The sequence below is a fragment of the Chroococcidiopsis sp. [FACHB-1243] genome (assembly GCF_014696895.1).
GTDB lineage: Bacteria > Cyanobacteriota > Cyanobacteriia > Cyanobacteriales > Chroococcidiopsidaceae > Chroococcidiopsis.
In genome coordinates this window covers 1-57,671 of sequence record NZ_JACJQX010000018.1, presented here as the reverse complement: position 1 = coordinate 57,671, position 57,671 = coordinate 1, and the positions used below count along the sequence as shown (strand labels likewise).

The window sequence follows — 57,671 nt, the reverse complement described above, 5'->3', positions numbered from 1 at the left end:
TTCTCAGCTTTGCCGGGATAGACAAACAGCAGCCCTTGCTTAACTATTGTAGGAAGCGATCGCACGCAGGCTCTTGGAGAAGTTACTGCTGCTTGACCTACTACCTGTTGGGGAATGCGCTGACAGTCTCCCGCACCAGCAAACGCCCATCCGTGGTAAGGGCATTCTAACAACCCATCCTCAGCTATTCTCCCTTGCGACAGAGGCGCGAGGCGATGAGGGCATTTGTCCTCAAACACGCGCCAGCACTCAGCTTGCTGCTCCCACCAGATCGCAATATCTTGTCCCAATAGAGTAAATGGTGTGGGCTTAGATTTATCCAAATCTTGCACGTAATGGACGGGATACCATACTTCTTGGCAGTCAAAAAATGCTGGGTCAGTTCCACCTGCAAGCATTTGCTCGGGTTCTAGATGCGCCGCAATATTTCTCTCTACTGTTTCCATAAATTCAGTTGTCAGTTATCAGTTATCAGTTGTCAGGGAAGAAAGGGAGCAGGGAGCAGAGGGGTAGAGGGAGCTGAGGAGAAAAAACTACCAACAACTACCAATTACCAACTACCAACCACCAGTTATATTTGAGTGGCGAAACCTTCAGCTGGTTGAGTGCGTCGAGATTGACACATTCCCAATTTCGTGCTGTCATTTGCTACTAGTTCAGCTTCCACGTGCCGAGGTTGTTACACTACATACAGCAAATTCAGATGGGCGATACCATCTGTGATGCACTGCTTAACTCCGTGTTACCCACACTACTAATGATGCCTTCTGTACCTGCTTTTTGCCGTCCTCCTTTTTGCTGGCGCTGGATCGTACCAGCGACGCTAGCGATCGCTTCCATTTTCCCCCCATCAATTGCCAAAAGCCAAACTCCGCCACCGTCACAGGATGCTAGTCAATCTCTGACAATTAACTCTGACATTCAGGAAGCTGACTCCAAAAGTGGCATCTTTACAGCTCGCGGTAACGTACAAATATTTTATCCAGCTCGCCAAATTCAAGCTACGGCAGCTCAAGCACAATACTATCAGAAAGAACGCAAAATCGTGTTGAGTGGTAACGTTAATGTGTTGCAGCAGGGTAACAGTCTTAAAGGAGAGAGTATCACCTATTTAATCGATCGAGGTCGCTTTATTGCCACACCCAAGGCAAATCAACAAGTGAGATCTACTTATGTTGTGAACGACACCAATCCTCAAACTGCCGCTCCAGCCCCAGCTACTCCCAATTTTAAACCCAAACCACCTACATCAAAACCTCCAGCGCCAGCAACTCCCCGCTTTAACTCCAAACCCACCACCAGCAACCCAACTGCTCCGAAATGATATGTTGTCAGTTATCAGTTATCAGTGTAGAGACGTTACATGTAACGTCTCTACAAAGTTGTCAATTAGTTCTGACTTTTAACTTTTAACTTTTGACTTTTAACTGCTCCCTACTCACTCCTCCTCTCCATGAGATTTGCTCTAGAGAATATCTACAAGTCCTATAAGCAGCGCACCGTTGTCAATCGCGTTGATATTTCTGTCTCGCAGGGTGAAGTTGTTGGATTGCTCGGACCCAATGGTGCGGGAAAAACAACGACTTTTTATATTGCTACAGGGATAGAAAAACCCGATCGCGGCGTAGTTTGGTTGGATGACCGAGACATTACCAGCTTACCCATGCACAAAAGAGCGCGATTAGGGATCGGTTATTTAGCTCAGGAACCCAGTATATTTCGTCACTTAAGCGTACAAGATAATCTTCTTTTGGTACTGGAGCAAACTCAAGTACCGCGTCGGGAATGGCAAACTCGACTCCACACTCTTCTGCGAGAATTCCGATTAGAAAAAGTCGCACATACGAAAGGAATCAGCGTTTCTGGGGGAGAAAGGCGCAGAACTGAATTAGCTAGAGCCTTAGCATCAGGAGCAGAAGGACCGAAGTTTTTATTCTTGGACGAGCCATTTGCTGGAGTTGACCCGATCGCAGTCGCAGAAATTCAAGGTATGGTACAAAAGCTACGCGATCGCCAAATTGGTATCCTAGTCACAGATCATAACGTCCGCGAAACTCTAGCCATTACCGATCGCGCCTATATCATGCGAGAGGGAGAAATTTTAGCTGCTGGTAGTGCGGACGAACTCTATCATAACCCCTTAGTACGGAAATACTATCTCGGTCAAAATTTTCAGTTGTAAAGAGTGACTAGTGGCTGATGACTAGAAAAGAGTTTAGCTCTCATCGCCATTATCTACTTACCAACAACCGTCAACCATCAACCGCCAACCAACCTTTCCATTCCAAATGACATTTGCCAAACACAAACGCTTCAAAGCCTTTCAATTGCTGGTTCCCAAGCCAGCACTGATGGATCGCTACATTGCGGCTGAGTTAATTCCACCGTTTTTATTTGGCGTAGGAGCTTTCTCTTCAGTTTTAGTAGCAGTTGGTACAGTGTTTGAGCTGGTGCGGAGGGTGGTGGAATCGGGACTCCCGATCTCGATCGCGTTTGACGTATTTCTCTTAAAGCTACCGTCTTTTGTCGTGCTGGCTTTTCCTATGTCGACTCTCCTAGCAGCTTTAATGACTTACAGTCGGTTGTCTAGCGATAGCGAACTAACGGCTCTACGTAGTTGTGGAGTCAGCATTTATCGGCTGGTACTGCCCGCATTGGTACTGAGTGCTTGTGTTATGGGGTTGACTTTTTTATTTAACGAGCAAGTCGTCCCAGCTGCTAACTATCGGGCTACAACGACTCTGAGTCGCGCGCTGAAGGAAGAAAAACCCCAGTTTCAAGAACAAAACATTTACTATCCAGAATATCAGGAAATCGAGCTAGCAGATGGCAGAGAAGTGAAGCGATTAACTCGCCTATTCTATGCTGATGCCTTTGACGGGCAACGGATGAGGGGTTTGACAATCATCGATCGCTCCCGTGGCGATCTCAACCAAATTGTGGTGTCAGATTCAGCCGAGTGGAACCCCAAACAGAATAAGTGGGATTTTTATAATGGCACGATCTATCTAGTTGCACCTGACAGTTCCTATCGCAATATTGTCCGGTTTGAGCATCAACAGTTACAACTACCGCGCACCCCCTTAGATGTTGCTGCCAACACCCGCGACTCAGATGAAATGAATATTGCTCAAGTCAGCGAACAATTGCAAGTCGCGATGATGAGTGGTAACGAACAAAAAATCCGCCGTTATAGCTTGCGGATTCAAGAAAAAATTGCTTTTCCATTTATTTGCACCATCTTTGGCTTAGTAGGTGCAACTCTAGGGACTAATCCTAAAGGTAAAGGTCGAGCAACCAGTTTTGGAATTAGCGTCATCATTATTTTCAGTTACTATATGTTGCTCTTTATGTGTGATGCTTTGGGTTTATCTGGCGTTCTCTCCCCGTGGTTGGCAGCATGGCTACCCAATATGTTTGGTTTTGCCACGGCTGGCTTTCTCTTATTCCGTGCCGATAAATGATATTGTCATTTGTCATTAGCAACAACAAATGACAAATGACTAGTAACTAATGACCTTATGCTAGCTGTCTCGATTCAGCTTCGAGTAATTGAATCAGGTGGTTGTCGCCTTTTTCTCTAGCGATTTGCAGCCGTCGTTCTAAGTTACGACGCAAGTGATCTAGATGGGTGCTGTGTAGTTCTTTCAACACCAGCTGGCGATCGCTCTTAGCTGGCTTTTGTTTAGTAGCGATCGCTGTCGTATTCGCAGTTGCTCCGTTGACTTGCGTGTATTCTCGCCGCAACCGCACAACTTCTACATCGATTGGATCGCCAGTGGAATAAGCAACGCCGCGATACTTCAAGTCAACTTTGGGCTGCGGTACGGGAATATGTCTGAGATATTGATGGTTCCAGGTTGCACCGCGATACGTTCCGCCAGCTGCGCCTGTCATAGTTTCTATTTGGGATGAATTGCGATCGTAACTGACACCGCGATATGAGAGTTTCATGGCTTCGCCTCTATAGGTCAAATTTTTTAGGTCAAATTTTTTTAGTAGTTTGACTAGAATGAGGCGCGTTCCTTCGGGATGGCTCCCTACTTCCGTCTCCACATCACATCTGCCAGAAGACAGAATTTAAAAAATTGCAGAGATGAACGATTTTGTTTCTGTATTCTATTTTACTGTTTTCTAAAAAAAGCGGCAATTTTAATAAAAATTAATTGAATTTTCATTTTAGTAGGGTGGGGCATTGCCCACCTTACTCTTATCGCTTGTGCTAGACTGCCCCAGCTCAAATATCCGTTGGAGTCAGAGACGAGTGGTGAAGATTGACCCTACAATTCCTATCTCTTTGATTATCGACGTAATTACAAAAGAATCGACAGGACTTCAAAAAATTATCTATTGTTTTGCTGTTTTACTTCTTCTAACTTAGTTTTTCTAGTGACTGCCTCAGCAGATGGGCAATGCAAGAGAAGAAAAAATAAGATTATGAAGATGTTTCGCCGCGCGATCGCGTTCTTATTGGCTGTGAGTTTAATTGCTATTTCGATCGGATCGGGAAGTTCTGTCAGTGCTGACGACAACTTAGCCGTCAGAAAAAATATTATTGACCTCACTTCTACAGAGAAAACAGCCTTCATCCAGGCAATTAAAACCCTAAAAAATACCACTTTACCCGAGCATCAAATTAGCATTTACGACGAGTTTGTCGCCCAACACGTAGCGGCAATGGGGCTAATGTCAAAAGATGCTAAAGGTCCAGCAGCCGGACACGATGGCGCTCACGAAAGCTCGATATTATTACCTTGGCATCGCGAATTTATCTGGCGATTTGAAACAGCTTTGCGATCGGTCGATCCTAACGTCACGCTTCCTTATTGGGACTGGACGAACCCCCAAGCGTTAGCAGCAATTTTCTCAGATGACTTTGCGGGTGGCAATGGGGAAGGAGTCACAATCTCAATTCCAGATGCAGGCGATTTTTCGGGTGGTGCAGTTCCCGGTACTTTTAGCGCCGCCAATGGCTGGAATTTGTACCCAGAATTGCACATTACACCAGATGGACAACCGATGGGTGAAGTGCTACTGCGCTTCATGCAACTTCCGCCAACCAACAGTTACCCAGTGCCTCAAGCAGATGTCGATCGCATTCTGGCTGCAAACGACTACGATACTTTTCGCCAAGCGATCGAAGGGTTCATTCAATTAAATCCCTCTGGTCAATCAACGACTGGAGTATTCATGCATAATTATTTTCATAGCTTTGTGGGTGGAGCTAATTTCGACCCTAGTGTAGGTCGTCCCGAACCCCTAGGTACAATGGCTTCTCTTGCGAGTTCGATCTACGATCCGGTATTTTGGTTAATCCATGCTAATGTGGATCGACTCTGGGCGGAATGGCAGCAAAGCGGTCATGCTGGTAGTCAATATTATCCCGCTCAAGGTGGTCATTACGGGGAAAATTTGAGCGATCGCATGTGGCCCTGGGATGGAGGTGAATCAACCCCAGCCAATCAAGGGACGGGAGATCAACTATCTTTATTACCTGCTGTATCTACAAATGATATAGTTACCCCAGCCGACACATTAGATGTGAGCAGGTATGACTACACGTACGTTACGCTCAAAAGTACAAATACCAGCTCTAGCTCTCGAATAGCCGTTTTGAGTCTGACTATTTTTGCTACAATTACTTGGCGATTGCAGTTCCAGCAATTAAGTCGTAGAAGTTAGATTTGGCGATCGTTTCAAATGCGATCGACGGCAGTGTTAAATCAATAGCGCTGCTGAAATTAATTTTTTATTAAACTACTTAATGTTTTTTCTACCTAACTTATCTTCATCACTTAGTTTTTATCGTGATGTGAAGAGTTGAATCTTAGGTTTTTCTGGGCTGAATCTGAGTGACTTTTAATACAGTAAACGCGATCGAGCCTTCTAGAAATGATTTTCTACTACTCGAACTCTGACTGAGACTTCAAATAAGATTACACGCAAATCAACGACAAATAACACAATAGCTACTGTATTCTTACTCCCGCGTCTGTCAAAAGCATGAGATTGTAGGTTTTTAAAGGTGTGTTCGATCGCACTAATTTACATAAGAGCGAGCATGAGCATATGCGTTTATATTATTTGCGTATACAGCACAACAACTTTCTAATTAAACACAAGAATTTTCATTTTGATAGTAATTACTTATGAATATTTGCTGGCTAAATCAAAAAAAAACAAGTTAGACATAAATCAGACATAAACTACACATAGTGGCTTTCGCCGGTAGACAAAATCTCTGTTAAGCTCTTGATTAGTGACTTGTTCAGCTTTCTCAAGTATTTACGTGTTAAGTCCGTTGCTTAATACGTATTTTCTAGAGTAACACTTAATACAGTAAACGCTTGTCTGCTAAATTGGATTGGACATATGTATTATCTACGCTACTCTGCTCTGAAACTGTAATTAGATAGGTTTTTACCGATCGCATTTAACGACTCTTGCATTCAATGGAAGGACAAGGGTGTTGCAAAATGCTTTTGACAAATCTGTGTCATTCAGATAAATCCTTCCCATGTTAATGATGTTTTCATGGCAGAGGATATAGTGAAAAAGATTCTGGTAATAGAAGAGAGCGTCCAAACTCGCAATTTATTTTTAGAGTGTTTGGAGGCTAAAGGTTTTCATGCCATTGGTGCTGAAAATGGTGCGATTGGTATACAACAAGTTCAAAGACAATTACCCGAGCTAATCGTTTGTGGCATTGCTAGAATAGCTGAATATGATGGGTTTGGCGTTCTGACTGCCATCCGCAAAAACCCTGCCACAGCAGTTATTCCGTTCATCTTTGTTACTAGTAGAACAACGCGAGATGACATCCGTAAAGGTATGGAATTAGGAGCAGATGATTATCTAACTAAACCTTGTACTTTAAAGGAATTACTCAGAGCAATTAACGTTCAACTGGAAAAGAGAGAGACTATTCAGAAATGGTATACATCTAACGATCGGCAGACACTCTCAAAAGCAGCGATCGCTGAAACTTTAAACTCCACAGCTTTACACTCAATCTTTCCGGCAACTTCTCAAATGGCAGCTGTGTTTCGCTTCATTGAAGAGAATTACTGGCAACCAATTACTCTGTGTGACATAGCACAAGCTGTGGGTTATTCTCCCGCTTATTTAACTAATCTAGTCAGACAGCAAACTGGTAAGAGCGTTCATCGCTGGTTGGTAGAACGCCGGATGGCACAAGCAATTTGCTTGCTGCAAAAAACCGAGCATACTATCGGAAAAATTGCTGAAACCATTGGTTATCAAGATGTGTGCCATTTCAGTCGTTACTTTCGTCAATTCTACGGTACGAGTCCTCAAGCTTGGAGAAACGAACACCGCTGTCGCGTTGCCGCGAGCTAAATCTAAGCTAAATCAAAAGAAATGGCAAGTGCATCAAAAAATTACTCATTGGAACCACTATGCCGCGTTATGTAAGCTTTTCGGTTAGTACCTCGCCAATTCACTTTATAGTTTTGATTCTATCGGCGATCGCAGTACTGACAATTAGCTAAACCATAACTCTTAAAAGTGGCTGATTTTTTGGCGTTGAATTTGGAAGTCATCTACACGCAACTGACTGCAAATTAGCAATTGCTAGTCAATTTAGATTAGCAATCCCAACTCAACGGAAGTTAGAAACAAATTTCAGCTCTAATATTTCTTTCCAGGTTTGAATTTCTACGTTCTGACGATTCGATCGCGATCGGAACGTGCTGAAAATCCTATCACCCAAACAGCAATGACCGACAACCACATTCGCTCGTCTCCTTCTATCGACTCAGAAACCACGTTCCATCCAGACACTGGTAGCGCCAAATCAGCATCGTCTCTCGATCCTAGCTATAAGTATTACAATTCCAGCAATTCCAGCAACACCGCAGCCAAGCCGGGAGATAACAATACTAGTACTCAGATGCTCGTGTTGCCCTCAGTTGCAGATGCGATCGCGCAGATGCTAGTGGACTTAGGTATCAAACATGCCTTTGGAGTTGCCGGAGGTGCAATGGCAACCATTTGGGGTGCTTTGTCTAATAGCAGCATCCAGGTGATTCACTGCCGTCACGAAGGAGGAGCGGCTTTTGCAGCTGTAGAAGCGTGTTTCGCTAGCGATCGCCCCGTTGTTGTCTTTACCACTGCCGGACCAGGACTAACGAACTCGCTAACGGGATTGCTGGCAGGACAGGGAGAAGGTGCAAAAGTTATATTAATCTCAGCTTGTACCTCTGCCGCACAGCGCGGACGCTGGGCAATACAAGAAACTAGCACCTACACCATGCCACAAGCGGGAATTTTTTCCCCAGGAGTGCTGTTCGACTACGCAATTACAGTTGAGTGTGCCGAGCAATTACCGCAAATTTCCCGCCAACTTGCCCTCGGACTGTCACAATCTGGCGGTTTTGTCGCTCATTTGAGTGTTCCGACAGGCGTACAAACTAGCAGTCTGAGCATACCACTGCCTCAGTTAGACCTTTCCCACGCTCTCACAACCCCCAGTGAGGAAACGATCGCCCATTGCGTGCAACTTTTAACCGAAGCACCTTTTGCGATCTGGGTGGGTTTTGGCGCGAGAAATGCTGCTGAAGAAATTTATCAGCTAGCCGAACGTACCGGAGCCGCAGTGATGTGTTCTCCCCGTGGTAAAGGGATCTTTCCCGAAGAGCATCCGCAGTTCGTTGGCGTTACAGGTTTAGGTGGTCATACCTCAGTTCTGAAGTACATGCAAGAATCTCCACCGTTGCGAACTTTAGTACTGGGAACGCGATTAGGAGAACCCACCTCATTTTGGAATCCGACAATGGTTCCTGCGAGAGGATTTATTCATGTAGACATCGATCCAGTAGTTCCAGGAGTTGCTTATCCAGCAGCTGAAACAGTACCAGTTCAAGCCGATATCGGTGCATTTTTGCGATCGCTGCTCAAGTACTTAGACAAGACGCAAAGCTTTGCAACTCTGAAAAGTCGTGCAAATAGAACGCTACCCCACCCCGAACCAGAAACAATTACCGCTGCAACTAGCGATTTAATCAGACCTGAAGTCTTGATGGCAGCAATTCAAAAGGTGATGGTTGAAGGTAGCAATGCGGCGATCGCGGCTGAGTCTGGGAATTCGTTTACTTGGGCAACGCACATGTTGCGAATTGACAAAGCAAATCGCTATCGAGTCAGCACTGGAGTTGGTTCGATGGGACATATGGTAGCAGGTGTTATTGGTCTAGCCTTGGGACGTAAGAGTAAAGCCGTTGTCATCACCGGAGACGGTTCGATGCTGATGAATAACGAGTTGAACACTGCCGTCAAGTATCAAATTCCTGCCATCTGGATCGTGTTGAATGACGGACGGTACAACATGTGCGAACAGGGAATGAAGATGTTGAAACTGCAAGGTGCAGATGCAACGATTCCCCAAGTCGATTTTGTGGCGATCGCTCGCGGGATGAGAGCTGATGGCATTCGCATCGAAAAAGAGTCTGAGCTTGAAGCAGCATTACAATGCGCGATCGATTCTCCTCTTCCTTTTGTCGTCGATGTCATTATCGATCCTTCGCGACTCGCACCTTCCGGCGGACGTAACAAGAGCCTGCAAGCGCAAGGGGTTAAGTCAACTGCTAAAGAACAAGTTTCATTCCCCATGATTAGCGAATAGTGAATAGTGAGTGGCTAGTGGCTAGTTAATTGCGACTTGCGACTTGCGACTTGCGACTTGCGACTTGAATTGTCCCCAGCCCCTAATTTGAGGATAGATGCGTGAAGTTGTTTGAGACCGTTAAAGAAATGGGACACGAGCAAGTCCTATTTTTTCAAGATAAAGAACTGAATTTTAAAGCCATAATTGCTCTCCACGATACGAGTTTGGGACGAGCGATGGGCGCAACTCGGCTATTTCCTTATGCTAGTGAAGAAGATGCTTTACGAGATGTTCTGCGTCTGAGTCGTGGTATGACCTATAAGGCTGCTTGTGCCAATATTCCAGTAGGTGGTGGCAAGGCAGTAATTATTGCCAATCCCGACCAGAAGACAGACAAAATGCTCAGGGCATATGGGCGTTTTGTCGATAGTCTTCAAGGACGATTTATTACAGGTCAAGATGTGAATATTTGTCCTGAAGACGTGCAGGAGATGCGGCGCGAAACTAGATATGTTGTCGGGTTAACGGGAAAAGCTGGTGGTCCAGCTCCAGCAACAGCTTTAGGAGTGTTTTTAGGAATTCAAGCTGCTGTTTTCTTTCAGTTCAACGAACAAGATTTGAACGGACTGCGAGTTGCCGTTCAAGGATTAGGAAATGTTGGCGGAAAACTCTGTGACTATTTACATCGACGTGGGGTAAAACTTTTTGTCACAGATATTAATTCTGAAAGGGCAGAGGAAGTTAAGCAACTCTATGGGGCGACAGTTGTAGAACCTGAAGACGTATATTCACTCGACGTTGATATTTTTGCTCCCTGTGCAATGGGAGCAATTCTTAATAGCGAGACAATTCCCTTAATCCAAGCTTCTATTATTGCAGGCTGTGCTAATAATCAACTGCAAGATGAGAACATTCACAGTGCGATGCTGAAATCAAAAGGAATTCTTTACTGCCCCGATTATGTAATTAACTCTGGCGGCTTAATTAATGTTTACCACGAACTTACATTTTCAGATGAGGCAATTTACTTAAAACAAATTCATAGTATCTACGATACTTTACTAGAAATCTTCGCCAAGTCAAAAGCAGAAAATATTACAACTCAAGATGCTTCTAAGCGTCTTGCAGAAGAACGGATATTAAAAGCAAGAAAACTTGCGATCGCGGCGTGAATCAGTTGACAGTTATCAGTTAACAGTTATCAGTAAATAGTTGACTGTCAACCAACAACTAACAATCACAAACTAGCAATTACCTATTACCTACTACCAATTTCGGATGGAAAAAAATACGTTTGCTACGTCAGCTTATATTGCGACTTCACCAGAAACAGCTTTTGACTATCTTTGTAGTTTAAAGAATCTGGATGAATGGACTCTTTTCAGCCGAATGATCGAACAGATTGACGAAAATACCTGGCGAGGAACTGCTTCTGGCTATCAACGAGATCTTTTCTACCACGTTAGAAAGATCGAAAATCCGCTTTTTTTCGGTATAGAATGGCACTGTGGCTTTGAGTACCAAAAATACTTTCAAGTGTATCCTGTTCTATTATTTCCCCCCGAATATGTAGAGCCAGGAACAGATGAGAAAGGAGTTTATTTTCACTGGTTGAGTTTTGTCGATCCAGCGCGCCGAACTCCAATGATTATGGAGGGAATTCATACAGTTCATACATCTGAATGTCGCTCGCTCAAGGCAATTTTAGAACGCAATGCTGGTGAGACAGAAGCAGCTCAAGGACGTTACAGAATTGATACTGATACGATTTACATTGACGCGCCACTTGATACTGCGATCGCCTACTTGCGAGATCTACGAAATTTAGATGAATGGGCGCATCTACTCCGAGCGGATGGCGAAATCAGTAGCGAATCTGGTGAATTCTTAGATGAATATAACCAGAAAGTAAAAGTTACATTTCGCACCCACGATCTCAAGAATTACTACCTTGTAGAACAGGATTATTTTTATCCTGAATACAATTTTATTCAGCGCAGTCCTGTAATTCTGATTCCTTGTTCCTATGCCTTTGGTAACTCAGAAGCCCGTGGGTGCATCCAACATCGTATCAGTTTCTGGGAAGTCGGCAAAGCTCCGCGTCACGGTAAATTAAAACTAGAGGACTTTGGTGCTGAAAGTATGAATATTAAGCGTTTTCTAGAAGCTAAAGCTGGTAATTTTGACACCTTTGCCAGAGGGATGAGCTATCTTTTACCTTCTGCTTAGAAGAATACGAGAAAGCGCGATCGCGTTTTGTTTTTAAATTGAGGAAAAGGGATTCGGTGTCTTCATCAGGGGCATTAAAATTTTTCACTTCATTTATTAGTTGGTTGCCAAAAGTATGAAGCTCAAACAACTTACGATTGCACTTATAACTGTTTCTATTGCCCTTGTTTTTGGACCGCAAGCCGCTAGAGCTGCGTCATTAACAACACTCGCTGATGGACTCAACAATGCACGGGGTCTTAGTTTTGATTCTGAAGGTAATGCTTACATAGGCGAGACAGGATTAGGAGGTGATGGCGTTTGTCAACCGTCTCCTAGTACCCAATTTGAGCTGATATGTTCTGGTAACACTGGTTCGGTCACAAAAGTTACGCCAGACGGAACGCAAAGTCGCGTTATCGACGGGACTGAATCTCTAGCTTTACAACAAACTAAAGAGCAAGGTGCTGGTCCGCAAGAACTCAATTTTGATTCTAGCGGTAATGCTTATCTACTGACTGGTTTTGCTGGTAATCCAGCCAACAGAGATGCAGAATTAAATGCTCTTTCTACTAACGTCCAGTTTCCACCTCAGCAACAGCAAGCTGCACCTCCAGTTGCACCCGACCAAGTGTTAGGTACTACCACTTTGGGGAAACTGTATGAAGCCGACTTGAATACAGGTAATCTTACAGAAATTGCTGACTTGTCGAAAGCCGAACTGCAAACCAATCCCGATGGTGGAGATGTAATTAGCAATCCTTATGATTTCGTAATCAAAGACAATACTGCTTATATCGGTGATGGGGGCGCTAACGTTGTCTGGAATGTGAATCTCGATACTGGCGAGACTAAAGCAACAAAAATTCCTGGACAAACCGTAGAAAATCCAGAATTTCCCCCAAACGTATCTATTCCTGGTGCGGGGCAAGAGCAACCCCCTGCCGGACAGCAAGGACAAGATGCAGTTCCTGGCGTACCAGCCGAGCAAGAGGCATCTGGACCACCAGCAGGGCAAATACCAAGCCAGGTAGATATTCAATCGGTAGTCACAGGTGTAGATATCGGTCCCGATGGAGCCGTATATGCTGGCGAACTCACAGGTTTCCCTTATCCCGAAGGTAAAGCAAAAGTCTGGCGGATTGGAGAGAACGGTGAGCCAGAGGTTTTTGCTGAAGGTTTTACGCAAATTACCGATATCAAATTTGATAAAGACGGTAATTTACTGGTGTTGCAATTTGCCGACGAAGCCCAGTGGAAAGGAGGTGGTCAGAGTTTACAAGACCTACCAGGCTCTCTAATCAAACTTGCTCCTGACGGTACGCGCACGACTCTTGTAGCTGCGGGTGAAGGACTTGCCTCGGCTGCGGGTCTGAATATTGGTCCTGATGGTGAAATTTACATCGTCAACAACGGTGTTGGACCAGGTACGGGGGAACTCGTACGAGTTGATGGTGTCGGGTCTGCGGCAGCCGTTCCCGAACCTTCATCTATTTTGGGCTTACTCTTGTTTGGAGTTATGGGTGGTGGTACTTGGTTCAGACGCAAACAGCAACAAGATCGAGAAGCGAACGCGCCACAGCCAGAACAAACCTTATCTCAGTCCTCGATTTAGATCGCGTAACCATACCAAGAGGAGACAGACAAATGAGTTTATTCAGAAATTTCTCGATCGCGATCGCTACTGCTGGATGTGTCGTCGCCACCACAACCCAAGCTAACGCTTCCATTACCTTAGAATATGAGGGTGATATCGGTAGACCAGCTAACTTTGCCGCAGGAGAAACTCCATTCACTCCAGGTACGCTTGCCATTCCCCAAGGCGTAGCAGTACAGGAAGAAACAGGAAATGTTTTCGTGGCTAATGACGTAACCGATCAAATCCAAGTTTTCGATTCCCAAGGTAATTATCTTCAAGGTATTGGCGGTACGGGTAGCGGACCTGGGCAATCTGACGGACAATCAGCGATCGCCTTTGAACCAAATACTGGGAATTTGTATGCGGGTGATGTTAACAACAACCGGATTAACGTCTTCGATCCGCAAGGCAACTATGTCAATTCCATTGCTCAAGGTCAATTTAGCGGACTCATTGAAGGCAGACCTTTCTTTGGACCATCGGGCATTGTATTCGATAATAAAGGCAATGGATACGTGGGTGATTATAGTAGCGATCGCATCTTGAAATTTAATCCATCAAGTGGCGAGGTTACTGGTTCTATTGGCAGCAGTGGAACTACACCTGGACAATTTCAAGGACCGTCAGGCATAGCAGTCAGGTCTGATGGAAATTTAGTTGTGACCGATCAGTTCAACAACCGCATTCAAGTCGTTAGCCCAGAAGGTGACGCGCTACTTACTTTTGGCAAAGAAGGCACTGGAGAGGGAGAATTCAATCAGCCAATCGATGTTGAAGTGGACGAGAAAGATAATCTCTACGTGACGGATTCTATCAATAGTCGCGTTCAGGTATTCGATAAAAATGGTAACTTTCTAAGTGCATTTGGCGAACCTGCCCGCGATGCAAATGGTAATGTCGTACCACCTTTATCGTTAGGCGCACCCTCTCCTTATGGCGATCCTCTAGATCTCGAACCAGGTAAGTTTAACTGGACGGCGGGTTCGGATTTAAAAGATGGCAAGCTCTATGTTGGCGACTTTTTCCAGGGTCGCGTCCAAGTGTTAGATGTTGTGGATAGCTCCTCATCATCTGCTGAAGTTCCTGAACCTTCTGCATTTTTGGGTGTAGCTGTTTTAGGTGCTGGCGTTGCTGCTGTTAAGTTGAAAAAGGTAATGGGTAATGGGTGATGGGTAATTGTTAATGGCAATTATCAGCCATTAACAATTACTAATTAATATCAAATTCATCTGAACAATCGTATTGTCGCGGTGTTAGGGCGGGTTTGACGAGATCTTCCAATGAGAGTAGAGATTGTTGGTGAACCCGCCCCTACAAATCCCGATCGCCAATGACCAATGACCAATTACCAACTACCAATGACTACAACACAAGTTAGCATCACCGATTTAATTCATAGTTGGTTGGAGCGGAATGTCGATCGCGCAGGGTTGAATTGGTTGGAGGAAAAGCGATCGCAAATTGCTCAAGGAGCGGCTGTAAAAGTATTTTTTACAGCTTTTAGTGCTACGCCGCGCTATACGGGCAAAAAAAGCTTGCAATTAACGCCCTCTGACTTGCAAGCAGCCGCGATCGCCCGTAAAGGTTGGTTTCCGATCGATTGGAGTGTCGATCGAGCTGCTCGAATACTTCTAGTCCTAGCTTTACCACAGGATGACGAGTCACAATACTTGCAAACGTTAGAGCAAGTCTTTACTGCTGCTGATATAGGGGAGTTAGTCGCACTCTACCAAGCTCTACCCCTGCTATCTTACCCAGAGCAATTGAAAGCGCGGGCGGCTGAGGGAGTACGCAGCAACATGACTGATGTATTTAATGCTGTAGCCCTACAAAACCCATATCCAGCCGAGTATTTTGACAATCATGCTTGGAATCAAATGATATTGAAAGCATTATTTGTTGGTAGTCCACTGCATTTAATTCAAGGACTCGATCGTCGTGCTAATCCAGAACTAGCCAAGATGTTAGTCGATTATGCCAGCGAACGCCAAGCCGCTAACCGCTCGGTATCTCCCGAATTGTGGGAATTAGTGAAAATGGGTAATGGGTAACTCAACTATTAGTCATTGCCAACTACCAACTACCAACTACCAACTACCAAAATCATAAATCGCGATCGCCCCTTAGCCAGAAGAGTATAAAGCATGAATAATTCCGAATTCCAAATTCCGAATTCCGAATTCTATATCGATCCTCACATCCACATGACCGCTCGCACTACATACGATTACATAATTATGCGGGAGTCAGGGATTGTGGCGACGATTGAACCTGCCTTTTGGTTGGGACAACCTCGCACCCACGTTGGCACGTTTCAGGATTATTTTAATAGTTTGGTAGGGTGGGAAAGGTTTCGAGCGAGTCAGTTTGGCATTCAACATTACTGCACGATCGGCATCAATCCGAAAGAGGCTAATAACGAAGCTCTAGCCGAGGCAGTGATGGAGTTGTTACCACTATATGTTTGTAAAGAAGGTGTGGTAGCAATTGGCGAAATTGGTTATGACGACCAAACCCCAGCCGAAGACAAATACTTTCGCCTGCAATTAGAACTAGCGAAAGAACTAAATATGCTGGTGTTAATTCATACGCCCCATCGCAACAAAAAAGCAGGAACGAGCCGCAGTATGGATGCTTGCGTCGAGCATGGCTTAGATCCAGCACGGGTAATTATCGACCATAACAACGAAGAGACAGTACGGGAAGTCTTAGATCGGGGATTCTGGGCAGCTTTTACCATTTATCCGCAAACCAAAATGGGAAACGCACGTATGGTAGAAATTGTCAAACAATACGGTCGCGATCGCATTATTGTCGATAGCAGTGCTGACTGGGGCATTAGCGATCCGCTTGCCGTACCTAAAACTGCCCAACTGATGCGAGAACGGGGAATTCCAGAGACTTACGTTCGAGCAGTTTGCTACGAAAATGCCCTAGCTGCATATAGCCAAAGCGGACAAATACAAGAAACAGACTGGCTGGCTTCAGATGCGATCGATCAGCGACACATGTTTAACGGTAACTCAGTGCTGCGCGGACAAGAACCAACTGTGAGATCGAGCAGAGAATGCATTTTGATCGAGTAGGGTGCGTTATGATAACGCACCCCACGACTCAACTTACCCTTTACCCCTTACTCCTCTTCCAATGAATGCTGCAACTCTAAACTCATATCGCTTTTGGGCATATCTTCAGTTGATGCGTCCGGCTAATATTGTCACTGCTTGGGCAGATATTCTGGCTGGATTTGCGATTTCTGGCTTTATGGTGATTCAAGCTGGAACTCTAGAATTGGAGGCACTCGGATGGTTGCTATTAGCGACAACGGGTTTGTATGGTGGCGGAGTCGTGTTTAATGATGTTTTTGATGCCGAACTAGATGCTAAAGAGCGACCCGAAAGACCTATCCCTAGTGGGAGAGCATCGCGTCAGAGCGCGGCTACACTAGCTAGCATACTGTTACTTGTTGGTATAGTCGCGGCTGCTCAAGTCTCTTTTCTAAGTGCAATTTTGGCTATTTGCATTGCAGTTGGGGCAGTCGTGTATGACAGTTTAGGCAAGCATCAGGCTCTAGTAGGGGCGCTGAATATGGGGATGTGTCGTGGTGGCAATCTCCTCCTCGGTATGAGTGCCGTGCCTGCAATATTTGGTGAATATTGGTTTTTAGCACTTATTCCTATTACTTACATTGCGGCAATTACTAGCCTCAGCCAGGGTGAAGTGCATGGAGCTAAAGGTAATACTCCGACGATCGCACTTTTACTAATTATTACAGTCATTACCGCACTATTCGGATTAGATCTGCTGCCCAATTATCACATTCTCCAAGCATTACCCGCGATCGCTCTATTTACAGGCTACTTACTGCCACCCGTTATCCAAGCTGTACGCCAACCTACCCCAGAACAGATTCGTAACGCCGTGCGATCGGGCATACTATCGCTCGTCATTCTCGATGCAACGATTGCCACTGGTTTCGCCAGTTTGTCTTATGGCTTATTCGTTCTGTGTCTTTTACCTATTTCGATCGCACTCGCACAAATATTTGCTGTGACATGAAGTCAGTTATCAGTGTAGAGACGTTACATGTAACGTCTCTACAAAGTTATCAGTTAACAGTCAATCAATAACAAATGACCAATGACTAATGACAAATTTTAATAGACCTCGAAAAATAACGATTATTGGTGGACGGGGTAGAATGGGTAAGTTTTTTACTCAACACCTGTCTACAGCCGGACATCAAGTTAGTACTTTGGGTAACCAAGACTGGGATCGAGCCAGTCAACTGCTTGGTGAGGCAGAATTTGTTATAGTTAGCGTTCCCATCGAACGGACAGTAGCTGTTATCGAACGTGCAGCCAAGTATCTGTTGCCAACTACAGCTTTAGCTGACATTACAAGTATCAAAGCTCAGCCCGTACAGGTAATGCTGGCAAATCATGCCGGAGCCGTGATGGGATTGCATCCGATGTTTGGTCCCAGTATTAAATCGTTTGCTGGACAAAAAGTCGTTATTTGTTCTGGGCGAAACGACGAAACATTTCAGTGGTTATTAGATTTTATTAGCGATCGCGGTGGCGAATTAATTAGCTGCACACCTGAAGAACACGATCGCATTATGGTAACGATCCAAGCAACGCAACACTTTTCTCGATTTTGTTGCGGTGCATTCTTATCAGCAGAAAACATCGATCTCGATCAAAGCTTGTCAATGTCAACTCCCAGTTATCGTCAAGAGGTTGAGATTGTCAATCGCTTATTCACACAAAATCCAGCTTTATGCGTAGATATTATGCTAGCTACAGAAGAAAGATGCGAAGCGATCGCGAGACTAGCGCAAACCTACAGACGTTTAGCAGAACTCATTGTTAAAAAAGATCGTTCGTCATTAATCCGAGAATTTGAAATTGCCCAAAGCTTTTTGACTCAAGAAAATTTAGCTTCAAGCAAACAGAAAGAATACGCGATGCCTTCAGAGGTTCGCGCAACTATTACAGTAACTCAGTGACCAGCAATCGGCTATCAGTTAATTTTGACTTCTAACTTTTGACTTTTGACTTCCCCATTACCAATTACCCCTATGTTGATTGATATTTTCCATGATTTTGCTTGCCCTTGGTGCTGGATTGGCAAAAAACACTTGTTTGATGCGATCGCTCAATGGCATGGTGAAGCTATTCGCATCCGTTGGCATCCATTCTTATTAGATAACTCCATTCCGCCAGAAGGATATGAGTTTCGTAGCTTTATGCAGGCAAGAAAAGGAATTGAAGCGGTAGCATTACAGCAAATGTTTGAGTATACTCACCAAGCAGGTGCAAGAGCAGGAGTTAAGCTAGATTTTAATCGGATCTCTTTAGCTGTAAACACAACTCTTGCTCATCAATTAGTTGCTTTAACGCCCGAAGATCTCAAAACAACTTTAGTTGAAGCAATTTATCAAGCTTATTTTGAACGTAACCTCAATCTTGGCGATCGCGAAATTCTGATTTCTATTGGCGATGCTGTTGGCGTAAATACAAAAAAAATCCGTAATTTCTTAGGTAGTCATGCATTAATGAATTCAGTTATTGCTGAGTCCACATTTGCACGGCTAAATAGTATTACCAGCGTACCATTATTCATTTTTAACAACAAAGTCAGAGTTGATGGTTCTCACTCAGTCGAAGTATTTAAACAAGCCATGACTCGCGCCGCACTGATGGAAAAAAGTAATTTGTCGGGAGTTGTACGGGAGTCGGGAGTCGGGAGTCGGTAAAGAGATCGCTCGGGAGCAACTACCAATTACCAATTACCAATTACCAATTACCCACGCACCACTCACCAATCACTACACCTCACTCCTCACATGATTCTCGAAATTCAGCGTCAGACTAGTTACAGTCTGCAACCAATTCATCAACGTGTATCTGTCACCTTTCGCTATCAAGTGCATTTCACTAAAGGATTGTTTGAGCTAGATAATCCGTTGTTAGCCCGGATGATGACAGCTAGTGAAAATAGTCCTAAACAAGCAATTGCGATCGTCGATGCGGGATTAGTATCTCATCATCAAGATTTAATTGCCCAAGTATCTACTTACGCTCGGCGATATAACCACGCATTTCAATTAGCTGCTGTTAGCATTGTTCCTGGTGGAGAAGCTACCAAAAACGATCCTCAGGCAATTAAACAAATTCAACAGCTAATTCACCAAACTGGCTTATGCCGTCACTCTTATGTATTGGCAATCGGTGGTGGTGCTGTATTGGATATGGCAGGATATGCAGCCGCAACCGCTCACCGAGGCATTCGTCTCATCCGAGTCCCGACAACCGTATTAGCTCAAAACGATTCTGGTATAGGGGTTAAAAACGGGATTAATGCCTTTGGCAAGAAAAACTTTCTCGGCACGTTTGCGCCTCCCTATGCTGTCTTAAATGACTGCGACTTTCTCTACAGCTTGGACGATCGCGATTGGCGATCGGGTATTGCCGAAGCAATCAAGGTTGCTTTAATCAAAGACGAATGCTTCTTTGAGGCGATCGCCAGCTCTGCTCCTGCGTTGGTGCGGCGAGACATGGATGCCATGCAACAACTCATTTATCGTTGCGCTCAGTTGCATCTAGAACACATAGCTAACAGCGGCGATCCATTTGAAATGGGTTCGTCTCGTCCCTTAGATTTCGGTCATTGGGCTGCGCACAAACTAGAGCAATTGACTGACTACAGCTTGCGCCACGGGGAAGCAGTCGCGATCGGCATCGCATTGGACAGCACCTATTCTTATCTACTAGGGCTACTTTCGCGCGGTGAGTGGCAACAGATACTCGATCTTCTGGAGGCGCTAGGCTTTGCCTTATACGTCCCCCAAATGAGACAAGACCGTTTATTTCAGGGACTCACCGAGTTTCGAGAGCATTTAGGCGGCGAGTTAACTCTCATGCTCTTGCAAGCGCTTGGACAGGGAATTGAAGTTCACGAAGTCGATCCGATACTGTATGCGGAAGCAATTGCAGTTCTGGGCGATCGATAACTTGGGGAGTCGGGAGTCGGGAGTCGGGAGTCGGGGGAAGAGAGCAGGGGAGCAGGGGAGCAGGGGAGAATAACTACCAACCACCAACCACCAATTACCCATTACCCATTACCATCAATGAAAATCGATCGTAATTTACATTTAACCTACTGTACTAACATTCATCCTGGTGAGGAGTGGAACCAAGTTTTTGCTAACCTCCAGCAGTACGTTCCTGCCTTGAAGCAGCGGCTAGCTCCTATAAAATCATTTGGGATTGGGTTGCGTTTGGCAGATGTGGCGGCTAGAGAACTATTGGTAGAAAATAATCTGATTGAGTTGCGATCGTGGCTGCGCGAACGCAATTTATATGTTTTTACCTTGAACGGCTTTCCCTATGGCGGGTTTCATCATCAAGTGGTGAAAGATCGGGTTTATGCTCCCGATTGGTCTATGTTAGAGCGGTTAAATTACACGTTGCGACTGACAAGAATTCTGGCGGAGTTGTTACCAGATGGGATAGATGGTGGTATTTCCACATTACCGCTATCGTACAAACCTTGGTTTGAACAAAATTCAATGACTCGCGCATTTGTCTACAGTATTGCCAGCATTCACATTGCGCAAGTTGTTGCAGAAATGGTGCGTATCCGTGCCGAGACGGGTAAATTGCTGCATCTCGATCTAGAACCAGAACCGGATGGATTAATTGAAAATTCTGCCGAAGTCATCGACTATTTTCAGACACAACTTTTGCCTGTAGGCGGAAGATATTTAGCAAAGCAATTAGGAACTTCTTTAGCCGCAGCCGAAACACACTTACTAGAACACGTCAGAATTTGTTACGACACTTGCCATTTTGCCGTGGAATATGAAGAACCTGCGACTGTATTTCAAAGATTTCGTGCCGCAGGAATTCAAATTGGTAAAATTCAACTCAGTTCTGCCTTAAAGCTCATCGTTCCCGAACTAGCCGCACAGCGTCGTCAGGTTGTAGAAAAGTTGCGTCCGTTTGCGGAATCGACCTATCTTCATCAAGCGATCGCCCGCGATCGCCATGGTAAACTATATCGATATTCCGATTTAGTTGCTGCCTTACCCGATTTAGAGCAAATACCAGCTTGCGAGTTGCGAATTCACTTTCACGTCCCGATTTTTATTCGCGACTATCAATTTTTGCAATCTACCCAAGACCACATTAAAACCGTACTCGAACTATTGCAACGCGATCGCATTTGCAGCTGTTTAGAAATTGAAACCTACACCTGGGATGTTCTTCCAGAAGACATGAAACTAGATTTAGTCAGCTCCATCCAACGCGAATATGAATCAGTTGTCAGTTATCAGTTAACAGTTATCAGTTAACAGTTATCGGTTATCAGTGGTAGTTGGTAGTTGCTCATAGTTTCCTCGGCTCCCTTGTCCCCCTTGTCCCCCTTGTCCTTTCTAGTTTCCACTCTCCTCTAATCATGCTAAAACTCTACGGTGGCGTTCTTAGCCGTGCTTCAATCGTGCAATGGTATTTAGAGGAATTGCAAATTCCTTATGAATACATACAGTTAGATATGCAGGCTCAAGACCACAAACAGCCTGAATTTCTGACTATCAATCCGATGGGAAGATTACCAGCGATCGCAGATGGAGATTTTCAATTATGGGAATCTGGCGCGATATTACTGTATCTTGCTGAAAAGTATGGCGAACCTATAACTTTTGAAGGGCGATCGCTCTTAAATCAATGGATTTTGTTCGGTAATTCTACGCTTTCATCGACAATCTTTGTTAAAGAAAATCTCCACGAAGTCCCAGAATTATTAACAGCAATTAATCAAATTCTTCAACAGCAACCTTTTTTAACAGGCGATCGCTTTACTGTAGCAGATGTAGCAGTGGGTGCGCTCTTGGCTTATATTCCTATTATGATGCGAATGGATGTCAGCGCTTATCCAGATGTGGTAAACGACATCAAGCAAACGATGTCCAAGGTAGATTTAAATTTATATCCTGCTATTTTGGAATACGTGCAAAGGTTAACTGCACGAACAGGATTTCAAAAAAGTATCGGATCGCGATATAAAGGCTAATCGCTTATGCAAAAGACTGTTGTACTCAACGTCGTCGGCTTAACATCCAGCCTCTTAGGACAGCATACGCCGTTTTTGTCCAACTGGGCGGCGCGGGGGCAAGTCGTACCAGTTAAATCGATGTTACCCGCGGTTACTTGTTCGGTACAGGCGACTTATTTGACAGGGAAATATCCTAACGAACATGGAATTGTCGGTAATGGTTGGTATTTTCGGGACGAGTGCGAAATCAAGTTTTGGCGACAGTCTAACAAATTAATTCAGGCTCCCAAAATTTGGGAAGTGGCGCGATCGCACGATCCTACATTTACCTGCGCGAATTTGTTCTGGTGGTACAATATGTACTCTACGGTTGATTATGCCGTTACGCCACGACCGATGTATCCTGCTGATGGTAGGAAGATTCCCGATATTTACACCCAGCCAGCCGACTTGCGATCGCAGCTTCAAACTGAATTAGGTCAATTTCCCTTATTTAATTTTTGGGGTCCTAACACTTCGATAGCGTCTACCCAATGGATTGCTAATTCAGCTAAATGGGTGGAAGATCGCTACAGCCCCACACTGTCGCTGGTTTATTTGCCTCATTTAGATTATTGCTTGCAAAAGTACGGCGCTGATGCAAGTTTGGTGGCAAAAGATTTACAAGAAATTGATACCGTTTGTCGCGATTTGATTCAATTCTATGAAGCGCGCAACACTCAAGTTATAGTTGTGTCCGAGTACGGGATTACATCCGTGTCTCAACCCGTTCACTTAAATCGAGCTTTGCGGGAAAATGGTTTATTAGCAGTACGAGAAGAATTAGGGCGGGAATTACTGGATGCTGGTGCAAGTATAGCCTTTGCGGTTGCCGACCATCAAATTGCCCATGTTTATGTTAACGATCCCGCCTACATTCCCAAGGTACGCGACATACTAGAAGCAACGGAGGGTGTCGAGCGAGTTTTAGATGAGGCAGATAAACCAGCATATCATCTCGATCATCCGCGCTCGGGGGAACTCATTGCGATCGCTAGCTCAAAGGCTTGGTTTACCTATTACTACTGGCTGGACGATAGCCGCGCTCCCGATTTTGCTAGAACAGTAGATATTCACCGCAAACCCGGTTACGATCCCGTCGAATTGTTTCTCGATCCTCAGCTAAAATTTCCCCGAGCGAAATTAGGTTTAACTCTACTCAAAAAGCAGTTAGGTTTCCGCTACCTCATGAATGTTATTTCTTTAGATGGATTGCTTGTACGAGGTTGTCATGGTACTTATACAGGGTTGAGCGAAGGTCCACTTTTGATTACACAACAACCTGACTTGCTAGAAGATCGCGAAGTACTCGAACCAAGAGAAGTCTTTTGGTCAATACTTCAGCATTTAAAATTAGGTAATGGGTAATTATTTTTCAGTTAACGGTTAACAGTAGATGCTAGCGCTACACTCGTGAAGACGGTTGTTGGCGAGTAGTATACCCTTTTCTAGTCAACAGCCCACTAGTAACTAGTCACCTCTACTGATAACTAATAACTAACTACTGATAACTGAAAGAAGAGTCTTCATCATGGGAAAAAGAGCTGGTCGCTCGCTCAAAGCATCTACTATCGGTATTAGTCGCGCTAATCAATCACTGCTCAATTTTGAGTCTAAACTTTCTCTTGCTGATGAATTGGAAATCTCTCGCGCTACGGTACAAAAATTTTTCGTTGGTAAACCGATTGGACGGGAAAACTTTCACAAAATTTGTCAGAAGTTACAATTACCTTGGCAAGCGATCGCGGAAATACCAGATGATGAATTTAGTTTAGAAGAGTTGCTCGATACCTCAAAAGATGATGTTGATACTCTTGTAAAAGATGCTAAGCAAAAGGTACGCACCTATATTGAATCAAAATGCGGTATCGTGCGCGTCCTGAATAGGTCTCAACCTACTAAATTAAATGATATTTTTACGAAAGTAAATGTTTTAGAGAAAATTGGTAGAAATCAACGTATAAGCATAAAAGATTTCCTGAATTTTTATCTCGATCGCCGCTCGGAATTTTCGCGTTTATACGGCGATATCCATCAGGCAATTTCAGGAATAAAAGCAATCGAAAAATATCCCAAATTGATAATTTCGGGTAAACCTGGTTCTGGTAAAACCACATTTTTAAAATATATCGCAACTCAGTGTATTCAAGGACGATTATTTGAGGATCTGCTCCCAATTTACATTAGCTTAAAAGTTTTTACCGAATTAGAACATCACCCAACACTATTAGAGTGGATTTCAACGGTTTTCAATAATTGCGGAGTCGAACCAAATACTACTAAAGATTTGCTAGCACAAGGTAGAATGCTAGTTTTATTAGATGGACTTGATGAAGTTAGAGATATAGATAATCAAAGAGTTTCAAGCGCAATTAATAGCTTCTATAATCAGTTCGACCGTAATCGCTTTATAATTACTTGTCGGATAGCAGCTCAAGAGTTTACTATTGAAGAATTTGTAGAAGTAGAGTTGGCAAACTTTGACGATAATAATATTGCTGAATTTGTTAGCAAATGGTTTGCTGAAAAACCAGACAAAATATCCCAATTTCTACAGACAATAAAATGTAATGCGTCGATTCGAGAATTGGCAAACAATCCTTTATTGCTCACACTATTATGCTCGATATTTGAAGAAACTAATTTTCCTAATAGTCACTTAGAAATTTATCGAGAAGGGATAGATCTTCTTCTAAAGAAATGGGATGCTAAACGCAACATCGAACGAAAACAAATTTATCAGAATCTATCATTACAACATAAAGAAGATTTACTCAGTCACATTGCCTTTACCTCTTTTTTAAAAGGCGAATACTTTTTAAAACAGCAAGAACTAGAGCAATATATCATTAACTATGTAGAATCCGTCTTGCAAGGAGAAAAAATAGATTTGTGCGATAGTACAGCAATACTCCAGTCGATTGAAGCCCAACATGGATTATTGGTAGAACGAGCGCGAGGAATTTATTCATTTTCTCATTTAACTTTTCAAGAGTACTTTACAGCTAGAAAAATTGCATACTCTCCGCCTCAAACGTTAAATTTAACGTTAGAACGACTGAGCGATCGCTTAGTTACAGATAAAAGATGGCGAGAGGTTGCTTTATTAACTGTAGGAATGCTGAAAAACGCTGACTATTTCCTATTGATGATGAAGCAAAAAACTGACACTTTAATATTAGATCCAAGCTTGCAAAGATTTTTACAGTGGGTAAATTGCAAAGCCGCTGCCGCATCTGTTAATAATAAATCTGCTACAGTTAAAGCCTTTTATTACGATTTAGCGCTCGCTCATATCTTATCTTTTTTTGGTAGTACTTTTGAGATTTCTAGAACTTTAGAAGTTAACTTTAATCGCACGCTTGAACCTAGTCTTGCGCTCGATCTTGCGCTCGATCGCACTCTGCTTTTGCCTGAATCTATACATCGCGTTTCCGATCCAGAACGCATGATTGAAAGAGTATTAAACCGAGCAATATCTCGCGCTCGTAATAGCGAACCAGAGCTAGCACGAGAGTTGCAAAAAATGAAACAGCAGTTATCTAACTTAGGGCGAAACAAACAACAGTTTCAACAGTGGTGGCAAGTTAATGGTAAAGCTTGGACAGAGCAATTAAAACAACGAGTCCGGTTAAAGCGCAATATTGGGCATAATTGGCAGTTCAGCCAGCAACAGAAACAAATATTGAAACAATATTATGATGCTAATTTATTAGTGGCACAATGTTTAAATACTAGTTTATTTGTTAGTCGTGAAGTTCGAGAAAAAATCGAACGTACACTGTTATTACCATTAATTGAAACTAGTGATTAGGACATTAAGTTTAGATACTTTTGCAGCTTCGCACTAGATTGGGTTTTGTATAATTAATTACTAAACATAGAATTGAGCGATCGCGATCGCTATACGATTTGGAGTATATAACTACCATCTCATCAATTATATTGGTAAATAGTAAACAAAAAATAGATTTGATTCTAGCGTAATTTAATATACTTAAAAATATTGCGAATCTCACCCTTTCGATAGAAGTGAGCTTGTAGGAAAACTATATAGCCTACTGAATATGTGCGATCGCAAGTGTAAATAGAATTATGAGAGAAGGGCGTGAGAGGTAGCTACTAAGGTGAGACTGGTTAACATGCTTTTCTAGTGCTGCTGAATCAATAAATTTAGCGATTATTACGAGCAGCAAAAATATTTCAAATATTTGAGATATTTCATATCGAATTCTACAGAAAATGGAAATTAAAAGGAGCTATCGATCGTAATGTTTGATTACCTAATTGTGGGAGCGGGTTTCGCAGGTAGCGTCTTAGCAGAACGACTGGCGAGTCAGTTAGGCAAAAAAATTCTGATAATCGATACGCGATCGCATGTAGGTGGCAATGCTTATGATTGCTTCAATGACGATGGTATTCTGATTCACAAATACGGTCCTCACATTTTCCACACAAACTCTCGGGACGTTTTCGAGTACCTCTCGCAATTTACTCAGTGGCGGTCTTACGAACACCGCGTACTGGCTAGCGTAGACGGTCAATTAGTCCCGATTCCAATTAACCTCGATACGGTAAATCGGCTGTATGGATTGAGTCTCACTTCTTTTGAGCTGGAAAATTTCTTTGCCTCGGTAGCAGAACCCAAAGAATACATTCGCACTTCTGAAGATGTTGTCGTGAATAAGGTCGGTCGAGAACTCTACGAAAAGTTCTTCCGCAACTACACGCGCAAGCAATGGGATATGGATCCATCTGAACTGGATAAGTCGGTGACTTCCCGGGTGGCGACGCGCACGAACCGCGATAATCGGTATTTTACAGATACTTATCAAGCCATGCCACTACACGGCTTTACCCGCATGTTTGAGAAGATGCTATCTCATCCCAATATTAAGGTGATGCTGAACACTGACTACAGAGAAATTCTGGAGGTCATACCGTTTGGCAAGATGATCTATACAGGTCCCATTGACTTGTTTTTCAACTATCGCTACGGCAAGTTACCATACCGTTCTTTGGAATTCAAGCACGAAACTATAAATACGCCCGTGCATCAGCCAGTTGCCGTCGTGAATTACCCTAACGAACACCTGTATACTCGCGTTACAGAGTTCAAGTACCTCACCGGGCAAGAACATCCAAAAACAGGTATCGTTTACGAGTTTCCTCGCGCCCAGGGCGATCCTTACTACCCCGTACCGCGACCGGAAAATGCCGAACTTTACAAAAAATACAAGGCGTTAGCCGATGCGACACCAGAAGTACATTTTGTAGGACGGCTAGCAACTTATAAGTACTACAACATGGATCAAGTAGTGGCTCAAGCGCTGATGGTCTACAAGAAAATCGTAGAAGCTGGCGACGATACGTCGGAAAAAGCGAATCGAGAATTAGCGCGCGTTTAGAACGGCGTGTGAGGGGGGGAATTGGAATTTAAACACTCAATTTTCCCCAGCTTCATAGGAGTTAAAGTCCGCGAATCAAAACTCAGTAGGAGATTCCATGCATATAGTAGGTAGAACAAAACTACCAAAATCGGCAGAAGTTGCTAAATTATATCTACAATGCAACGACAAAGCAGCAATCGACTATAGTGCAGAGACTCCAGAAGTGGTGTTTGCTCTACAAGGGTTAATTTCTACTAATTCATACTTCAATTCTTTATACGAAAAATTTTACACCAAGTACACGACTTTAGATAAACTTTTTTATTTGCTGAACCTAGAGGGAGATTTTCAAATTTCAGTTTATAGAGAAATATCTATTAAAGTTTCTGAAGCAAATTGTCGTCAATTACTATTTCAAGAAAAATTTTTCAACTGCAAGATCGGCAAGGCAACAGAGATTGAGTTACCTGAGCTACAACAAATACAAACTGAGCGAGGTAGAATCTATTTTGAATTAGAATGTTTGAGTCAATCGGGAAAACTTCGAGAAAGCTTTCTCGCGACTCCACAATTACCAGAACGCGAAGTTTCATTAGCAATTGTTGCTTGCACTTTTCAAAAAGAAGCTTTTATTAAACGAACCATCAAAACTATTTTACAGGATAAAGTATTACAAAGTAAATCGGTAGAAATCTTAATTGTAGATAATGCTGGAACTTTGAGTCACTCAGAGTTTAGCGATCGCAAAACGAAATTAATCAGCCAGAGGAATATTGGTGGGAGCGGTGGATTTACGAGAGGAATTGTTGAAGCCTTGAGTAACAATTGCAGTTCCCACATCTTATTATTGGATGATGACATCGAGCTAGAAAGCGAAGCCATTTATCGAGTTATTACCTTAAACGAATATGCCAAACGCGATTTAGTTATAGCTGGTAGTATGCTCGATTTATCTCAGAAGCATCAATTATATGAAGCAGGTGCTTTGTATAATAAAGCACTGCACAATCGAGAGTTTCAAGCATTTAATATAGTCAGATTACATCATCATCTCGACTTGCAAAATGTTAGCAATCTCAATCTGCTAATCGAAGCAGAACCAATAGATTCGGCAGGTTTTTATTTTTTGAGTGTCCCGCGAACAATTTTTGAATCAGTCGGGTTACTCTTACCTTTATTCCTTAAGGTAGATGACACTGAATTTTGTTTGAGAGTTCAAGAGAGGTTTGGCAACGATACGATAATCGCTTTTCCTGGGATTGCGGTGTGGCACGAACCTTTTTTTGCCAAATCTTCAATTTGGAACTATTACTATTACCGGAACGACTCGATCGTTCAAGCCATGCATGGAACTTTAAGGTATGCAGATGCGATCGCACATTTTACGAAAGCTATTGTTTCTAGTTTGTTAGTTTTTGACTATAAAAACGCTCAAATGCTTATTCAAGCTTTTGAAGATTATCTCCAAGGAGCAAAAATTCTTCAGTACGCCGATCCCGAACAGTGGCACAGTCAAATTGTTAAACTCGATCGGAGTTGTCAAACTCAACATATCCAATACCATAACTTACCATCCCACCGCTCCTACGAACAAGGCTCGACGGCTACTTTCATGGAGAAACTTGTCAGTTTATTGACTCTGAACGGTCATTTTCTCCCCAACGTTTTTACACAAGACAAAGATGTATTACTATGGCAAACAGCCGAACATGCAGATCGGCGATCGCGCGCCTTTAGAAAGAAAAGAGTTCTGATTTTTAAAGAAGGAGGTCAATGTTTATACCGAAATGAACTTGACAAATTGAAGGGAATTAAGTTAACAATTCGATGGTTTGCACTGGTGCTTGAAAGTCGAATTAAATGGTCGAGGGTAGCGATTGAGTGGCAGCAGGTAAGTAGAGAATTAACTTCTTTGAAATTCTGGCAACGATATCTCAATTTAGAAAAATCGGGCTTAGAAAAATCTGAGCGCCAGGATTTAGTAGTTTAGAATTCATTTGAGCAAAATCGAAATTTCTAAGTCGATAGAGGATATATGTACTACATAGTCAATCGCATTACCTTTCCAAAAACAGAGGACACTTTCAATCTATATTTTGACGGTAGTATAAGTGTAGATATTGCTAGAGACTGCGAAGCAGGAAAAATTACTCTGGCTCAAAGTGATATTGTTTCGACTAACTCTTATTTTAATTCCTTTTATGAAAGCTATTATGCAAAATACACGACTCTAAATTCTCTCTACTATTTGTTGAGACTCAACGGTGATTTTCAAGTTTCAGTCTATAGAGAAGGGTACGAACGAGAGCGAGAATTACTCGGACAAGAAACATTCAAACAGTGCCAAATAACAGATGGCGTTAAAATTGCCTTGCCTGCTCTCCAGCAAAGTCATACACTTCAAGGCAGAATTTATTTAGAAATTCAGTGCTTGAGCGATCGCGGCATATTTGTAGAGGGAGCGATCGTTACTGAAGAACAACCTTTGAGAAATATTTCGCTGGCAATTATTAGTTGTACTTTTAAAAAAGAAGCATATATCAAAAATACAGTCAAGACGATTTTGCAAGATTCTTTATTGGCGAATAAGTCTTGGCAAATCTTTGTAGTTGATAACGGTCAAACTTTAAGTCAAGATGACTTTAATAATGATAAACTTCACTTGATTCCAAATGAAAATCTGGGAGGAAGTGGTGGTTTCACAAAAGGAATGGTGACAGCTTTACAATCGGAGTGCTACACCCATTTATTATTAATGGACGATGACATATTACTAGATACAGAGGCAATCTATCGCTTATTTAGCATTTACGAATATGCTGAGGCAGATTTTGCTGTTGCTGGTAGTATGCTGGATTTATATAAGAAACATATTTTATATGAAGCTGGAGCTGCCTACGATAAAGATCCGCAAAGCTTCAAATTTTCACCGTTCCGCGTTGCTCCTCTAAAACACAATCTCGAACTGCAAAAAACTGAGTCTCTGAACTTACTTTTATCAGAAGATGATGTAGATTACGGTGGTTTTTGGTTTTTTGCTGTCCCAAGTCAGTTTGTCAAAGAAATCGGATTTCTCCTACCTTTCTTCATTAAGATAGACGACATGGAATTCGGGTTAAGAATAAAAAGGCACTTGAGTAAGCAGATCGTAGCATTTCCATCTATTGCTGTTTGGCACGAACCATTTTATAGCAAAGTTATCGTCTGGGATGGTTACTACTACACTCGCAATAATCTCATCGCTCGAACTATTTATGGAACCATAAATTACACAAATACGCTATTTAAATTTACTAAAGATTTCATTTACTCTCTGTTGGTATTTGAATACAATTATGCCGAGATGATAGTTAGAGGTTTTGAAGATTATCTGCAAGGACCAAATCTTCTCAAAAAGAACTCTCCCGAAAAATTACACCGAGAAATAGTTCAGTTGAGTAAGAGTTACAAGACTCAAACTTTACAGCCAAACTATTGTCTAGATACTCAGCTTAGTCCGCCTAGAACGAAAGCTAAAGTTTGGCAAAAATTCTTGAGTTTATTGACTATTAACGGTCATTTACTCCCAAATTTTATTCATAGCGATGGCGAAGTCATGCTTTGGCAGAATAGCGCTCATGCTGGAACGCTCAGTCGTGTTTTTAGGAAAAATAAAGTTACCATTTACCGAGAAGAAAATAGTTGTTTATTGCAAAACGAATTAGATAAGTCAATTGGAATTAACTTAATCAAACGCTGGCTAAAGATTCTCATTACAAGTACTAGAAAATGGTCGGTAATTAATCGAGAATGGAAATCTGCTGCACCTGAATTGACTTCCACTAGTTTTTGGCAACACTATCTCAAGCTTAAAGAATCAAACTAGGAAACTAAGAGCAACAGTATGCAGATGAAACCTCAAGAACTAACAATTAAAGCAGGACGCACGGAGGCATTATATTGGCAAGATTTGTGGCGTTATCGCGAGCTATTTTATTTCTTAGCATGGCGAGATATTTTAGTCCGTTATAAACAAACAGCGATTGGCATTACTTGGGCGTTAATTCGACCATTCTTAGCAATGTTAATCTCTACATTTGTTTTTGGCAACTTAGCAAAGTTACCCTCTGGCGGCGTACCATATCCACTTCTTGTATTTGCTGCTATGTTACCTTGGCAGTTTTTTGCTAACTCTTTGTCAGAGTCGAGTCTGAGTTTAATTAATAATGCGAATTTAGTTTCTAAAATTTATTTTCCTCGCGCGATCGTTCCGGCAAGTTCAGTAATTGTGAGTTTCGTGGATTTATTAATTTCTGGTATGCTGCTGTTAGCGTTAATGATTTGGTACAATTTTGTCCCAGATTGGCGGATCTTAACACTACCACTTTTTACGGCGATCGCGATCGCCGCTGCAATTGGTGGTGGATTGTGGTTAGCAGCGTTAAACGTGAGATACCGAGATTTTCGGCACATCGTACCGTTTATCGTTCAGTTTGGTTTCTATATTTCGCCAGTCGCTTACAGTAGTAGTATTATCCCGCAAAAATGGCGCTTGCTCTACTCGTTAAATCCAATGGTAGGGGTGATTGATGGCTTTCGTTGGGCAACGTTAAGCGGCACATCAACTATTTACTTACCTGGATTTATTCTATCTACAATATTAGTTGCCGTACTTTTAGCCAGCGGCATTTGGTACTTTCGGAAAACCGAACGTACTTTCGCAGATGTTATTTAGTGGGGATTGAGAGCGTGTCTAATGTTGTATTACGGGTAGAAGATTTAGGCAAAAAATATCTCATCAGCCATCAGCAGCCCAACTCAACTTTACGGGATGCGATCGCTAGTACTGCCAAATCTATCAAACATAAATTTTTAGCAAAATCTACAGCTAATAGTTTAGACAAAGAAGAATTTTGGGCTTTAAAAAGTGTTTCTTTTGAAGTGAAACAAGGCGACGTTTTAGGAATTGTCGGTCGTAATGGTGCGGGAAAGTCTACATTGCTGAAGCTGTTGAGTCGCATTACCGAACCTACAAAAGGAGAGATTTGGATTCAAGGTAGAGTCGCGAGTCTTTTGGAAGTAGGAACGGGATTTCATCATGAACTTACAGGTCGAGAAAATATTTTCCTCAACGGCTCTATTTTAGGTATGAGTCGAGTTGAAATTAAACAGAAATTTGATGAAATTGTCTCTTTTGCTGAAGTCGAGAAGTTTTTAGATACTCCAGTTAAATACTATTCTTCTGGGATGTACGTGCGGCTAGCTTTTGCGGTTGCGGCTCATTTAGAACCAGAGATTTTAATTGTAGACGAAGTACTTGCAGTCGGTGACGTACAGTTTCAAAAAAAATGCTTGGGTAAAATGGGAGATGTTGCTAGAGAAGGACGGACAATTTTATTCGTCAGCCACAGCATGAGTACGGTGGAATCTCTCTGCAATCGAGGTGTTTTACTTGAATCTGGTATTGTCAGTTTGAATGCTAGTTCTGAAGAAGTTGTCAGAGCTTATTTAGAAAAAGCTTATGGAACAGCTAAAGAACTCCCCTTAAGTCAAAGAACAGATAGAAGTGGTTCGGGAAGAATTAGAATTTCTAGTTTTAAACTTTTAAACGAACAAGGCGAAGAAGAACCAGCATTACAATCAGGAAAAAACTATGATTTTGCAATTGGCTATTCAAATAATACGGGAGAGCCTTTGAAGAGCGTCGTTGTTTGTGTAGATTTGATTGACGAGCGCGGCGTTAGAGTTATTTTATTAAAAAGTACTTTTACAAATCATAACCTCACACTTAATTCCGACCGAGGTTATATTTTATGTCGCGTCAAGAATTTTCCTTTAGTTCAAGGTATGTATCGGGTAACATTACATCTAGCTCATGCCGATAGAGAAGTACTCGATCGCATAGAGGATGCTGCAAATGTTAGCGTGGATGGAGGTGATTTCTTTGGTACGGGTAATCCTGGTATTCCCAACCTCTGCAAGTTTTTAGTTAATGCTGATTGGTCTACAACTTCGGCTAATACAAACTCTTATACGCAATCCATTTGATGAGAAAGGAAATAGGAGAACATCCATAAATTGATTTGCTTCCCACCTTAATCTGTTTAGAAAAATCATCTAGTTAGGAAAATAAATATGGCTGTAGAATCTGTAACGAAAGATCTGTACTCGCTCGAACACTTATCTCATAGATTTCAAGTTACGCCGGAGCGCATTGCTCGAATTGCTACAGACAGAAACTTAAGGCAACATCAAATAAGCGGACAATCGTATTTACAAAAAAGTGAAGTTCAGCAGCTAATTGAAGAATTATTTCCAGATACTAATTATGAAAGACGCGGCTACGAAATTCCAGAGTACTTACAAAATAGTCCTGATGCATGGGCAAAAACTCTAGTTAAAATGTATCGGGAAAAATTTACTTATCCTGCTTCTGTTTCGCCATCGCAAGGAGAGTTTTTAAAATCTCTTACGGGCAATATTGCCCCCAAAAATGTGGTAGAAATTGGTTGTTTTACGGGAATTTCTACAATTTGGCTAGCTGCTGGTTTAGAGCAAGCTGGAGGTGCAGGAAATATTAATTCAATCGATCTCTTCGAGGATATCATACCCGCTCCTCCCTATCATCGTGCCTACTTACCTAATCCACTAGAATACGCTCAAAATTCTGTAGCAAATGCTAAACTAGCACACCGAGTTAAGTTTCATAAATCGAACTCCGTAGCCGTAGGAGAAAGAATTCATGAAATTCTCACCGAGCCTATAGATTTTATCTACATTGACGGAGATCATACCAAAGAAGGGTGCGAACAAGATTTTCTACTTTTTTACCCTCATATAGCGGTTGGTGGATATATCGTGTTGCATGATATTTATCCAGAATATTGCAACTGGGAAGGACCTCGATATGTTATTGATAAATACATTAAAACTTCTCCTCATTTTGAGTTAATGGAAGTTAAGACTAGTCCTTATAATTTCGGGATGGCGGTGATTCGTAAATTGAGTCATGACAAAAGTTTTGAATTACGTACCAAACTAAAAAATACAGCTTTGTGGCGAGGGATTAAAGATAAACCATTAGGGAAGTTTATTAAAAATAGTATCTTCTAAAAGTTTCATTATCGAATCGGTGTATCAGGAGTCAGAAGTCGCGTAGGATTGCTATACAACTGACTCCTGACTTCTATTTAATCGCTCCTCTGTAACCCCCAAAAAACTTGGAGGAACTATCTTTTATGAAAAACAAGAAAAAGATTTATCTGAGAGGTGCTTATAATTTATATAATTTTGGCGACGATCTCTTACTCATCTCAACTTTAAATTTTTTCAGCAAGCATCTGAAACTATCTAGAGAAAATGTAGAATTATATGCCTCAAAAAACTTTGAATCATTATTGCAACTTAAATTTGATAGCGATTTAGAGTTAAAGCATTCGGTAGAGTGGTCGGATATGATTTACCGGATTAACTTAAAACTAGAAAAATTGCGAATACCGATTAAATTTCCCTTAGTCGTACACCAACTCCTCGGACATGTTTTGAGAGGAGAATGGTTAGAACAATCGCGTTTTTTAAGCTTTTGTCAATTAGTGGCGATCGCCATTATTATTTTTACAGATATCATTTTATATAAGTTATTTCAAAAAGCTCTGTTTACCAAAGAATATATTACTTTTTTAAAGCAACTAGATGTCATTCACTACATAGGCGGAGGATATCTCAACGAACGTTGGTTAGAGGTGATTATTTACGAATACATAACTATTAGCTTAGCACGCAGTTTCAATCCCAAAATAAAAGTTATTGGGACGGGATTAGGATTGGGACCTTTTAAAAGTAGAGCTAGTCTCGTAATTTTTAAGCTTTTCGCTAGAAAATTTAGTTATTTATTTGTCAGAGAGATATCATCTTTATCGATAGTTAAAAATTTAAAAATTGACGTAAATACTAAAGTTTTAGGCGACGATGTTATTTTGCTTTTACCTGCACTCACTCGGCTAAAATTAGAGCAATGCAATTACAATCGTAGTTCAAATTCTCTTACAGCTATTAATCTGAAATCTTTTTCAGACTATAACTACAATTTAATTAAACTCAGTTTAGAAAACTATCTCAAACAGGTGTTAGACGAGCGAAGTTCTCAACCAGAATACTTTTGTTTTGGTAGAGAACCGGGTCCAGACGATCGCAATTTACTCGAAATCCTCGATCGCTATTATCGAGATAGTTTAGTCATTCGCGATCCTTATGAAGAGGGATGGCGCAGTTTTTTAAGTCGCTTGGCTGGCGCTCGTGTAGGAATCGGTTGTGCTTACCACTTTAATATAATCCTCGCTCTGTTTAATATTCCTACTGTGGGAATTTACTCTGGAAGTTATTACAAACAAAAAATAGTAGGAGTTATGCAACTCCTGAGCCAAGATACGTTAGTATTATCGCTCGATGAGTTGGGATTGGAAAAAGATTTAGCCGAAGTTGTCAATGTAGCGATTAACGCTCATACATCAGGAGAAAGTCAATTAGAGCAGATGTATACAGCAATGAAACAAGAATATGTAAATGCTTATATAGCAATTCTAGATGAATTGTGAAATCGATTGTCAGTGTAGAGACGTTACATGCAACGTCTCTACACTGGAAACTGTTATGAGGCAAAATTTAATGCAGCTCCCATCTGTAGTATAATTGTAGTCTGCTGCGAACTAGTAACAAACCCATGATCCATGAATTCACCTACCGTAAGCTGGCAGATGAGACAGAGAAGCGGCAACTGGGGCAGATTATCGAACAATGTTTTATCGGCTCTCCCAGCGATACTGAGTCATACATTAACGGTATTGGGGTAGAAAATTTTCGCGTTATCCGGCAAGCAAAAGAAGTTGTAGGAGGTTTGGGGCTGCTGCCGATGGGACAGTGGTATGGTGGTATCTGCGTACCGATGACAGGCATTGCAGCCGTGGGAATTGCACCAGAATATCGGGGTTCGGGGGCAGCGATCGCTCTGATGCAAAATGTAGTACGGGAACTGCATTCGAGTGGAATACCGCTCTCGGTACTTTATCCAGCCATGCAACACTTGTACAGAAAAGCTGGTTACGAACAAGGTGGAAGTCATTGCGGCTGGGAAATTCCGACTCAGAGTATTCAGGTAAAAGAGCAGCTGCTACCTGCTATACCTGTGGAAGTAGATAATTTTGAATGGCAAAAGCTATATCAGCAGCAGGCAAAGTTAAACAACGGTAATCTCGCACGTCACCAGTCGATTTGGCAAAGACTGATTCAGTCAGATGCAAAAGAAACCGTTTATGCTTATTTACTAGGTTCCTCAGATCGACCCCAAGGCTACATTATTTTTCGTCAACGCAGAGGAGAAAATAAGTCCTATTTGGTGGTGAAAGATTGGGCTATTCTTACCACAGCCGCAGCGAAAAGTTTTTGGGCTTTTCTTGCCAAACATCGTTCGCAAATTGATAAGGTACAATGGCGGGGTTCATTAGTTGAATCCTTGAGTTTGTTGCTACCAGAGCAAACTCTCGAACCTGAGTTTGTTCAGCGTTGGCTACTACGAATTGTCAGTGTAGAAAAGGCTTTATCTACACGGGGTTATCCCTCTGGTGTCGAATCAGAGTTGCATTTAGAAGTCCAAGACGATCTGTTAGAAGCAAATCGGGGCAGGTTTATTTTGTCTGTAGCAAACGGACGGGGTGAGGTAACAAGAGGTGGTAGAGGTGAAATGCAGTTAGATGTGCGCGGTTTAGCACCGTTGTATACAAACTTATTCACTCCCCAGCAACTACAGCAAATGGGATATCTCCAGGCTACGGAGATGGCGATCGCCACAGCAACCGCTCTATTTACCAACTCATCGCCCTGGATGCCCGATTTCTTCTAATGAAAGTCCTGTTTTAGCAAGATCGAAAAAAATCGCAAGCCTATCGAAACAATTCTCATAGTAAGGCTTGCTGGATTTTTATAAGCTTTTCTCTAGCGGACAAAATAAAAGTCAAATATTCAGTTATCGATTATCCGTAACTAATTACCAGTTAATTCTGACTTACGACTTACGACTTACGACTTACCACATGATACCCGATTCCCATTGCTATACAACCGAAGGCGGTATTCGCGTTTCTTACTCTACCACCGAGATTCCGGTCGATTCTGCGATCGCAGAGGTATTATTGCAACTCAATTCTCAGCGGGGAGGGGTATTGACGAGTAGCTATGAGTATCCTGGGCGTTACAAGCGATGGGCAATTGGCTTTGTCAATCCACCCTTAGAACTTGCTACCCGCGAGAATGCTTTTACTCTGACGGCGCATAACGATCGCGGTGCGGTTCTATTGCCATATTTGGCAGCGCGTTTATCTGAAGACGCACAATTAGAAACAGTCCAGCTAGAAAACAATTGTATTGTTGGCACGGTTAAATTAGCCGAAAGAATATATTCCGAGGAAGAACGCAGCAGGCAACCATCTGTTTTCACCGTAATTCGTCAGTTGTTACATACTTTCCACAGTAGCGAAGACGATCGCTTAGGCTTGTATGGTGCATTCGGCTACGATTTGGTATTTCAGTTTGAGTCAATGCCAAAGTTGCATTCTCGTCCTGCAGATCAACGAGACTTAGTATTATATTTGCCGGATGAACTCGTCGTTGTCGATCGCTATCAACAAAAGGCATTTTGCTATCAGTATGAGTTTGAGATAGATAACAGCAGCACCAGAGGTTTACCGCGTACAGGTGAATCTATGAACTACAAGGGTCAACATCTAACTCCAACCCAAGATTGCGATCGCGCCCCCGGTGAATATGCTCAACTGGTACGAGAAGCACTAGGATACTTTCAAAGAGGCGATCTATTTGAAGTTGTCCCCAGCCAAACTTTTTTTGCTGCTTGCGAAGCATCTCCGGCTCAATTATTTCAGACATTACAGCAAGTCAATCCCAGTCCCTACGGGTTTATTTTTAACTTAGGTAACGAATATTTAATTGGTTCCTCTCCAGAAATGTTCGTGCGGGTGGAAGGTAAGCATATTGAAACCTGCCCGATTAGCGGCACGATCGAGCGCGGACAGGATGCGATCGAAGATGCGGAACAAATTCGTCAGTTGCTCAACTCCCGCAAAGATGAAGCCGAACTCACGATGTGTACTGATGTCGATCGCAACGATAAATCGCGGATTTGCGAACCCGGATCGGTACAAGTGATCGGTCGCCGCCAGATCGAATTGTACAGTCATCTAATTCATACAGTCGATCATGTAGAAGGACAACTGCGACCTGAATTTGATGCCTTAGATGCCTTTTTAACGCACACTTGGGCAGTAACGGTGACAGGCGCACCCAAGCGCGCTGCAATGCAGTTTATCGAACGGCACGAACCCAGTTCTCGGCGTTGGTATGGCGGTGCAGTTGGCTGGTTAAACTTCAACGGCAACTTAAATACAGGATTAATTTTACGCACGATTAGATTGCAAGATGCGATCGCCGAAGTCAGAGTTGGCGCTACCGTCTTGTATGACTCAATTCCAGAGGCAGAAGCGCAAGAAACTATTACGAAAGCTGCTGCCATGTTTGAAACCATCAATCGCGCTCATCGAATTAGCGACGATTTGTCAAGTGAAATAAAGGAATTAATAAGCGATCGCCCTCAACAGCGTCCATACGTGCTGCTCATTGACTACGAAGACTCCTTCGTTCACACCCTCGCCAACTACATTCGTCAAACTGGGGCGATCGTCAAAACGCTACGCCACGGCTTTAGCGAAACAGTTTTCGACACCGAGCGTCCAGATTTGGTAGTTTTTTCACCTGGACCTGGTAGACCCAAGGATTTTCGCGTTCCAGACACAGTTTTAGCCTGCATCAATCGACAAATTCCGATCTTTGGCGTTTGTTTGGGGCTACAAGGAATTGTCGAAGCTTTTGGCGGAGAACTAGGAGTACTGAATTATCCTCAACACGGTAAAGTTTCTCGCGTTTTTGTCACAGACTCAGATTCTCATCTATTTGAGGACTTGCCTACATCATTTGAAGTCGGTAGATACCATTCATTATTTGCGCTACCAAAACTCTTACCCCCAGATTTAAAAGTTACAGCAATTTCTCATGATGATGTAATTATGGGCATCGAGCATCGAGAAATGCCAATTGCCGCAGTTCAGTTTCACCCCGAATCAATCATGACCCTAAACGGCGACATCGGCTTAAAAATTGTCAAAAATATTGTTGGCAACTATGCCAATCTTCAAGCATCAAAATCTGTCTCTCCCTTATTTCCTCACTCACCACTGTGCAGCTAATGGGGCGCGAGGACACCTCGCCGCCCGCTGCTTCACCACTCACCACACACCACTTTCTTAATGGCTACTATCGAAATCAATCATCAGGTTGCATCTAACAGTAAATCGCGTCATATTTTGGCTGAAATTGTGTGGCATAAACAGCAAGAAGTCGTCCAACTGCAAGCAGATATGCCACTAGCTGAGTTGCAAAAACAGGTCAGCGATACACCGTGGGCAGAAGACTTTTTGATGGCGATCGAGCAAAGCGATCGCCAACCAAGTTTAATTGCCGAAGTCAAAAAAGCATCGCCAAGTAAAGGCATTATTTGTACTGATTTCGATCCGGTAAAAATTGCCCAAGCATACGAACGAAGTGGTACGACTTGTATTTCAGTCTTGACCGATCGCCAATTCTTTCAAGGTAGTTTTGACAATCTGCGGAAAATTCGACAGAGCGTGTCACTACCGCTATTATGCAAAGAGTTCGTTATCGATCCGTATCAAATTTATCTAGCGCGAGCTGCTGGAGCAGATGCAGTATTGCTAATTGCAGCCATTTTATCAGACCACACTTTGCAAGAATTTTTAAAAATTGCTCATGAATTAGGCATGACTGCTTTAGTTGAAGTACACACACTTGACGAACTCGATCGCGTACTAGCACTATCCGATGTGCGCCTGATTGGAATTAATAATCGTAATCTAGAAAACTTTCACGTCGATTTGGAAACAACACGGCTACTAATGGCACAGCGTCGGCAACAAATTAGCGATTTGGGCATTACCGTTGTCAGCGAGTCTGGCTTACATACAGCTGAAGATTTATCCCTGGTTGCCAACGCTGGCGTTCGTGCAGTTCTAGTCGGAGAGTCACTCGTTAAACAACCCGATGTAGAACAAGCTGTATGTAGTTTGTTGAATACTAAAACTGGTAGTTGGTAATTGGTAGTTGGCAGTTGTTAGTTGTCGGTTGTTAAAGATTAGTTCTCATTGCTAACCCTTAGCTTACTCATTACCTATTACCCATTAGTTATTACCCATGACCAAAATAATTTCAGATCGCTTCCAATCTTTACGCAGCCGCCAAGAGTGCGCTTTGATTCCTTTTATTACAGCTGGCGATCCTTACTTAGAAACGACGGCTGAAGCCTTATACACTCTCGATCGCAATGGTGCGGATTTTGTCGAGTTGGGCGTTCCCTATGCCGATCCACTGGCTGATGGACCTGTGATTCAGGCAGCGGCGACCCGTGCGTTGCAAAGAGGTACGCGCTTAGAGCAGGTGCTAGAAATGGTAGCAACTGTCAGCCCTAACCTCAAAGCACCGTTGATTTTATTTACCTACTACAATCCGATTTTAAACCGAGGCGTTCGTGCCTTTTGCCAACAAATTGCCAGCGCTGGGGTGCGGGGGTTAGTCGTGCCGGATTTACCTCTAGAAGAAGCGACAGAGTTAATTCAAGCTGCGGCTGATTCTGGCATTGAGACCACCTTACTCGTAGCGCCTACCAGCTCTCCCGAAAGGATAGCCGCGATCTCTCGTCAATCGCAAGGTTTTATCTACCTGGTCAGCGTTACGGGTGTAACGGGGGTGCGATCGCACTTACAAGAACGGGTAAAAACTTTGTTAACAGACATGCGCCGCATTACCGATAAACCGATTGGTGTTGGTTTTGGGATTTCTGGAACCGAACAAGCACGTCAGGTCAAAGATTGGGGCGCAGATGCGGCGATCGTCGGTAGTGCCTTTGTCAAACATTTAGCAGCCGCAAACTCAACTGAAGGATTGCAGGCGATCGCTCAATTGTGTCGAGAACTAAAATCAGCAATTTCTGTGAGGAGTGAGGAGCAAGGAGTGAGGAGCGAGGGGTTAGTTATGAGTTGATTCCGAATACCCAATTTACAACTTACCAATTACCCATTACCAATAAAAACCGTGGTTAGCATCAGAGAAACTAATAATCTTTCACAAGTACAACCCGATTCCTTGGGTCGGTTTGGGCGCTTTGGTGGGAAGTACGTGCCGGAGACGTTAATGCCTGCATTAACCGAACTCGAAGCAGCCTACGCGCAATATCGCGTCGATCCCAGCTTTCAGGCTGAGTTGCAACAATTACTGCATGACTATGTTGGCAGACCTAGCCCTTTGTATTTTGCCGAGCGTTTGACCCAACACTACCTACGACCTGATGGCACGGGAGCGCAGATCTATTTAAAGCGAGAAGACTTAAACCATACAGGCGCTCATAAAATTAATAATGCTCTCGCTCAAGTTTTATTAGCAAAACGGATGGGCAAGCAAAGAATTATTGCCGAGACGGGAGCGGGTCAGCATGGGGTCGCAACTGCTACTGTCTGCGCTCGCTTTGGGTTGCAGTGCATCGTCTACATGGGCATTCACGACATGGAACGGCAAGCCCTAAATGTATTTCGGATGCGGCTGATGGGGACGGAGGTGCGCCCAGTAGAGGCAGGTACGGGAACGTTAAAAGATGCAACTTCGGAGGCAATTCGAGATTGGGTCACAAACGTAGAATCAACTCATTATATTTTAGGTTCCGTTGCTGGACCTCATCCCTATCCAATGATGGTACGAGACTTTCATGCTGTTATTGGTACGGAAACTCGCGCCCAATGTCAGCAAAAATGGGGCGGGTTGCCAGATATTCTCTTAGCCTGCGTCGGAGGAGGTTCTAACGCAATTGGAATGTTCTACGAATTTGTCAACGAACCAACAGTGCGATTAATTGGAGTTGAAGCCGCAGGGGAAGGAGTCAGCACGGAAAAACACGCAGCAACCCTCACGCAAGGACGAGTCGGCGTGTTGCACGGTGCAATGAGTTACTTACTTCAAGACGAAGACGGTCAAGTTATAGAAGCACATTCAATTAGTGCTGGATTAGACTATCCAGGAGTGGGTCCCGAACACAGTTATTTAAAGGATATTGGACGCAGCGAATATTACAGCGTCACGGATGCCCAAGCATTAGATGCATTCAAGAATTTGGCTCAACTAGAGGGGATTATTCCAGCTCTAGAAACTGCCCACGCGATCGCCTATTTAGATATTCTCTGTCCGCAACTAAGTGGCAGTCCGCGTATTGTCATCAACTGCTCTGGACGTGGCGATAAGGACGTACAAACTGTCGTGAAGTTAGGGATTGGGAGTTAGAAGAGAGCTGAGGGAACTGAGGGAGCTGAGGAGATAAAATAACTAACTGGTCACTGGTCAGGAGTCACTGGTCACTGTCACCCCACACCCTACACCCTACACCCGCATCAACACGCACCACTACCAATTAAAAAATTAGTAGGAAGATTAAATATGATCGTAGTCATGAAAAGTGGTACTCCAGAAGAGGAAATCACTCGAATTTCTGAAGAGTTAAGTAATTGGGGTTTGAAAGTAGAAAAAAGTGTTGGCAAACACAAAATTGTTCTCGGTCTAGTTGGGAACACAGCTGAATTAGATCCGTTCCGAGTCCAAGAACTCAGTCCTTGGATCGAACAAGTCGTGCGGGTCGAACAACCATTCAAGCGCGTCAGCCGCGAGTTTCGTCATGGTGAACCTAGCGAAGTCGTTGTATCAACTCCAAATGGTTTCGTCCCTTTTGGGGAACACCACCCGCTCGTAACGATCGCGGGTCCTTGCTCGGTAGAAAACGAAGAAATGATCGTCTATACTGCTCAAAGAGTCAAGGCAGCAGGCGCAAAGTTCCTGCGCGGTGGTGCTTACAAACCTCGTACATCCCCTTATGCATTTCAAGGACATGGGGAGAGTGCTTTAAATTTACTTATTGCAGCCCGCGATGCAACGGGTTTAGGAATTATTACTGAAGTGATGGACACTGCCGATCTGGATAAGGTTGCAGCTGTGGCAGATATCGTACAGGTAGGGGCGAGAAATATGCAAAATTTTCCCCTACTCAAGAAGGTAGGAGCGCAAGATAAACCAGTGTTCCTCAAGCGGGGAATGTCAGCCACGATTGAAGAGTGGCTGATGGCAGCCGAATATATCATGGCAGCAGGAAACCCAAATGTGATTCTCTGCGAACGGGGTATTCGCGGGTTCGATCGCCAGTATGCACGGAATACACTCGATTTATCAGTTATTCCCGTGTTGCGATCGCTCACCCATTTACCAATTGCGATCGATCCTAGCCACGGTACGGGTAAAGCCGAGTACGTCCCCTCAATGGCAATGGCAGCGATCGCAGCAGGTACGGATTCGTTAATGATCGAAGTCCATCCCAATCCCGCCAAAGCTTTATCCGATGGACCTCAATCACTCACTCCAGAACGGTTCGATTCCTTGATGCAAGAACTCGCCGTTGTCGGTAAAGCCATGAATCGCTGGAATAAAGAATCAGTTAACAGTTATCAGTTACCAGTTGCCAGTGGAAAGTAACCAGTGACCAGCGATCGGTGACCAGTGACCAGTGACCAGCAATCAACTACCAACTACCAACTACCACTCACATGCAAACACCGAGATCGCGAGAACAAGCACGTCAGGTGATGGAGTATCTCTTGTCGGGTGAAGCTGAGTTCAATGAAATTGTCAGCTTTTTGCAAACTCGACCAGTAGTCGATGCCCAAACTCAAGAACTCCTGGGATATCGCGATGTCCTTTGGGACAGAAGGCGGCGAGCAAACTTCGGTCATGTCGATCTCGATATTGTTGGTACTGGCGGGGTGCGCCGACCGCGCTATAACGTTTCTACCACGGCAGCATTTATTGTCGCCGCTTTGGGGATTCGAGTTGCTAAGCACGGTAATCGAGGCTCAGTTAAACCTAATGGTTCCTGCGATCTGCTGGAAGTTTTGGGAATTTCTCTAACAGCGATGACAGCGCGGGCTGTTGAAAGTTTAGCGACGACTGGGCTGAGTTTTCTATTTGCCCGGGATTGGCATCCAGCTTTTAAGGCGATCGCAGCTGCTAGAGCTGAAGTCGGTTATCCTACTGTGTTTAATCTACTAGGACCATTACTCAATCCCAGCCAACCCAAACATCAACTTGTCGGTTGTGGCGATCCAGCAGTAGCGCAAATTATTGCAGAAACTTTAATGGAATTAGGGATAGAGGCTTTAGTCGTGACTGGCTCAGATGGACTAGATGAGATTACCTTAGCGGGTGCTTCTCAAGTTATAGAAGTACGGGGCGATCGCATCAGTACAAAGCAAATCGTGCCTGAAGATTTTGGCATGGAAACCGTCCCAGAATCGGAGTTAGCTGGAGGCAATGCTACAGATAACGCCGCAGAATTTCTAGCTATTCTTAGTGGACAGGGACGAAAAGCACTGGTCGATCTCGTCACTTTAAATGCCGCTTTTGCACTGTATCTAGTAGACAAAAGTTACGGCATAGAATCAGCAATTCGTACTAGCAGACATGCATTAATTGATAGTACTGCCAAGACATATTTCCTTCAGTTTCGCGAGTTCATTATGACTGATAACTTAGTGAGTGTGTACGATAATTGACCCGCTCCTACAATACCTAATTTCTAATTTTTTGATTTTCGACTTTCAATTTTTGACTTCAAAAAGGTAAATTTTCATGTCTCAACCTAATAGTGAAGAATTTTGGTTTAGTCCGCTTTTTCGCATAGCTGGCTACGTCTTATTGGCTTTGTCACTTTTAGATATTATTAGTATTTTTATTCCTCCAGGTTTTACCAATCCTGCGTGGGAGTTTCAAATGGCAAGCCATCTAGTTGAGCGATCGCCTGTGCCATTAATTGGATTAGTATTTCTCTTAATTGGCGAGAAAAACTTTAAAATTTTCAAGTTTTTGTCTAGAGCGGCTCTGGTAGCTGGCATATTGTTTCTATTGCTACTGCCTTTAATTGTCAGTTCTGCTTGGCGCATACACGAAGGAGGCGATCGCCAAATCGCGCAACAATCAGCACAGCTTCAAGTTATCAAGCAACAACTCAGTCAAGCTCAAACAGATCGAGAAATTACAGATACATTGTCTCGGTTTAATCTACGAATTAATGCGCCAACATCTCAAAATCCTCAGCAATTAAAAAGTCAAATTCTAGCTGGAATTGCTAAGTCTGAGCAGAAATTTCAAGCACAAGCATCACAAAATACAGCCAATAGTCTTAACTTGACAAAAAATGTCATAAAAACTGGCTTGGGAACCTTAATTGCTGGAGCTTTTTTCCTAATGGTTTGGCGCGGTACTGCCAATACAGTGAAAGGTAGTCAAACCAAAAAGCAAAAACTCAGAAATAATCTGCCACTCGTAAACGAATAACGTAGTATGTTAGATAATAGTAGCGCTGCTAGCGATCGCACGAGTAATCACAGAGATATTTTGCTAGGTTCGCCTTCTAGGCGCTTCAGTGAAGCTCTCGAACCGGACAGGTCGAGCAACGTTTTTGGTAATAGCGATTCGTTCGATCGCAATACCAACGAGGAAGATATTTCTCCTATGAGTAACGATTTCCTCTACGGTGGCAATCCTTTTGCTGGTGACAACTTTTGGAATATCTTTGCTGACGGGAACAATCAGAATAGTGGCAATTTTCCCGATCCGATTGGTAGCGAGTGGAATTTCAGTGGTGCAGCAACTCCGAGTCAAGTCTTAACTATTAGTAATGACGCGATCGTAGTTCCTCATAGCGACGAGTACAATAATTTATTGCTAAATGCTCCTCAAGCCCAAGCCAGTCTTGACACAAATTCAGCTTCGATAATTTGGCTATAACCATATTAGAGGCGTTGCAGGACGTAAGTAAAAATAATCAATGAGCTGCAAATCATGACTTGCAGCTTATTGATTTTAGATCGATTAGAAAAAAATAAATAACAAATTGCTCGAAAGATTCGTCACTGACAATCATGTCTTACGAAGTATAGACTATTTTAGTATCAAATACAGGATTAATTAATCCTGCAATTGTATTCGTAGTTCAAGTGCTAACTCTTAGCAACTCAGCTTTGATAGCAAAACAAGTATTTTTTGCAAAGATAATGCGCAAAATATTAGCAATTAATACTAATTAATTTATAGAATATTTTTGCCACTTAGAACTCTGTATTAGTAATTAGGAGAAGTAGCTTCATGTCCACCTCTGAGTCTAACTCTTTTGAACCAGGTAACAACGGTTCCTCGGGCGACGTAAACGATTTACTGCTACAATCGCCGTTCGGTCGCTTAAGTGAAGTCTTAGATGTTGAGGATCTTGCTAATATTTTTAGTGGTGTTGGTGATGCTGCTGATAGCAATAATGCAGAGAATCCATTTGCTAGCGACAACCCCAATTCAGAAAGCGATTTAGCTTACGGTGGTAATCCTTTTGCTGGTGATAACTTTTGGAATATCTTCGCTGGTGGTGTTAATCCAGGTGAAGGGGATAATCCATTTACTAGTGCTGAAAGCCCTCTAGTTAGCGAAGGCAATACTACTAGTAGCGATAATCTCGTTCCGACTCAAAACGATCTTTCCTCTATCGATTTAAATAACCTACTGCAACAGTCGCCATTTGGTCCCTTAAGCGAAGTTACAGGCGAAGAAGGTTTAACTAACATCTTTAGCGGTATTGGTAGTCCTCCTGAAGGCAGTACAGCTTCCTCTGCTGACAGCAATAATCCGCCTACAGGTAGCGAAGATAGTAACCCGTTTGCTGGAGGTGGCAATCCTTTTATCAATACTGATAGCCTGAGTACGAGTGGTAGTAGCACGTACCATGACAACAACAATTCTATTACTGGTAGCGGTAATTGGATATTTGCTAGTGGAGACTGGCAGCAATTAATCGATCTTAATTCTTCTAGTGAAGGCAACTCGCCTTTTGGTAGCGATACTACTCTTCAAGGTGCGATCGCATACTTCAAAGGTAACGGTTTAACCACTGATAATAACTCGTCTTCTAGCGATAGTAATAGTAACCTTGCCTTTAACAATCTACCCATACCTATTAATAATAGTGACTGGCTGACGAGTCTTGCCGATTTAGCCGATCCTGAAAGTGCGGCTAGTGCTACTAATAATAGAACTATTGGTAATGGCAACTGGCATTATGGTAGTGGTAATGAAGTTGTTGGTAACGGTAACTGGCTTTTTGCTAGTTACAACGATCTTCTCGGTAACGGCAACTGGTATTACAATAACGATAACGCTACTGTTGGTAATGGTAACTGGTATTTTGGAACTGAGAATGCAACCATTGGTAACGGTAACTGGCTTTTTGCTAATGCTAATGAAAGCATCGGTAACGGTAACTGGTACTTTGATGATGCCAACAAAACCGTTGGTAATGGCAACTGGCATTTTGGTAGTGAAAATGCAACGATTGGCAATGGTAACTGGTATTTCGGTAGTGGCAATGCAACGATTGGTAATGGCAACAGATTTAGCGGTAACGATAACTTAGTTATTGGTAATCCTTTAGCCAATGGCTTCAAGGACATTGGTGATGGGAAGCTAGTTATTGGGAATAGCGATTGGACGTTTGTTACCGATCGCAATGCCATTAGCGATGAGGTTGACAGCTTGCTAACGAGTAGTTTGGGAAATCTCTATAATAGCGATGCCGATAGTAACCAAATTAGTCAAGGTATTGACTCGCTGATCGATCGAGTCGGTAAAGACTTCTTGAGTTTACTCGGTAGTGGTTGGACTGTCGATCCATCAACAACGACTCCAAGTATTGACATCAATGAAAGCATTTTTAGCGATCGCGAAGTCAACACCGAGCTAGATATTAGTATTAACTCTTTAGCCGAGCAAATCAAACAAGATTTACTAACGTCGCTTGGTAGCGTTTCCCCTGCTGCACAAACAGAATTGACTCAAACTACCGAAGGCAACCTCTTCAGTAGCGAGAATTTTCTCGCCGCTTTTAACTCCGATCTCACAAATACTAACTAAAAATTGATTTTTCCTGTAGAGACGTTACATGTAACGTCTCTACAGGAAAAATTTGTAAATCAAATAGGACTGATAGGGATTCTTGCCCCTTTTTAAGGGGGGATCTTCAAGATCTTTGCCTCACAAACCGAGATAGATTGGTTTCCTCTCTCCTTGCAATCATACTTCTTCGTCAGCCGTTCCTACTTCTTTTTCAATCCAAATAAATATTAGAGCAAATACTGGAAACGGCAAAATATAAAATATTAAAGGAATCATAATCCAAGGCAACCACGAAGCAGCATAAGACCCTGTTAATTGTGTCATATCTACCATGATGCTATTCTCCAGTTTTTATTGAATTGGTAATTGGTAATTGGTAATTGGTAATTGGTAAGGTTTGTAGGATGGGCAATGCCTATCTACGCACTAATTAACATTAACTCCACCCCGCAAAATTGAGTCGAGAGCATCGAAGTTTTCTAGTAGTAGATAAGCGAATACAGCTCCTCCCATTGCTCCTAGAAAAATTCCCCCATTTAATTGATACCATTCCTCTCGCTGTTTCAAGGGTCTGAGCGAGTCTTTAGAAGTAGTACCATAAGCCCCTCTGGGATCGCCTTGGAAGGTCGTAATGGCAAAAATAGAAATTCCCAAACAAGCTGATACAGCTATATATATTGCTGTAATTAATCCACTCAAATTAGCACCATGAGCTGTCTCTCGCAATGGACCAACCACAACCTCTGGTCCTACTAGAAAATAGCCGTGAGCCATTCCAATTTCTAAACCACGCATAAAAGGAGTGAGTCCTTTGCGATAGGCAGGAAGATTGTTAATGAAAGCTTTAGCTAAGGGAGAATCGGTAATAGCTGTAGAGAAATTACTGTTAAACGGATCTCCTTTATAGGGTTGAACGGGATCGGTATCGAGCCTATAGTTCAATTTTGATTCTACAGATGGATTGGCAGTATTAGTCATTTTTGATTTTCTCCTAATTAAAGTTGTCGATCCTCCGATCTTGCTTCTTATATGCGACTTCTCAAATAAGCATTTTTTTATGAGTTGTAACGCAGATAAACGCGAATATAGAAAGTATTAACTCATGGTTTTCAAAGAACTCTCCTGGTACGTCCACCAGGAGAGGAGAGTCTAAATTCGCAACTGATAAAGCCAAGTTCTAGGGCGGAAACAACGAATGTATTTCTTGTAGAATCTGCCCTAAAATTTTTGCTCTAGGCTAGCCAAACTTTCCAGCCGTTGATGCAATCAAGAAAGCACCATAGGTAGCAATATAGCCAACGGTGAAGTGAGTCAAGCCAACTAGACGAGCTTGAACGATAGATAATGCTACAGGCTTATCTCTCCAGTATCCGAAAGATAATGGTGTTTTTTCGTGCGCCCAGACCAGAGTTTCAATCAATTCTTGCCAGTAACCCCGCCAAGTAATCAAGAACATGAAACTCACAGCCCAAGCCAGGTGTCCCCAGAGGAACATCCATGACCAAATAGCTAGACTATTTGTGCCGTATGGGTTGTAACCATTAATCAACTGAGCGGAATGCAACCAGAGGTAATCTCGGAACCAGCCCATAAGGTAGGTAGAAGACTCATTGAATTGAGCTATATTCCCTTCCCAAATTGCTAAATGTTTCCAGTGCCAATAGAAAGTGACCCAACCCAAAGTATTGAGCATCCAGAACACAGCTAAATAAGAAGCGTCCCATGCAGAGATATCGCAAGTACCACCACGACCAGGACCATCGCAAGGGAAGGCATAGCCGAAGTCTTTTTTGTCGGGCATCAGCTTAGAACCGCGAGCATCTAAGGCTCCTTTGACCAGAACTAAAGTGGTGACGTGCAAACCAAGGGCGATCGCGTGGTGAACGTAGAAATCTCCAGGTCCAATCGTCAAAAACAACGAGTTCGTCGTGTTATTGACCGCATCTAACCATCCCGGTAGCCAAACATTAGCATGGTTGGGCCAAGCTGTAGAAGCAATACTATCTGGGTTCGATAACAGTGTATTAAACCCGTATAACGCCTTACCATGAGCTGCTTGGATAAACTGAGCGAACACTGGTTCGATCAGCACTTGCTTTTCTGCCGCACCAAAGGCAACTTCTACATCGTTATGGACGTATAAGCCTAGAGTATGGAAACCCAAGAAAAGAGACACCCAAGACAAGTGAGAAATAATCGCCTCTTTGTGACGCAGCATCCGATCTAGGACGTTACCCTTGTTTTGTTCTGGATCGTAGTCTCTGATCCAAAAGATGCCAGCATGGGAAAATGCCCCTACCATCAAAAACCCAGCAATGTACTGATGATGGGTATACAGCGCTGCTTGAGTCGTGAAGTCCTGCCCGATGAAAGCATAGGGTGGCATCGAATACATATGCTGTGCTGTCAAAGAACTTGCTACACCCAAAGCAGCTAAAGCAAAAGACAGTTGGAAGTGAAGCGAATTATTGATCGTGTCGTACAATCCTTGGTGCGGTAAGTTGAAAGGACCTTCAACCTTTGCCCCAAAAAAAGATTTTGAGTTCAGCATCTCTTTGATGCTGTGACCGATCCCCCAGTTGGTACGGTACATGTGTCCGGCAATAATCAACAGGACGGCGATCGCCACGTGGTGATGCGCCATATCCGTCAGCCACAAAGATTGAGTCTGAGGATGAAGACCACCTAAGAACGTCAGAATTGCCGTTCCTGCACCTTGAGAACTGTTAAACACATGTTGCGCCGTATCGGGATTCTGGGCGTAAGCGCTCCAATTTCCTGTAAAGAACGCACCCAAACCCGCTGGATGCGGCGGGGTAAACAAGAAGTTGTCCCAACCCACATGTTGCCCGCGAGATTCGGGAATTGCAACGTGAATTAAGTGAGCTGCCCAAGCTAGAGAACTGACACCGAACAAACCAGCTAGATGATGATTCAAACGTGGTTCGGCACTTTTGAACCAACCGAGAGTAGGACGATATCGCGGTTGGAGGTGCAACCAACCAGCAAATAAGAACAAAGCTGCGAGTAAAAGTAAGAAGATCGCACCAACGTAAAGTTCGTTGTTCGTCCGCATCCCGATCGTGTACCACCAGTGATAAACACCGGAATAGCAGATATCGACTGGGTTAGTTGCTCCAGCTCTCGTAAAAGCCTCGATCGCAGGTGGACCAAATTGAGCATCCCAAATCGCATGGGCGATCGGACGCACGTTTAAGGGATCTTTAATCCACTGCTCGAAATTGCCTTGCCAAGCGACGTGAAACAAAACCCCCGATGCCCACAGAAAGATAATCGCCAAATGACCGAAATGAGAGGCAAAAATCTTTTGATAAAGATTCTCCTCTGTCATGCCATCATGGAGTTCAAAATCGTGAGCTGTCGCCATCGCATACCAAATACGACGGGTCGTAGGGTCTTGAGCAAGGTCTTGGCTAAATTTTGGAAATTTTGTAGCCATACTTTAGATCTTCGATTTCAGGATCGACTTATCGTTTTTTTGTCATTTGTCATTTGTCATTCGTCATTGGTCATTGGTGTTTTACAAATGACCAATGACAGATGACCAATAACCATTAACCAATTGCCGACATGCGAGCGAGGAAGAACGCCCAAGTCGTAACAATTCCTCCTAAGAGGTAGTGAGCAACACCAACAGCTCGACCGTGGACGATGCTCAAGGCACGCGGCTGAATTGCTGGGGCAACTTTTAATTTGTTGTGCGCCCATACGATCGATTCGATCAGTTCTTGCCAGTAACCCCGACCGCTGAACAGGAACATGAGGCTAAAGCCAAAAATGAAGTGTCCGGCTAGGAATATCAGACCGTAGGCAGACAGGGATGAGTTGTAAGACTGAATCACCTGTGCCGATTGCGCCCAGAGGAAATCGCGCAGCCACCCGTTATTGGTAATCGACGAGGTAGCAAAGTTACCTCCGGTCAAGTGCGTGACAATGCCATCTGAATCGACCGTTCCCCAAACATCTGATTGCATCTTCCAACTAAAGTGGAAAACTACCATTGACAGCGAGTTGTACATCCAGAATAGACCCAGGAAGACGTGATCCCAAGCTGATACCTGACACGTACCACCGCGTCCTGGTCCATCACAAGGGAAGCGGAAGCCCAAGTTTGCCTTATCTGGAACTAAACGCGAACCACGGGCAAATAGTACGCCTTTGAACAGTACGAGTACCGTGACGTGAATTGTAAAAGCGTGGATGTGGTGGATCAAGAAGTCTGCCGTACCCAGTGCGATCGGCATCATGGCGACTTTACCACCGACTGCAACCATACCACCACCCCAAGCGTAGCTGACGGGTGCGCCGATGCCTGGAGCTGTCGTACCGAGTCCTGAGAGTTCGATTCCCCGCACGCCACCAAAGACATCGCCCAAGGGTTGAGCCACCTGCGCCGCTCCCACAGCTGCGGTGTGGATGTGTTGTATCCACTGGGCAAAAATTGGCTGTAGCTGAATGCCCGTATCCGAGAACATATCTTGGGGACGACCAAAAGCCCGCATGGTGTCGTTGTGGCAGTACATAGCGAAACTATGAAAGCCTAAGAACTGACAAACCCAAGCTAGGTGAGAAATAATGACATCGCGGTGACGGAGGGTTCGATCTAATATGTTGTTGACGTGATGGGCTGGATCGTAGTCCCGTACCATGAAAATAGCTGCGTGGGCTGCGCCACCGACGATGCAGAATCCGGCAATCCAGACGTGGTGGGTAAATAGAGACAGGGCAGTGGCATAATCTGTTGCCAGGTAGGGATAGGGAGGCATAGCATACATGTGGTGCGCCACTAGTAGGCTAGCCGTTCCAAACTGTACTAAGTGGATGGACAGATTCGCGTGCCAGGAAGTCTCGAAGATTTTATCGAGTCCCTCATGACCCACGGGACCGATAAAGTTTAAAAATGGCAGCATGTTGGGAGATTTGGCATCATCCAACATTTCTTTGAAACTGTGACCGATACCCCAGTTAGTGCGGTAGAAGTGTCCGGCAACGATGAACAGCACGGCAAGCGCTAAATGATGGTGAGCGGTATCGGACAACCACAGACCACCCGTAACCGGATTCAGACCACCTTTAAAGGTGAGAAAATCGGTATATTGTCCCCATTGCAGGGTAAAGAATGGTACTAAACCTTTGGCAAAGCTAGGATATAACTCTGCCATCAAGCTTGTATTCAAAATGAATTCGTGAGGCAGGGGAATATCTTTAGTAGCTACCCCAGCATCTAGTAATTTGTTAACTGGCAAAGCGACGTGAATTTGGTGTCCTGCCCAACCCAGGCAACCCAAGCCTAGCAATCCTGCTAAGTGGTGGTTCATCATCGCTTCCCAATTTTGAAACCATTCCAATTTGGGAGCGCGTTTGTGATAGTGGAACCAGCCAGCAAAGAGCATTATCGCTGCCATTACCAAACCACCGATCGCGGTACAGTAAAGCTGAAAAGTATTAGTAATACCAGCAGCCCGCCAGAGTTGAAATAGTCCCGAAGTGATTTGAATTCCGTGGAAGCCACCACCAACATCGGCATTTAAAATATCTTGACCGACAAGCGACCAGACCACCTGGGCGCTGGGTTTAACACCCGTTGGATTTGCCATCCAAGCTTCAAAGTTGGAGAATTTCGCTCCGTGAAAATACATGCCACTCAGCCAGATAAATATGACAGCTAAGTGACCGAAATGGGCAGCGAAAATCTTGCGGGAAATATCTTCTAAATCGCTGGTATGAGTGTCGAAATCGTGAGCATTAGCATGGAGGTTCCAGATCCAAGTTGTCGTTTTGGGACCTCTAGCAAGAGTGCGATCGAAGTGTCCAGGTTTTGCCCATAACTCAGGTGAGGTAGGAACCGGATCGTTATCGACCACAACCCTTACTTTTTGCTCTCGCTCTGGAGTAATTGTCATCAAATTTCTCCTTGGTTATACGAGAAACATAATTGGTCATTGGTCATTGGTCATTCGCGAGAAATAGTTTTGACTTTTGACTTTTGGCTTTTGACTTTTGCCTTTTTAATCGCTAGTTAATAGAGAAAAAAGCCAGAGTTCGATCGCAAGTTACACCGGATAGCGTGATAACTTACTTTGTTTCTGGCAATGAAAGACTCCGAGGAGTTTAGTTTGTTTGGCTGTTGTCTTAATCTGAGTATTCAAACTCAAGCACTAGCATCTTTATCTTTTTGGAGAATAGGAAAAAAAAATGAAGAACTAATGAAGAAAGGTAGTATCTTAATAAAAGCTTACATTTTTGCTGTATAGTTTCTGACTATAGGAATCTGGTCTGATTGTTGAAAAAAATCTCAGTAACGCACCAAAAACTGAGAGGGTATTGTCAACTTAACCGTAATGTAGAATAATCCTACTGGTTCCACTCGGTTCGCGACTGCTTGTCCATGTACTCCCGTGAACGATTAAACGCCGAAATCATCAGCTACTGTGTCTGGCTCTACTAGACGTTTCCCTTGAGCTACCGAGACATTGAAAAAATGATGCTGTACCGTGACATTGAGGCGACGTATGAAACGATTTGGGAATGGCGCTTGAAAATTTGGACAGCAGTATGCCAATCAGCTTCGGCGCAAACGCCCTTACATGGCGGACAAATAGCATTTAGATCGAGTGATGGTCAGCATCAAAGGGTAGCAATACGACTTGTGGCGAGCAGTCGATGCGGAGGGGAACGTACTGGATGTCTTGCTGCAACGGTATCGGGATGCTTCAGCATCTGAGCGATTTTGCCGCTTGGCTGCTGAAGCAACGCCCTAGACACAGTAGCTGATGATTTCGGCGCTTAATCGTTCACGGGAGTACATGGACAAGCAGTCGCGAACCGAGTGGAACCAGTAGGATTATTCTACATTGCAGTTAAGTTGACAATACCGTTTTTACAGGTGTCCGAGGCTCTACCATGCTCAGTGTTTTCGTTCTAGGCTTTGTACATTCTTATACTACCGCGATAGTGACACAACAGGGTTAGAGAGACAACATAACCTAAAACTCTACTGAAGCAACAGACCTACATTTTGGAGTTCCTCTACACTATCCTTAAAAACCTGCACAATGCGAGCTGTATCTTCATCAGTATGGGCTACGGATAAGTACCCTCCTCCTCCAGGTAGAAGCAGAACCTCTCTGTCGATTAAGTTATAATTCAACAACATCAGGCTCTCAAACGATGCAGAAATTCCCGAAGTCGCAGGACCATTAATCGAGCTGAAATTTGCCATGCGCAGCGGTACTGCTTTTGTGGCAAAGTAAGCATTCAATTCAGCAATAAATTGTGACGTGCGCTGAGCTAATTGCTCTTGTAGAGTCGATCCTTGCGACTTGAGATATTGAAGGACAGCTCGTGCAGCCGCGATCGCCAGTGGATGTTTGCGAAAAGTTCCCGCAAATAATGTCTGATTCGCTTGAGGATAGGAAGCATCTCCATAATTCCACATCCCACCATCGATGCGATCCATATAGGTAGCCTTACCAGCAACGGCTCCGATTGGCATCCCGCCACCAACGATTTTTCCATATACGGCTAAATCTGCTGCCACGTCAAAAAACGCCTGAGCGCCACCTGGATGCAGGCGAAAGCCAGTTACGACTTCATCAAAGATTAACGCTATTCCCGATTCTGCGGTTAATTGCCTGAGTTGGTGGAGAAACATGCGGGGATCTCGATCTGGTCTTTGTCTTTGGAGCGGACTAACTAACACAGCTGCTAATTCTTTGTGACGAGCCGCGATCGCATCGAGCGATCGCGGATGCATAAAATCTAAAACCAAAACATCCTCGGCAGCACTGGGTGGTATACCTGGATAAATTGGCATTGAATGCAGATTGTTATCTACCGTTTCTGCTTGAACCAGTGTTCGATCGCTATGACCGTGATATGAATGGGAAAACATTGCGACTTTGTTGTGACCTGTGACCGTTCGTGCTAAACGAATTGCAGTCATTATTGCTTCTGTGCCTGTATTACTAAAGGCGACTCGTTCCATCCGCGTTAGTTCGCAAAATAGCTCTGCAACCTCACCAACAAACTCTAGTTGCGAACCGAGTTGTATGCCTTGTTCTAGCTGCTCTACTAGTGCTGCTTGAATAAACGGAGGATTGTAGCCAAAAAGATTGACTCCCAACCCCGTGACGAGATCTATATATTCATTGCCATCGACATCCCACATTCTGGAACCCGCAGCACGTTTGCTGGCGATGGGATACATTTCTTTAAAGGGAAAACTGAAATCTTCCGTTCCTCGCTCGTCAGCCAAAAAGGGGCGATAGGTCTGCGCCAGTTGTTTTGATGTTTTTGTGCGCTCGGTGTAACGAATAATGAATTGCTCCAAATACCTTTGCTGGCGGGACTGGTTTTCTAGGGCTGTTGTTTTCATGATTTTGACGAAATTTTTCAATCGGGGATTACGCATTTGAAGTCAGGTGGGGTGCGTTAGTAACGCACTCTACTGGTGTGGCAAGGCTAAAATAGTGCATTAAAATCAGCTGTTTCTTCGGTGACAAAAATCGGATAAAGATGTTTAAGTTTGACGCGAGCATCTTCAGTAGTA

The 57,671-nt window shown here is 43.4% G+C and carries 45 protein-coding genes and 1 riboswitch (1 of these 46 running past the window's edge); of the genes, 38 read left to right on the top strand and 7 right to left on the bottom strand.

Annotated elements, in window-relative coordinates; translation table 11 throughout:
- A protein-coding gene (locus H6G17_RS14985; RefSeq protein WP_192158420.1) for a Rieske 2Fe-2S domain-containing protein crosses the window boundary here: on the bottom strand, positions 1–446 show its 5' end (the start). Its footprint begins 979 nt before the window's first position; the window shows 446 of its 1,425 coding nt (coding positions 1–446); it begins with the start codon at positions 444–446; its stop codon lies off the left edge, out of view.
- A gap of 257 nt (positions 447–703) precedes the next feature.
- On the opposite strand from H6G17_RS14985, the gene H6G17_RS14980 reads away from it, so the two are divergent.
- The 3 genes from H6G17_RS14980 (at position 704) to H6G17_RS14970 (ending at position 3,464) form a co-directional block, all read left to right on the top strand.
- A complete protein-coding gene (locus H6G17_RS14980) occupies positions 704–1,324 on the top strand; it encodes an LptA/OstA family protein (RefSeq protein ID WP_206757160.1) in 621 nt (206 codons plus the stop codon).
- Positions 1,325–1,453: 129 nt separating this feature from the next.
- Positions 1,454–2,182: an LPS export ABC transporter ATP-binding protein gene (gene lptB / locus H6G17_RS14975; RefSeq protein WP_192158416.1), complete on the top strand. Its 729-nt coding sequence runs from the start codon at positions 1,454–1,456 to the stop codon at positions 2,180–2,182.
- A 169-nt stretch (positions 2,183–2,351) separates the two neighbouring features.
- Positions 2,352–3,464, top strand: coding sequence for an LptF/LptG family permease (locus tag H6G17_RS14970; RefSeq protein WP_192158529.1), 1,113 nt, complete (start codon positions 2,352–2,354; stop codon positions 3,462–3,464).
- Positions 3,465–3,519: 55 nt separating this feature from the next.
- Here the strand turns inward: H6G17_RS14970 and H6G17_RS14965 are convergent, their stop codons facing one another.
- A complete protein-coding gene (locus H6G17_RS14965; protein WP_192158414.1) occupies positions 3,520–3,954 on the bottom strand; it encodes a DUF4278 domain-containing protein in 435 nt (144 codons plus the stop codon).
- 62 nt (positions 3,955–4,016) lie between these two features.
- A riboswitch (Glutamine riboswitch) is annotated at positions 4,017–4,105 on the bottom strand.
- 332 nt (positions 4,106–4,437) lie between these two features.
- Here H6G17_RS14965 and H6G17_RS14960 point away from each other — a divergent pair.
- From H6G17_RS14960 to H6G17_RS14795, 34 genes are all read left to right on the top strand, one after another.
- Positions 4,438–5,682, top strand: a complete 1,245-nt coding sequence (locus H6G17_RS14960) for a tyrosinase family protein (protein ID WP_192158412.1) — start codon at positions 4,438–4,440, stop codon at positions 5,680–5,682.
- Positions 5,683–6,534: 852 nt separating this feature from the next.
- The gene (locus H6G17_RS14955) at positions 6,535–7,359 is read left to right on the top strand and encodes a DNA-binding response regulator (protein WP_192158410.1); all 825 of its coding nucleotides are present in this window, start codon (positions 6,535–6,537) and stop codon (positions 7,357–7,359) included.
- Between the two features lie 379 nt (positions 7,360–7,738).
- Complete coding sequence (gene scyA / locus H6G17_RS14950) at positions 7,739–9,643, top strand: scytonemin biosynthesis protein ScyA (protein ID WP_192158527.1); 1,905 nt, start codon at positions 7,739–7,741, stop codon at positions 9,641–9,643.
- Between the two features lie 101 nt (positions 9,644–9,744).
- Positions 9,745–10,797, top strand: coding sequence for a tryptophan dehydrogenase ScyB (scyB, locus tag H6G17_RS14945; protein ID WP_192158407.1), 1,053 nt, complete (start codon positions 9,745–9,747; stop codon positions 10,795–10,797).
- A 106-nt stretch (positions 10,798–10,903) separates the two neighbouring features.
- Positions 10,904–11,854 (top strand): scytonemin biosynthesis cyclase/decarboxylase ScyC, encoded by a 951-nt coding sequence (scyC, locus tag H6G17_RS14940; protein ID WP_192158405.1) that lies wholly within the window; start codon positions 10,904–10,906, stop codon positions 11,852–11,854.
- 115 nt (positions 11,855–11,969) lie between these two features.
- On the top strand, positions 11,970–13,448 hold the full coding sequence (locus tag H6G17_RS14935) for a ScyD/ScyE family protein (RefSeq protein WP_192158404.1): 1,479 nt from the start codon (positions 11,970–11,972) through the stop codon (positions 13,446–13,448).
- Between the two features lie 32 nt (positions 13,449–13,480).
- The gene (gene scyF, locus H6G17_RS14930) at positions 13,481–14,641 is read left to right on the top strand and encodes a scytonemin biosynthesis PEP-CTERM protein ScyF (RefSeq protein ID WP_192158402.1); all 1,161 of its coding nucleotides are present in this window, start codon (positions 13,481–13,483) and stop codon (positions 14,639–14,641) included.
- A 189-nt stretch (positions 14,642–14,830) separates the two neighbouring features.
- Entirely contained in the window at positions 14,831–15,523 is a 693-nt protein-coding gene (locus H6G17_RS14925; RefSeq protein ID WP_192158400.1) for an EboA family metabolite traffic protein, read from the top strand.
- 93 nt (positions 15,524–15,616) lie between these two features.
- Entirely contained in the window at positions 15,617–16,558 is a 942-nt protein-coding gene (locus tag H6G17_RS14920) for a TatD family hydrolase (protein WP_192158398.1), read from the top strand.
- Between the two features lie 61 nt (positions 16,559–16,619).
- Complete coding sequence (eboC, locus tag H6G17_RS14915; protein WP_192158396.1) at positions 16,620–17,531, top strand: UbiA-like protein EboC; 912 nt, start codon at positions 16,620–16,622, stop codon at positions 17,529–17,531.
- 88 nt (positions 17,532–17,619) lie between these two features.
- Positions 17,620–18,483, top strand: coding sequence for a bifunctional chorismate mutase/prephenate dehydrogenase (gene tyrA, locus H6G17_RS14910; protein ID WP_192158394.1), 864 nt, complete (start codon positions 17,620–17,622; stop codon positions 18,481–18,483).
- Positions 18,484–18,528: 45 nt separating this feature from the next.
- Positions 18,529–19,233, top strand: a complete 705-nt coding sequence (locus H6G17_RS14905) for a DsbA family oxidoreductase (protein WP_242038404.1) — start codon at positions 18,529–18,531, stop codon at positions 19,231–19,233.
- A 90-nt stretch (positions 19,234–19,323) separates the two neighbouring features.
- A complete protein-coding gene (locus H6G17_RS14900; RefSeq protein WP_192158392.1) occupies positions 19,324–20,490 on the top strand; it encodes a 3-dehydroquinate synthase in 1,167 nt (388 codons plus the stop codon).
- A 117-nt stretch (positions 20,491–20,607) separates the two neighbouring features.
- Positions 20,608–21,834 (top strand): metabolite traffic protein EboE, encoded by a 1,227-nt coding sequence (gene eboE / locus H6G17_RS14895; protein ID WP_192158390.1) that lies wholly within the window; start codon positions 20,608–20,610, stop codon positions 21,832–21,834.
- Positions 21,835–21,938: 104 nt separating this feature from the next.
- Complete coding sequence (locus tag H6G17_RS14890; protein WP_192158388.1) at positions 21,939–22,553, top strand: glutathione S-transferase family protein; 615 nt, start codon at positions 21,939–21,941, stop codon at positions 22,551–22,553.
- A 6-nt stretch (positions 22,554–22,559) separates the two neighbouring features.
- On the top strand, positions 22,560–23,942 hold the full coding sequence (locus H6G17_RS14885) for a nucleotide pyrophosphatase/phosphodiesterase family protein (protein WP_192158386.1): 1,383 nt from the start codon (positions 22,560–22,562) through the stop codon (positions 23,940–23,942).
- Positions 23,943–24,105: 163 nt separating this feature from the next.
- Entirely contained in the window at positions 24,106–26,388 is a 2,283-nt protein-coding gene (locus H6G17_RS14880) for an NACHT domain-containing NTPase (RefSeq protein WP_192158384.1), read from the top strand.
- A gap of 457 nt (positions 26,389–26,845) precedes the next feature.
- Entirely contained in the window at positions 26,846–27,982 is a 1,137-nt protein-coding gene (glf, locus tag H6G17_RS14875) for a UDP-galactopyranose mutase (protein WP_192158382.1), read from the top strand.
- Positions 27,983–28,079: 97 nt separating this feature from the next.
- Complete coding sequence (locus H6G17_RS14870) at positions 28,080–29,954, top strand: glycosyltransferase (RefSeq protein ID WP_192158380.1); 1,875 nt, start codon at positions 28,080–28,082, stop codon at positions 29,952–29,954.
- Positions 29,955–29,999: 45 nt separating this feature from the next.
- Positions 30,000–31,829 (top strand): glycosyltransferase, encoded by a 1,830-nt coding sequence (locus tag H6G17_RS14865; RefSeq protein ID WP_192158378.1) that lies wholly within the window; start codon positions 30,000–30,002, stop codon positions 31,827–31,829.
- 24 nt (positions 31,830–31,853) lie between these two features.
- Entirely contained in the window at positions 31,854–32,678 is an 825-nt protein-coding gene (locus tag H6G17_RS14860; protein ID WP_192158523.1) for an ABC transporter permease, read from the top strand.
- A 14-nt stretch (positions 32,679–32,692) separates the two neighbouring features.
- The gene (locus H6G17_RS14855) at positions 32,693–33,991 is read left to right on the top strand and encodes an ATP-binding cassette domain-containing protein (protein ID WP_192158375.1); all 1,299 of its coding nucleotides are present in this window, start codon (positions 32,693–32,695) and stop codon (positions 33,989–33,991) included.
- 87 nt (positions 33,992–34,078) lie between these two features.
- Positions 34,079–35,056 (top strand): class I SAM-dependent methyltransferase, encoded by a 978-nt coding sequence (locus H6G17_RS14850; protein WP_192158373.1) that lies wholly within the window; start codon positions 34,079–34,081, stop codon positions 35,054–35,056.
- A 125-nt stretch (positions 35,057–35,181) separates the two neighbouring features.
- Positions 35,182–36,537 carry a polysaccharide pyruvyl transferase family protein gene (locus H6G17_RS14845; RefSeq protein ID WP_192158371.1) on the top strand — a complete coding sequence of 452 codons (1,356 nt, stop codon included), beginning with the start codon at positions 35,182–35,184 and terminating at the stop codon, positions 36,535–36,537.
- Positions 36,538–36,662: 125 nt separating this feature from the next.
- Positions 36,663–37,838, top strand: coding sequence for a GNAT family N-acetyltransferase (locus tag H6G17_RS14840; RefSeq protein WP_192158369.1), 1,176 nt, complete (start codon positions 36,663–36,665; stop codon positions 37,836–37,838).
- 190 nt (positions 37,839–38,028) lie between these two features.
- Positions 38,029–40,251, top strand: coding sequence for an anthranilate synthase (locus H6G17_RS14835; protein WP_192158367.1), 2,223 nt, complete (start codon positions 38,029–38,031; stop codon positions 40,249–40,251).
- A 60-nt stretch (positions 40,252–40,311) separates the two neighbouring features.
- On the top strand, positions 40,312–41,175 hold the full coding sequence (gene trpC / locus H6G17_RS14830) for an indole-3-glycerol phosphate synthase TrpC (protein WP_192158365.1): 864 nt from the start codon (positions 40,312–40,314) through the stop codon (positions 41,173–41,175).
- A gap of 97 nt (positions 41,176–41,272) precedes the next feature.
- Positions 41,273–42,118 carry a tryptophan synthase subunit alpha gene (gene trpA, locus H6G17_RS14825; RefSeq protein WP_192158363.1) on the top strand — a complete coding sequence of 282 codons (846 nt, stop codon included), beginning with the start codon at positions 41,273–41,275 and terminating at the stop codon, positions 42,116–42,118.
- A gap of 51 nt (positions 42,119–42,169) precedes the next feature.
- Positions 42,170–43,405, top strand: a complete 1,236-nt coding sequence (gene trpB, locus H6G17_RS14820; protein WP_192158361.1) for a tryptophan synthase subunit beta — start codon at positions 42,170–42,172, stop codon at positions 43,403–43,405.
- A 153-nt stretch (positions 43,406–43,558) separates the two neighbouring features.
- On the top strand, positions 43,559–44,641 hold the full coding sequence (gene aroF / locus H6G17_RS14815) for a 3-deoxy-7-phosphoheptulonate synthase (protein WP_192158359.1): 1,083 nt from the start codon (positions 43,559–43,561) through the stop codon (positions 44,639–44,641).
- Between the two features lie 71 nt (positions 44,642–44,712).
- Entirely contained in the window at positions 44,713–45,717 is a 1,005-nt protein-coding gene (gene trpD / locus H6G17_RS14810; protein ID WP_192158357.1) for an anthranilate phosphoribosyltransferase, read from the top strand.
- Positions 45,718–45,793: 76 nt separating this feature from the next.
- A complete protein-coding gene (locus H6G17_RS14805) occupies positions 45,794–46,498 on the top strand; it encodes an HpsJ family protein (protein WP_192158355.1) in 705 nt (234 codons plus the stop codon).
- A gap of 6 nt (positions 46,499–46,504) precedes the next feature.
- Positions 46,505–46,951, top strand: a complete 447-nt coding sequence (locus tag H6G17_RS14800) for a hypothetical protein (protein ID WP_192158353.1) — start codon at positions 46,505–46,507, stop codon at positions 46,949–46,951.
- Positions 46,952–47,308: 357 nt separating this feature from the next.
- Complete coding sequence (locus H6G17_RS14795; RefSeq protein ID WP_192158351.1) at positions 47,309–49,117, top strand: hypothetical protein; 1,809 nt, start codon at positions 47,309–47,311, stop codon at positions 49,115–49,117.
- A 159-nt stretch (positions 49,118–49,276) separates the two neighbouring features.
- Here the strand turns inward: H6G17_RS14795 and psaI are convergent, their stop codons facing one another.
- The 4 genes from psaI to psaA form a co-directional block, all read right to left on the bottom strand.
- Positions 49,277–49,432 (bottom strand): photosystem I reaction center subunit VIII, encoded by a 156-nt coding sequence (gene psaI / locus H6G17_RS14790; RefSeq protein ID WP_192158349.1) that lies wholly within the window; start codon positions 49,430–49,432, stop codon positions 49,277–49,279.
- 93 nt (positions 49,433–49,525) lie between these two features.
- Positions 49,526–50,077, bottom strand: a complete 552-nt coding sequence (locus tag H6G17_RS14785) for a photosystem I reaction center subunit XI (protein WP_192158347.1) — start codon at positions 50,075–50,077, stop codon at positions 49,526–49,528.
- 259 nt (positions 50,078–50,336) lie between these two features.
- Positions 50,337–52,559, bottom strand: a complete 2,223-nt coding sequence (gene psaB, locus H6G17_RS14780; RefSeq protein ID WP_192158345.1) for a photosystem I core protein PsaB — start codon at positions 52,557–52,559, stop codon at positions 50,337–50,339.
- Between the two features lie 115 nt (positions 52,560–52,674).
- On the bottom strand, positions 52,675–55,023 hold the full coding sequence (gene psaA / locus H6G17_RS14775; RefSeq protein ID WP_192158343.1) for a photosystem I core protein PsaA: 2,349 nt from the start codon (positions 55,021–55,023) through the stop codon (positions 52,675–52,677).
- Positions 55,024–55,601: 578 nt separating this feature from the next.
- On the opposite strand from psaA, the gene H6G17_RS33485 reads away from it, so the two are divergent.
- Positions 55,602–55,844, top strand: a complete 243-nt coding sequence (locus H6G17_RS33485; RefSeq protein ID WP_242038402.1) for a hypothetical protein — start codon at positions 55,602–55,604, stop codon at positions 55,842–55,844.
- Between the two features lie 270 nt (positions 55,845–56,114).
- Here the strand turns inward: H6G17_RS33485 and H6G17_RS14765 are convergent, their stop codons facing one another.
- Positions 56,115–57,497, bottom strand: coding sequence for an aminotransferase class III-fold pyridoxal phosphate-dependent enzyme (locus tag H6G17_RS14765; protein ID WP_192158341.1), 1,383 nt, complete (start codon positions 57,495–57,497; stop codon positions 56,115–56,117).
- Between the last annotated feature and the right edge of the window lie 174 nt (positions 57,498–57,671).

Coding starts and splice junctions, on each gene's coding strand:
- H6G17_RS14890 (WP_192158388.1), top strand. CDS start 21,939: ATGCTAAAACTCTACGGTGGCGTTCTTAGCCGTGCTTCAATCGTGCAA.
- H6G17_RS14850 (WP_192158373.1), top strand. CDS start 34,079: ATGGCTGTAGAATCTGTAACGAAAGATCTGTACTCGCTCGAACACTTA.
- H6G17_RS33485 (WP_242038402.1), top strand. CDS start 55,602: ATGATGCTGTACCGTGACATTGAGGCGACGTATGAAACGATTTGGGAA.
- H6G17_RS14970 (WP_192158529.1), top strand. CDS start 2,352: ATGGATCGCTACATTGCGGCTGAGTTAATTCCACCGTTTTTATTTGGC.
- H6G17_RS14960 (WP_192158412.1), top strand. CDS start 4,438: ATGAAGATGTTTCGCCGCGCGATCGCGTTCTTATTGGCTGTGAGTTTA.
- H6G17_RS14865 (WP_192158378.1), top strand. CDS start 30,000: ATGTACTACATAGTCAATCGCATTACCTTTCCAAAAACAGAGGACACT.
- H6G17_RS14785 (WP_192158347.1), bottom strand. CDS start 50,077: ATGACTAATACTGCCAATCCATCTGTAGAATCAAAATTGAACTATAGG.
- H6G17_RS14835 (WP_192158367.1), top strand. CDS start 38,029: ATGATACCCGATTCCCATTGCTATACAACCGAAGGCGGTATTCGCGTT.
- lptB (WP_192158416.1), top strand. CDS start 1,454: ATGAGATTTGCTCTAGAGAATATCTACAAGTCCTATAAGCAGCGCACC.
- scyA (WP_192158527.1), top strand. CDS start 7,739: ATGACCGACAACCACATTCGCTCGTCTCCTTCTATCGACTCAGAAACC.
- tyrA (WP_192158394.1), top strand. CDS start 17,620: ATGACAAATTTTAATAGACCTCGAAAAATAACGATTATTGGTGGACGG.
- trpD (WP_192158357.1), top strand. CDS start 44,713: ATGCAAACACCGAGATCGCGAGAACAAGCACGTCAGGTGATGGAGTAT.
- psaI (WP_192158349.1), bottom strand. CDS start 49,432: ATGGTAGATATGACACAATTAACAGGGTCTTATGCTGCTTCGTGGTTG.
- H6G17_RS14965 (WP_192158414.1), bottom strand. CDS start 3,954: ATGAAACTCTCATATCGCGGTGTCAGTTACGATCGCAATTCATCCCAA.
- H6G17_RS14885 (WP_192158386.1), top strand. CDS start 22,560: ATGCAAAAGACTGTTGTACTCAACGTCGTCGGCTTAACATCCAGCCTC.
- scyC (WP_192158405.1), top strand. CDS start 10,904: ATGGAAAAAAATACGTTTGCTACGTCAGCTTATATTGCGACTTCACCA.
- H6G17_RS14805 (WP_192158355.1), top strand. CDS start 45,794: ATGTCTCAACCTAATAGTGAAGAATTTTGGTTTAGTCCGCTTTTTCGC.
- H6G17_RS14795 (WP_192158351.1), top strand. CDS start 47,309: ATGTCCACCTCTGAGTCTAACTCTTTTGAACCAGGTAACAACGGTTCC.
- H6G17_RS14765 (WP_192158341.1), bottom strand. CDS start 57,497: ATGAAAACAACAGCCCTAGAAAACCAGTCCCGCCAGCAAAGGTATTTG.
- trpC (WP_192158365.1), top strand. CDS start 40,312: ATGGCTACTATCGAAATCAATCATCAGGTTGCATCTAACAGTAAATCG.
- scyF (WP_192158402.1), top strand. CDS start 13,481: ATGAGTTTATTCAGAAATTTCTCGATCGCGATCGCTACTGCTGGATGT.
- H6G17_RS14840 (WP_192158369.1), top strand. CDS start 36,663: ATGATCCATGAATTCACCTACCGTAAGCTGGCAGATGAGACAGAGAAG.
- H6G17_RS14870 (WP_192158380.1), top strand. CDS start 28,080: ATGCATATAGTAGGTAGAACAAAACTACCAAAATCGGCAGAAGTTGCT.
- glf (WP_192158382.1), top strand. CDS start 26,846: ATGTTTGATTACCTAATTGTGGGAGCGGGTTTCGCAGGTAGCGTCTTA.
- H6G17_RS14900 (WP_192158392.1), top strand. CDS start 19,324: ATGATTCTCGAAATTCAGCGTCAGACTAGTTACAGTCTGCAACCAATT.
- H6G17_RS14955 (WP_192158410.1), top strand. CDS start 6,535: ATGGCAGAGGATATAGTGAAAAAGATTCTGGTAATAGAAGAGAGCGTC.
- H6G17_RS14980 (WP_206757160.1), top strand. CDS start 704: ATGGGCGATACCATCTGTGATGCACTGCTTAACTCCGTGTTACCCACA.
- psaA (WP_192158343.1), bottom strand. CDS start 55,023: ATGACAATTACTCCAGAGCGAGAGCAAAAAGTAAGGGTTGTGGTCGAT.
- H6G17_RS14880 (WP_192158384.1), top strand. CDS start 24,106: ATGGGAAAAAGAGCTGGTCGCTCGCTCAAAGCATCTACTATCGGTATT.
- aroF (WP_192158359.1), top strand. CDS start 43,559: ATGATCGTAGTCATGAAAAGTGGTACTCCAGAAGAGGAAATCACTCGA.
- H6G17_RS14860 (WP_192158523.1), top strand. CDS start 31,854: ATGAAACCTCAAGAACTAACAATTAAAGCAGGACGCACGGAGGCATTA.
- H6G17_RS14845 (WP_192158371.1), top strand. CDS start 35,182: ATGAAAAACAAGAAAAAGATTTATCTGAGAGGTGCTTATAATTTATAT.
- eboE (WP_192158390.1), top strand. CDS start 20,608: ATGAAAATCGATCGTAATTTACATTTAACCTACTGTACTAACATTCAT.
- H6G17_RS14935 (WP_192158404.1), top strand. CDS start 11,970: ATGAAGCTCAAACAACTTACGATTGCACTTATAACTGTTTCTATTGCC.
- H6G17_RS14925 (WP_192158400.1), top strand. CDS start 14,831: ATGACTACAACACAAGTTAGCATCACCGATTTAATTCATAGTTGGTTG.
- H6G17_RS14920 (WP_192158398.1), top strand. CDS start 15,617: ATGAATAATTCCGAATTCCAAATTCCGAATTCCGAATTCTATATCGAT.
- trpA (WP_192158363.1), top strand. CDS start 41,273: ATGACCAAAATAATTTCAGATCGCTTCCAATCTTTACGCAGCCGCCAA.
- eboC (WP_192158396.1), top strand. CDS start 16,620: ATGAATGCTGCAACTCTAAACTCATATCGCTTTTGGGCATATCTTCAG.
- H6G17_RS14800 (WP_192158353.1), top strand. CDS start 46,505: ATGTTAGATAATAGTAGCGCTGCTAGCGATCGCACGAGTAATCACAGA.
- psaB (WP_192158345.1), bottom strand. CDS start 52,559: ATGGCTACAAAATTTCCAAAATTTAGCCAAGACCTTGCTCAAGACCCT.